A 55,738-nucleotide genomic window follows, 5' to 3' on the forward strand; every position below is an offset into this window, starting at 1 on the left:
GCGCCGCCCGCGGCCCCCGCCTCCGCCTCGTTGGCCAGGCGCGCCTTGGCCTGCCCTGCGGTCAGCCGCAGATCACGCTGCATCGCCTTCAGGACCTCGGGCGACGTCTGCGCCACGGCGGCGGCAGCCGCGGCGTCACGGGGAGTGGGGGAGGGGGACGGGGAGTCGGACTGCGCGACCGCCGAGCCGGGAAGACCGGCGAGCACGAGCGCACCGGCGGCGGCGAGCGCGGCACCCGCCGCCTGCGCGCGGCGGAGGACTTTACAACTGTCGTGAGTCGGGGAGGCATGTCTGAGCTGCATGGGGGTCTCTCCTCGGTGTGGACGGGGAGCGGCGGATCCCTGAAAGCGGGGAAGCGGGACCCGCGCGTTCTCCGGTCGACCACACCGTAGAAGGGTCAACAGGCGGTAAATAGATGCCAGTTGCCCCCCTCCGTCGACGTTATGGACGGGGGCAGGAGGAGCCCGTCCGGTGTTCGAGGGCGAGGGCGAGGGCGAGGCCGCAGGCCGATCGGCGGCGGCCCCGGGGCGCCCCGCGAGGGCTAACCCACGTCCGCCCCCGGCAGAGCCAGCCAAGCCGAATAGCTCTCACTGCGAGCCGCAGCCTGCGCATGCGCGGCCCGCGCGTGCGCGAGCACCTCCGCGGCCGTGTCATGCGCATACGTCTCCGGATGCCACCCCAGCAGATGCCGCCAGTACAGCGGCGCCCCCGCCAGCGGCCGCGTCACGATCCCCTCGGTCGGCGGAAACGTGGCCCGGCACAGCCCCACGGCCCGCCCCACCTGCACCAGATGCACGCACGACGCGGTATCGGTCTCGTACACCGAAGACGGCGCGAACCCGGCCCGCGCGCACGCGGCGGTGAAGCAGTCCCCGAAGCACCCGTCCCCGGGCACGTCCGTCCACGCCTCCCCCGCGAGCTCGCCCAGCTCGACCTCCGCGGCCCCCGCGAGCCGATGCCCCGTGGTCAGCATGACGAACACCGGATCGCGCGCCACCTCGCGCCACACGAGCCGCTCGTTCTCCGGCGGCATGCTCGCCCCGCACGTCCCGACGAGCGCGAAGTCGAGCCGCGCGTCCGCCACCTGGGCGGCGATCTCCCGCTCCGACCAGGAGGTGTACGTGGACACGGGCTGGTCGGGGTGCGCGGCGGCGAGCCGGTCCACGAGCCCTCCGAGCAGCGGCCCGTGCGTACCGCCGAGCCGGAACCCGCGCCGGTCCTGCCATCCGCGCGTGAACCGCTCGGCCTCCTCCTGGAGCCCGGTGACGGCGGGCAGCACGATCCGGGCCCGGGCGAGCACGAACTCGCCGAGCGCGGTGGCCCGCACCCCGGACCGCCCGCGCTCGAACAACTCCCCGCCCAGGGCCCGTTCGATCCGCTTCAGCTGGGTGCTGAGCGCGGGCTGCGCGAGGCCGAGGGCGGTGGCAGCCTTGGTGAGGCTGCCCGCGTCGGCGATCGCCCGGATCGTCTTCAGGTGCCGCAACTCCAGGTCCATGCGGTGAGCTTCGTCCGGGTCCGCGCCATGGGCAATACCTTGGTACGGACCTGAAAGTCCATCAAGTCCCGTGCGCGCCCCCTGCCCCAGCGCCCCCGGCCCCGGAACCCTCGGGTCCCCCGTCCCCCGGCACCGCCCGCAGCAGCAGCACCGACCGCGCGTCCACCCGCACCGCCGCCCCCGCCGCCAGCAGCGCCCCCGGCGCGTCCTCCTGCTCCTCCAGGGAGGTGTCGACGAGCACTTCGTAGGCGGCGGCCCACGGCGGCCCCGGCAGGACGAAGTCGACGGGACCCTCCGCCGTGTGCAGGACCGCGAGGAAGCTGTCGTCGACGACCGCCGCCCCGCGCGCGTCCCGCCCCGGTATGTCGCGCCCCGACAGATACATGCCGAGCGTCGCCGCGGGCGCGTACCAGTCGGCCTCCGTCATCTCCGTGCCGCGCGCCGTGAACCACGCCAGGTCCCGCAGTCCGTCCGCCGAGTGCGCCCGGCCGGAGAAGAACGCCCGCCGCCGCAGCACCGGATGCCGGTGCCGCAGCGCGATCAGCCGCGCGGTGAGCTCGAACAGCTCCCGCCACCCCGGCTCGTCCCGCAACTCCCAGTCCACCCAGCTCACTTCGTTGTCCTGGCAGTACGCGTTGTTGCTGCCGCCCTGGGTGCGCCCCATCTCGTCGCCCGCGACGAGCATCGGCACGCCCGTCGAGAGCAGCAGCGTGGTCATCAGGTTCCGCAGCTGGCGCCGCCGCAGCGCGGCCACGTCCGCGTCGTCCGTCTCGCCCTCGACCCCGCAGTTCCAGGACCGGTTGTCGTCCGCACCGTCCCTGTTGCCCTCGCCGTTGGCCTCGTTGTGCTTGCGCTCGTACGTCACCAGGTCGCGGAGCGTGAAGCCGTCGTGGGCCGTCACGAAGTTCACCGACGCGTACGGCCGCCGCCCGCCCCACGCGTACAGGTCGCTCGACCCCGAGAGCCGGTAGCCGAGGTCCCGCACATCCGGCAGCGCGCCCCGCCAGAAGTCCCGCACAGCCCCCCGGTACCGGTCGTTCCACTCCGTCCACAGCGGCGGGAACGCCCCCACCTGATAGCCGCCGGACCCGACGTCCCACGGCTCGGCGATCAGCTTCACGCGCCGCAGCACCGGATCCTGCGCGATGACCGCGAGGAACGGCGAGAGCATGTCGACGTCGTGGAAGGAGCGCGCGAGCGCCGCCGCGAGGTCGAAGCGGAAGCCGTCCACGCCCATCTCCGACACCCAGTACCGCAGCGAGTCGGTGATCAGGCGCAGCACGTGCGGCTGGACGACGTGCAGGGTGTTGCCGCAGCCGGTGTAGTCGGCGTACCGGCGCGCGTCGCCCTGGAGCCGGTAGTAGCCGCGGTTGTCGATGCCCTTCAGGGACAGCATCGGCCCCAGCTCGCCCGCCTCGGCCGTGTGGTTGTAGACGACGTCCAGGATCACCTCGATCCCGGCCTCGTGCAGCGCCCGCACCATCCGCCGGAACTCGCCGACCTGCTGGCCGCGGGTGCCGGACGCCGCGTACGCCGCGTGCGGCGCGAAGTAGCCGATCGAGTTGTAGCCCCAGTAGTTCCTCAGGCCCCGGCGCAGCAGATGGTCCTCGTGCGCGAACTGGTGCACGGGGAGCAGTTCGACGGCCGTCACCCCGAGGCGCAGGAGATGGTCGACGACGGCCGGGTGCGCGAGCCCCGCGTACGTACCGCGCAGCGGCTCCGGGACGCCGGGGTGCAGCCGGGTGAAGCCCCGGACGTGGAGTTCGTAGATGACCGAGTCCGCCCAGGGGGTCTTCGGGCGCCGGTCGTCGCACCACTCGTCGTCCGGCGCGTCGTCGTGCACCACGACGCCCTTGGGGACGTACGGCGCCGAGTCGCGGTCGTCGCGCACGGTGTCGGCGACGTGCTGCTGCGGCCAGTCCCGCACATGGCCGTACACCTCCGGCGGCAGCGCGCCGTAGTCGTTGCCCGCGCCCGCGTCGACCGCGCGGGCGTACGGGTCGAGCAGCAGCTTCGCCGCGTTGAACCGGGCGCCCGTCCACGGGTCCCAGCGGCCGTGCACCCGGAAGCCGTACCGCTGCCCCGGAAGGACACCCGGCAGGAAGCCGTGCCAGATCTCGTGCGTCAGCTCCGTGAGCGGGCAGCGCGTCTCGACGACTTGGCCGCCACGGCCGCCGCCCCCGCCGTCCTCGTCGAACAGGCACAGCTCGACGGCCTCCGCACCGCCCGCCCACAGGGCGAAGTTGGTGCCCGCGACCCCGTCGGGCCCCACCCGGAACCGGGCGCCGAGCGGCGTCGGCGCCCCCGGCCACACGGTCCGCGCGGGTGCCTGCCGCGCCCGCGCCCCGCGCCCGCCGTTGGGCCCGCCGTTGGACCCCGCGGCGGTGTCCGTGCCGTCGTCCGGCCGGCCGCGGACCCGGGCCCGTGCCCGCTGGACTGCCTCCTGCTCGGCTGCGCTCGACACCTGCTCGCCTCCCGCGGCTCCGGCCGGTCGACGCGCGCGCTCAGGGCGTGCGGCGTCCCGGCCGCGGCTGCCCGCACGACGTCCTTGCTGTCTGTTCTGCCCAGCCGGTGCGTCGCACTCACGTTTCCCCGGGCGGGCACGGTCGTTGGGACCCACGTGAGACAGGCAACGAGGCGCGCTCGGCGCGCAGGGGCCGCGCTGGCCGCAGCGGTGGCATGGGCAGGACTGGTACTGGGGGCCACGGGCTGCTCCGGCTCCGAGCTCGACGGGGCGCTCGGCAAGCCGCCGCGGCCCGCCGACGCGATCCGGGTCACGCCCGGCGACGGCGACAAGAACGTGCGCGCCGGGGAGCGCCTTGAGGTGCGGGTGCCGGACGGGCGCCTGGAGTCCGTGCGGGTGGTGCGGTCCCAGGACGCGCAGGAGGCCGAGGTGCGCGGGCGCATCGGCGCGGACCGCACGACCTGGCGCCCGGTGGACGAAGGGCCGCTCGCGCTCGCCGCCAAGTACACGGTGGACGCGGTCGCCCTCGACGGCCACGGGCGGCGCACGGCACGGCACACCACCTTCACCACGTTCGTCCCCGACGAGCGCTTCATCGGGTACGTCACGCCGGAGCACCGCGCCACGGTCGGCACCGGCATGATCGTCTCCCTGGAGTTCAACCGCGAGGTCGCCAACAGGACGGCCGTCCAGCGCGCCGTCCGCGTCACCGCGGAGCCGGACGTGGAGATCCGGCCGCACTGGTTCGGCACCACCCGCCTCGACTTCCGCCCCGAGAAGTACTGGAAGCCCGGCACCAAGGTCACCGTCGACCTGGACCTGCGCGATGTGAAGGCCGCACCCGGCGTCTACGGCCTGCAGGACAAGACGTTCTCCTTCACCGTCGGCCGCAGCCAGGTCAGCCTGGTCGACGCCGCCGCGCACACCATGGAGGTACGCCGCGACGGCAAGCTGCTCACCACGGTCCCGATCACCGCGGGCGCCCCGAAGACCACGACGTACAACGGCAAGATGGTCGTCACCGAGATGCTCGAGGTGACCCGCATGAACAGCCGCACCGTCGGCTTCGGCGGCGAGTACGACATCCCGGACGTGCCGCACGCGATGCGCCTGACCACCTCCGGCACCTTCCTGCACGGCAACTACTGGGCGCCGCACGCGCCCGGCAACACCAACGTCAGCCACGGCTGTGTGGGCCTGCGCGATGTGAAGGGCGGCAGCTCGCGGACGCCCGCGGGCTGGTTCTTCGACCGCAGCCTCATCGGCGACGTCGTCGAGGTCGTCAACAGCAACGACAAGAAGGTCGCTCCCGACAACGGACTCGGTGGCTGGAACATGGACTGGCAGGAATGGAAGACGGGAAAGAAAGCCACAGATGGGAAAAAGGGCGACAAGAAGCCGCGCCCCGGCCGCCCCTGACGGCCACAGGTCCGCACCGTGAACGCAGTTGGAACGGAACGGTGACATTGGCGGGGAGTCATCGCTTCGGGGCCTGTGGTTATCTAGCGCAGTGCGCGAGTCGGCTCATTCTCGACCACCGCGCGGGGCACTGGAGTGCGGGCCTGATCGGGCCGTGCGAGGGGAGAAAATCTTGAACGGGCGACCGATATCGGGGGCGTCGGCCCACGCGCGAAAGCGCGGGCGGCGGCGGGGCGCCAACACACTGTTCGCGGCGGCGTCCGGGGCGACGCTGCTGCTCGTCACCGCGTGCGGCGGCGGTTCCGACTCCGGCGACGGGGACGGCGGCAAGGGCAAGGGGGACGACAACAAGCCCTCGCAGGCCGTCGTCACCATCGCCCCCAAGGACGGCGCGGACGCCGTCGCCACCAGCGGGGCGCTGAGGATATCCGCGGCCAAGGGCAAGCTGTCCGAGGTGACGGTCAAGGACCCCAAGGGCAAGGCCGTCCCCGGAAAGATCGTCGCCGATGGCGCGAAGTGGACCCCCGACCGGCACCTCGCCGCCGGGACCAAGTACAAGGTGCACGCGATCGCCAAGGACTCCGAGGGCCGTACGTCCGCCAAGGACTCGGCGTTCACGACCCTGGTGCCGAAGAACACCTTCGTCGGCCAGTTCAACCCGGAGGACGGCACCAAGGTCGGCGTCGGAATGCCGTTCTCGGTGAACTTCTCGCGCGGCATCACGGCGCCGGGCGCGGTCGAGAAGGCCATCGAGATCAAGACCGAGCCCTCCGTGCCCGTCGAGGGCCACTGGTTCGGCAACGACCGCCTGGACTTCCGCCCGGAGAAGTACTGGAAGCCCGGCACCAAGGTCACCGTGAAGATGAACCTCGACGGCGTCGAGGGCCGCCCGGGGGTCTACGGCAAGCAGGCCAAGACGATCACCTTCGAGATCGGCCGCAGCCAGGTCTCCACGGTCGACGTGAAGACCAAGAAGATGACCGTCGTGCGCGACGGCAAGGTCCTCAAGAAGATCCCCGTCACCACCGGCAAGCCCGGCTACGAGACGTGGAACGGTCAGATGGTCATCAGCGAGCGCCTCAAGGTGACCCGCATGAACGGCGAGACCGTCGGCTACGGCGGCGAGTACGACATCAAGGACGTGCCGCACGCCCAGCGCCTGTCCACGTCCGGCACGTTCATCCACGGCAACTACTGGGGCGGCGGCGCGTTCGGCAACTACAACGCCTCGCACGGCTGCATCGGCCTGCGGGACGTGCGCGGCGGCTACGACAAGCAGGTGCCGTCCGCCTGGTTCTTCAACCACTCGATGGTCGGTGACGTCGTCGTGGTGAAGAACTCCAACGACAAGATCATCGCCCCGGACAACGGCTACAACGGCTGGAACATGTCCTGGGAGAAGTGGAAGGCCTAGGCCTTCCCGGAAGGGGGGGGCGGCGAGGGGAGCGCCCCGAAGGGGCGCGGGGAACTGCGCGACAAGCCACGACGAAGCCGCAGACGACCGACGCCACGGCGCGGCACAACCAGCGGAGCGCTAGCGTGCCCCGCATGACAACTGTGCATCTCGAAGTCGCCGAGGGCGTCGGCACGATCCGGCTCGACCGCCCCCCGATGAACGCCCTGGACATCGCGCTCCAGGACCGCCTGAAGGACCTCGCGGCGGAGGCGACCGCCCGCGACGACGTGCGGGCCGTCGTCCTCTACGGCGGCGAGAAGGTGTTCGCGGCGGGCGCGGACATCAAGGAGATGCAGGACATGGACCACGCGGCGATGATCGTGCGGTCCCGGGCCCTGCAGGACTCCTTCACCGCCATCGCCCGCATCCCCAAGCCCGTGGTGGCCGCCGTCACCGGCTATGCCCTCGGCGGCGGCTGCGAACTGGCGCTGTGCGCCGACTTCCGCATCGCCGCCGACGACGCCAAGCTGGGCCAGCCCGAGATCCTGCTCGGCCTGATCCCGGGCGCGGGCGGCACCCAGCGGCTGCCGCGGCTCGTCGGCCCGGCCAAGGCCAAGGACCTCATCTTCACCGGCCGCATGGTCAAGGCCGACGAGGCGCTGACCATCGGCCTGGTGGACCGGGTCGTGCCCGCCGCCGAGGTGTACGAGCAGGCGCACGCGTGGGCCGCGAAGCTCGCCCAGGGTCCGGCGTTCGCGCTGCGGGCCGCCAAGGAGAGCGTGGACGCGGGCCTCGAGGCGGACATCGACACCGGTCTCGCCATCGAACGCACGTGGTTCGCGGGCCTGTTCGCCACCGAGGACCGTGAGCGGGGCATGCGCAGCTTCGTGGAGGACGGCCCCGGCAAGGCGAAGTTCCGCTGAAGTCAGGCCAGTTGAAGGCTCGTCAGCCAAAGTGTCCCTCGAAGGGGCGGATTATGGCAGGCTTAAGACAACCTTAAGGCAGTGCCCTCGCGGGCGCTCCGTGATCACTTGTGAGCAAGAAGTCATCGCAGGTGGGGGCGGGTGCGGCAGAGGCTGAACTGCCGCAGGCATATGCCTGGACGGCCCCCCGGAATGGAAGCTTCCGGGGGGCTTATTCCGTCGGAACGGCCCCAATGCGGTCGTGGGGCGGCCATGATGGGGGCATGGCGGGGCAGGAGGGTTTCGAACAGCAGCGGCGGCGCACAGGTGCGACCGCGGCGCGCTGGTCTCCGGCAGTGGAGGACGAACACGCGCTGAAGGCGCTGGAGTTGTTCGGCAACCCGGCCGACGCCGAGGTCCCGCTGCCCTCGCGCCCGGAGTCCGCGGCCATCGCCCGCCGCCTCGCGCAGGTGGTCGTCCTGCGCCACTGGGGCCTGACGCCCAAGCTCACCGAGGACGTCGTGCTCCTGGTGTCCGAGCTCGTCGGCAACGCCGTGCGGCACACCGGTGCCCGCGTCTTCGGTCTGCGCACGCTGCGGCGGCGCGGCTGGATCCGGGTCGAGGTGCGCGACCCCTCGCGGGGGCTGCCGTGTCTGATGCCTGTCCATGAGCTCGACATCAGCGGCCGGGGCCTGTTCCTCGTCGACAAGCTCGCCGACCGCTGGGGCGTGGATCTGCTGCCGCGGGGCAAGACGACCTGGTTCGAGATGCGGGTCACCGAGCGCTAGCGCGTACGCGAAAGCCCCCGGGGCCGTGGGTGCGGCGCTGTCGGGGGCCTTCGAGCGGGACCGTGAACAAAAGGGGGTGCGTTCACGGCCGCGAAGACGACGTAGCTCGGGTCAAGGAGAGTCGCTCGTCCCCGACTATGGCAGACGGGCGCCACCGATCCAAAAGTCCCAACTCGGGCATATCTGGTCAGAACGTAACAGTTTAAAGGTGAATCCTTGGTGAGATAGAGCACTCACCTTGTAAACGATGGCTAAACGGCAGCTGTGTGAGGCGATGGGAAGGGCTTGAGAGGTCCTCCTGGTCCAGGCCAGCGACCCGCAAACGTCCTGAATCAGGTCAATCAGCAGCTTTCGTCATGGATCCCCATTAAATGGTCCCCGTGACTGAGCGTGCAGACGGGACCGACCGCCGCCGAGTACTGCGCACGTCGGTGGGCCTGGCCCTCGCGGGCGCCCTCGCCGCCGGCTGCTCCACGACCGAGCACCGGAGCAAGCCCCGGCCCACCGGATCCCCCCACCGCGACCCCGCCCCCGGCCCCCGCGGCTTCCCCGGCCTGCCCGTCCAGATCGCCCACAGCCCCCGCGGCCGCCCCGAGGTCGCCCTCACCTTCCACGGCCAGGGCGACCCCGGCACCGCCCGCGCCGTGCTCGCCGAGGCCGAGCGCGCGGGCGCCCGCGTCACCGTCCTCGCCGTCGGCAGCTGGCTCGACGCCCACCCCCGGATGGCCCGCCGCATCCTCGACGGCGGCCACGACCTCGGCAACCACACCCTGAACCACCGGGACATCAACGCGCTGCCCGAGCAGGCCGCGTACGCCGAGATCACCGGCTGCGCCGACCGGCTGCGGCGGCTCACCGGCGGCATCGGCAACTGGTTCCGGCCCTCGCGGGCCCAGCGGGCCAGCCCGCTCGTCGCCCGCCTCGCGCGCCGCGCGGGCTACCCGCACGTCCTGTCGTACGACGTCGACTCCCTGGACTTCACCTCGCCCGGCGCCGCGGCCGTCACCCGCACCGTCGCCGCCGAGGTCCGTGCGGGCTCCGTGGTGAGCCTGCACTTCGGGTACGCGGACACGGTCGCCGCGCTCCCCGCCGTCCTCGACGAACTCCACCGCCGCGGCCTGCGCGCGGTCACGACCACGGAGCTGCTGACCTGATGCGAAACCTGACCCTGGCCATGCGCGCCGCCGCCGTGCTCGCGAGCGCGGCCGTCCTCACCGCCCTCGCGGGCTGCGGCACCGAGCGCGGGGGCCGCGAGAACAAGGCCCTCGCGACCAAGGCCCCCGTCAGACCGGCCGAGCCGAAGAAGATCCACGGCCTGCCCGGCATGCCGCCCGTCCTCGACCCCAAGGACGTCTACGCCGCCGACCGCCCGAACAAGCTCTCCCCGGTGGTCAAGGACTTCCCGTCCCGCGTCTACGTCCCCAACACCAACTCCAACACGGTCTCGGTCATCGACCCGGCGACGTACAAGGTCATCGACACCATCCCCGTCGGCGTCCAGCCCCAGCACGTGGTCCCCTCCTGGGACATGAAGACCCTCTGGGTCAACAACAACCGTGGCCACACCCTCACGCCGATCGACCCCAAGTCCGGCAAGGCGGGCAAGCCGGTGGAGGTCCACGACCCCTACAACCTCTACTTCACGCCCAACGGCAAGTACGCCGTCGTCATGGCCTCGCTCGACCGGGAACTCGTCTTCCGCGACCCGCACACCATGAAGCGCGTCAAGACCGAACCGGTGAGCTGCTACGGCGTCAACCACGCCGACTTCTCCCTCGACGGCCGCTACTTCATCGTCTCCTGCGAGTTCAGCGGCGAGCTCCTGAAGGTCGACACGGAGAAGATGAAGGTCGTCGGTCAGCAGAAGCTCCCCTTCGACGGGGCCATGCCGCAGGACGTGAAGATGTCCCCCGACGGCAAGAAGTTCTACGTCGCCGACATGATGGCCGACGGCATGTGGGTCCTGGACGGCGACACCTTCGGCAAGCCGAAGCTCCTGCGGACCGGCAAGGGCTGCCACGGCCTGTACGTCAGCCGCGACTCCCGCGAGATGTACGTGTCGAACCGGGGCGAGGGCACGGTCTCCGTCTTCGACTTCACCCGGGACAAGCTCACGAAGAAGTGGCGCCTGCCGGACGGCGGGAGCCCCGACATGGGCGGGGTCTCGGCCGACGGCAACACGCTGTGGCTCTCCGGCCGGTACGACTCGGAGGTCTACGCGATCGACACCCGGACCGGCGTCCAGGTGGCCCGCGTCCCCGTCGGAGGCGGCCCGCACGGCCTGGCCGTGTATCCGCAGCCGGGCCGCTACTCACTGGGGCACACCGGCATCTTCCGCTGAGCGGCGTACGCGGTGAACAGCTGACGCCCCGGGAGCTGAGGAAGACGATCACGTTGGCGACCTCCTGCGGGGTTCCCAGCTCAAAGGCCGCGGTGCGGCGCGGCCGGAACAACGCGCGATATCGCAAGAATCCCGGCGCGGGAGTGAATGATCCAGCGCGTTGGCCCGCCTCGGGGCGGCGAGCGCGCCGGATCTCACCGAGGGCGGCGGCACCGAGGACACCGTCCGGCGCCACCGGTGCGCTGGCCAGGCCGTACTCCCTGCGAACCGCGCCCGGAGCGGCCGTTACCCTAGCCCCCGTCAGTAGGACACGAAGAAGGGGCGGACCCGGTGGCGGACATCGAAGAGGCACGCAAGCAGTTCGAGCGGTTCGACGCGGACGGCGACGGATTCATCACGGCCGCGGAGTACAAGCAGGCCATGGCGCAGATGGGGGACTGGAACGTCACCGAGTCGGTCGCCGAGGCCATCATCAAGTCCAAGGACGCGAACGGCGACAAGCTGCTGTCCTTCGACGAGTTCTGGGCGAGCCTGAACAAGTAGCGCGTGCGGCACGGCCGCCCCGCGCCCACGAAGGGGCCGCACCCGGTGTCCGGGGTGCGGCCCCTTCGCACGCCGGGCGGGGCGGGGCCGCGGGTATCGTTCACCTCAGCTCGTCGTGTTCGCAAAGTCTGACGGGGGATGGTCATGACGTCGCCGCGCTCGGCCCTGACGCGCCGCGGACTTCTCGGGGCGGCAGCGCTGGTCCCGCTGGCCGCCTGCGCCAAGGACGAGGACCCGGTCACGCATCCACGCGGCACCACCTCGGCCCCGGCCGACTCCCCGTCCGCGTCTGCCTCCGCCGCGCCGGACGCCCGCCACCGCCGCCGATTCGCCGACCTGGAGCGCGAGTTCGACGCCCGCCTCGGCGTCTACGCCCTCGACACCGGCACCGGCACCACCCTCGCCCACCGCGCGGACGAGCGCTTCGCGTTCTGCTCCGCGTTCAAGGCGCTCGCCGCGGCGGCCGTCCTCGACGGCAACCCGCTGTCCCACCTCGACAAGCGGGTCACGTACAGCAGAGCCGATCTCATGAAGCACGCGCCGATCACCGCGCGCCACGTCGACACCGGCATGACCATCCGGCAGCTGTGCGACGCCGCCATCCGCTACAGCGACGGCACCGCGGGGAACCTGCTGCTCCGCGACCTCGGCGGCCCCGACCGCCTCACCGCGTACGCCCGCGGCCTCGGCGACAAGGTCACGCGCATGGACCGCGTCGAACCCGCGATCACCCAGGCCACCCCCGGCGACCCCCGCGACACCAGCTCGCCCCGGGCCTTCGGCGGCACGTACCGGAAGATCGTCATCGGCGACGCGCTCGCGGGCCGCAAGCGCGCCTTCCTCCTCGACCTCCTGAAGCGCAACGCCACCGGCGCCGAGCGGATCAAGGCCGGACTGCCGCGCGGCTGGACCATCGCCGACAAGACCGGCACCGGCGACTACGGCACCCTCAACGACATCGCCGTCCTCTGGCCCCCGAAGTCCGCGCCGCCGCTGCTCCTCGCGATCATGACGAGCAAGGCCGCGAAGAACGCCTCGTACGACCAGGCGCTGCTCGCCGAGGCCGCCGCCTACGTGACGTCCGTGCTGCCCGGGAAAACCCCTCGGTAGGGTGGACGGCACATCGTGAACCGGAACAAGGAGCCAGACGTGAGCGAGTCGGCGGCCATCGCCCTGCAGCAGGAGATCGCCCGGGAACTCCAGGTGGCCGAGGTCTTCGAGGCCGAGCGCGAGATCGAGCGCCGGGTGGCGTTCCTCGCCGAGCGGCTGACCACGACCGGGCTGCGCTCCCTGGTGCTCGGCATCAGCGGCGGGGTCGACTCCACCACCACCGGGCGGCTCTGCCAGCTCGCCGTCGAGCGGGCCCGCGCCGCCGGGCACGAGGCCCGCTTCCACGCGATGCGGCTGCCGTACGGCGTCCAGGCCGACGAGCACGACGCGCAGCTCGCGCTCTCCTTCATCCAGGCCGACGACGTCCTCACCGTGGACATCAAGCCCGCGAGCGATGCCGCCCTCGACGCCTCGCTGGCCGCAGGGGTGCGCTTCCGCGACGCCCACCACCAGGACTTCGTGCACGGCAACATCAAGGCCCGGCAGCGCATGATCGCCCAGTACGCGGTCGCCGGGGCGCACGACGGCCTGGTCGTCGGCACCGACCACGCGGCCGAGGCGGTCTCCGGCTTCTTCACCAAGTTCGGCGACGGCGCCGCCGACCTGGTCCCGCTCACCGGCCTCACCAAGCGCCGGGTGCGCGCCGTCGCCGACGCCCTCGGCGCCCCCGCCGAGCTGGTGTGGAAGACCCCCACGGCCGACCTGGAGACCCTCGACCCGGGCAAGGCCGACGAGGACGCCCTCGGGGTCACCTACGACGACGTCGACGACTTCCTGGAGGGCAAGCCGGTGGACGCGCGCGCCTTCGACACGATCGTCCGCCGCTACCGCCTCACCGACCACAAGCGGCAGCTGCCCGTCGGGCCCTGAGACCACGGGCGCCGGTGCGGTCCCGCCGACAGCGAGATCGGCCGCGCCGCATCGGCCCCCTGGGCGGAACCTACGCGTCCCGCCCCCTGCGGTACCGCCCCGGCGCCACCCCGAACTGCCGCTTGAACGCCTTGGCGAACGCGAACTCCGAGGCGTAGCCGCAGCGTTCCGCGACCACGCGCAAGGGCGTGTCCTCCGCGCGCAGGACGCGGCCCGCCGTCGTCATCCGCCACCACGTCAGGTACGCGAGCGGGGGCGAGCCCACCGTCGCCGCGAACCGGCGGGCGAACGGGGCCCGGGAGAGCCCGCCGAGCGCGCCCAGCTCCGCCACCGTCCACGGGTGTCCGGGGTCGGCGTGCACGGCCTTCAGCGCCGCCGCCACCGCCGGGTCGGCGAGCGCCGCCGCCCAGCCCGTCGGATGCCCCGCGCCGTGCCGCTCGCCCAGCCACCAGGCCCGCAGGATGTACAGGAGCAGTGTGTCGAGCAGCGCCGACACGATGGTGTCCGAGCCCGGCTTCGGGTCGTCCAGCTCGGCGCCGAGCAGCTCCACGGCCGCGCGCAGCGAGCTGTGGGCGCCGACGCGGGCGGGCAGGTGGATCACCTCGGGCAGCTCGGACAGGAGCGGGTGGGCGCGGGCGCGGTCGAGGCGGTAGGCGCCGCAGAGGAGCACCGCGGCCGGCGGCTCGCCCGGCGCCGGGTCCGGCTGCCGCGCGGGCGGCCGCGGCCAGGACCCGTCCGGGTTCAGCTCGAACCGGTCGAGGGGCGCGCCGGGCTCGCTCATCAGGGCGTGCCCGCCGCCGTGCGCGACGAACGCGATGTCGCCCGGCGCGAGGGCGATCGGCTCGGCCCCCTCCCGCCCCGGCACCAGCCAGGCCGACCCCCGCAGCAGCACATGGAACCCGGCCCCGCCGGACGCCCCGAACCGCGCACCCCACGGCGCGTACTTGTCCCAGAGCGCGGAGTGCGGCCGCCCGAGCCGCATGGCGGCGATCGCGTCACTGAGTACGTCCATGTCCGAACGGTAGCGCGCACGCCGATCTGCGAGACGTACAGACAGAAAACCGAGATTGGAAGGCATGTCTCGTCTCGCGGGCGCTGCCTAGCGTGGACGCCATGACGACGACAGCGACAGCGGCAACAACCGCGACAGCGGCAACAACCGCGACAGCAGCAACAATCGCGACAGCGGCAACCACGACGGCATCAACCACCGCTCAGGCAGTGCTCTTTGACGAGATCGGCGGCCCCGAGGTCCTGAAGGTGCGCCAGGTGGAACTCCCCGCCCTGGGCCCGGACGACGTCCTGATCCGGGTCGAGGCACTCGGCCTCAACCGTGCCGAAGCCCTCCTGCGCTCCGGCACCTACTACCACCAGCCCACCCTGCCCGCCTCCCGCAACGGCTACGAGGCGGCCGGGGTGGTCGAGGCGGTCGGCGCGGGCGTCACGGGCCTCGCGCCCGGTGACACCGTGCTGACGACCGGAAACTTCGAGCTGAGCGCCCACGGCGTGTACGCGGACCGCGTCGTGCTGCCGCAGCACGCGGTCGCCCCGCGCCCCGCCGACGTCGACGCGGTCACGGCGGCCGCCGTCTGGCTCACGTACACCACCGCCTACGGCGCCCTGCACCTGCGCGCGGGGATGCGCCCCGGCGACCATGTCCTGATCACCGGCGCGTCCAGCGGGGTCGGCACGGCGGCTCTCCAGGTCGTACGCCGAGCAGGCGCGACCCCCATCGCCACCACCCGCACCGAGGGCAAGCGCCGCCAACTCCTCGCCTTGGGCGCCGAACACGTCATCGTCACCGACACGGAAGACGTGGTGAAGGAGACGAAGCGCCTCACCGAAGGCCGCGGCGCCGACATCGTCCTGGACGCGATCGGCGGCCCCGCCTTCCAGACCCTCGGCGAGGCCGCCACGGAAGACGCCGCATACGTCCTCTACGGCTGGCTCGACGGCCGCCCTGCCACCGTCCCGATGACCTGGCCCGCAACCGTCCACGGCTACAACAACGCCATCGTCACCGACACCGCGGACGGCCGCCGCCGCGCTGCCGCCTACCTCAACTCGGGCCTACGGGACGGCACCCTGCGCCCCGAGATCTCCAGGGTCTTCGACGGCCTCGACCGGATGCCGGACGCCCACCGCCTGATGGAGGCGAACACCCACACCGGCAAGATCGTGGTGCGGCCCTAGCGACCCTCGCGGCCCTGGCGCTCCTGGTGCCCTGGCCGTCCTGGCGGCGGGGCGGCGCCGGTCCCGGGCTACGGCGTGGCCCAGTCCCGCAGCGCGTCCTCGCTCTCGAAGTCCGCCACGTTCTTGTCCAGCGGCGTCGACGTGTACTGGTGGATGCGCCACTTCGCCTGGATGCGGGGCTTGCCCGCCGGCACGTAGTCGGCGATCCAGAGGCCGTCGCCCGCGTACGACGTCGTGTCCCTGTTGAGCCAGAAGTCGCGGTTGCAGTACAAGACGGTCCGATGGTTCGGGCGCAGCCGCTTCACCTCGCGGATGAAACGGTCCTTCTCCGCGTTCGTCGCGGCCGTGTGGTCGCCCGTCCACTCCCAGTCCACGGCCAGGATGTCCCCGGCCTTCTCCGGTGCCTTGCTCACGAAGTACTCGGCCTGGGCGGTGATGTTGCCCGGCCACAGGAAGTGGTAGAAGCCGACGACGCAGCCGCCGTCGCGGGCCAGTTTGGTCTGGGCGGTGAGGCGGGGGTTGATGTAGGAGCGGCCCTCCGTCGCCTTGATGATGACGAAGGACAGCCCGTCGGTGGAGAAGGACGACTGGTGGGAGCTGACGTCGATGCCGCGCAGCATGGGGCCTCCAGCGGGTGGGGGGAGTGGGTCCGGCGCCGGGGCCGTGGGGTGGCCGGGTCCGGCGCGTGCGGGGTGATCGGTTCGATCCTGATGGGTGAACGGTCAAAGGTTGACTGTTACTTGACCGTTCCCCGTGAGGGGTTGGTTCCACCCTCGTACTGGCGTTCCTTGCCTCCGCGCGTGTATGGAGTACGGGCACACGCGTCCGCCACCCCCCACTCACGGATACGGGATCCCACATGCCCCTGACCCGCCGCGCCTTCCTCACCGGCGCCACGGCCACCGCCGCCACCGCCCTGCTCACCGCCCCCGCGTCCGCCAGGAGCCGCACGCGCGCGCTCGGCGTACAGAACTGGATGGCGGGCATCGACGCCGCGACGCCCCTGCAGCGCCTGACGATCCCCGGGACGCACGACTCGGGCGCCCGCTTCGGCGGCTGGTGGGTGGAGTGCCAGAACACGACGCTGGGGCAGCAACTGGGCTCCGGCATACGCTTCCTGGACATCCGGTGCCGGGCCTTCGAGGGGTCCTTCACCATCCACCACGGCGCGTTCTACCAGAACCTGAACTTCGACGACGTGCTCGGCGCCTGCCGGGACTTCCTGCGCGGCCAGCCCACGGAGACCGTGCTGATGCGCGTCAAGCAGGAGTACTCGCAGGAGAGCGACGCCACGTTCCGGGCGCTCTTCGACGACTATCTGGACCGGCGCGGCTGGCGTTCCCTCTTCCACATCGGCAACGCCTGGCCGCGTCTCGGCGAGGTCCGCGGGAAGGTCGTCCTCATCGCCGACAACGGCGGTCTGCCCGGCGGCATCCGCTGGGGCGACGGGAACGTCTTCGACATCCAGGACGACTACAACGCCGCGCCCGCCGCCAAGTTCCCCAAGGTCGAGGCCCACTTCAGGAAGGCCGCGGCCCAGCCCGGCAAGCAGTACATCAACTTCGTCAGCACGGCCGCCGCGATCCCGCCGCGCTGGAACTCCGACGACCTCAACCCGCGGACGCACACCCTCCTGGAGAGCGCAGAGGGACGCGGCTGGCGCGGGCTCGGGATCGTCCCGATGGACTATCCCAACACCCGCGCCGGACTGGTGGAGTCACTGATCGCGCACAACTAGGCGCTGTCCACGGGGGCGGCGCGCGGTGGGGCTCAGCACTCGATGATGTTCACGGCGAGCCCGCCGCGCGCCGTCTCCTTGTACTTGACGCTCATGTCGGCGCCGGTCTCCTTCATGGTCTTGATGACCTTGTCGAGGGACACCTTGTGGCTGCCGTCGCCGCGCATCGCCATCTTCGCGGCGGTCACGGCCTTCACGGCCGCCATGCCGTTGCGCTCGATGCACGGGATCTGGACGAGCCCGCCGACCGGGTCGCAGGTCAGGCCGAGGTTGTGCTCCATGCCGATCTCGGCGGCGTTCTCGACCTGCTCCGGGGAGCCGCCGAGGACCTCGGCGAGGGCGCCCGCGGCCATGGAGCAGGCGGAGCCGACCTCGCCCTGGCAGCCGACCTCGGCGCCGGAGATGGAGGCGTTCTCCTTGAAGAGCATGCCGATGGCGCCCGCGGCGAGCAGGAAGCGGACGACGCCCTCGTCGTCGGCGCCGGGCACGAAGTTCATGTAGTAGTGCAGGACGGCGGGGATGATCCCGGCGGCGCCGTTCGTCGGGGCGGTGACCACACGGCCGCCGGCGGCGTTCTCCTCGTTCACCGCCATCGCGTACAGCGTGATCCACTCCATGGCGCGGGCGTGCGGGTCGCCCTCGGCGCGCAGCTGCCGGGCGGAGTTCGCGGCGCGGCGGCGGACCTTCAGGCCGCCGGGCAGGATGCCCTCGCGGGACATGCCCCGGGACACACAGGCCTGCATGACGCGCCAGATGTCGAGGAGGCCCTCGCGGATCTCGTCCTCGGTGCGCCAGGCCTTCTCGTTCTCCAGCATCAGGGCGGAGATGGACAGGCCGGTCTCGGAGGACAGGCGCAGCAGCTCGTCGCCGGTGCGGAAGGGGTACTTCAGGACGGTGTCGTCCGGGACGATCGGGTTCTCCCCGGCCGCCCCCTCTTGATTGAGCACGGTCTCGTCGACGACGAAGCCGCCGCCCACCGAGTAGTACGTCTTCTCCAGGACGAGGGCGCCGTCGGTGTCGTACGCGAAGATCGTCATGCCGTTGGCGTGGTACGGCAGGGCCTTGCGGCGGTGCAGGATCAGGTCGGCGTCGAAGTCGAAGGCGATGTCGTGCATGCCGAGGACGTTCAGGCGGCCCGTGGACTTGATCTCCTCGACGCGGTCGTCCGCCGACTCCACGTTCACCGTGCGCGGGGACTCGCCCTCCAGGCCGAGCAGGACGGCCTTGGGGGTGCCGTGGCCGTGGCCGGTGGCGCCGAGGGAGCCGTACAGCTCCGCGCGTATCGAGACGGTGTGGGCCAGCAGGCCCTCGTTCTTCAGGCGGCGGGCGAACATGCGCGCCGCGCGCATCGGGCCGACCGTGTGGGAGCTGGACGGGCCGATGCCGATCGAGAACAGGTCGAAGACCGAGATGGCCACGGGAGAACTCCAATGATGGGTGGTAGACGCCGTTGTCCGCCGGGTGGTGCGGGGGCAGCTTGCCGTGCTTGCGGGCACGTGGTGCGGGGCACCGCGCGCACTGTCCTCATGTCCAGTGTGCGCGGTGCCCCGGAAGTCCGTACCAACTAAAGCGTACGAAACTACTTCAGGCCGGGGTACAGCGGGTGCTTCGCGGCCAGAGCGGACACCCGGGCCTTGAGGGCCTCGGCGTCGAAGTCCGGCTTGAGGGTCTCGGCGATCACGTCCGCGACCTCGCGGAAGTCCTCGTCCTGGAAGCCACGGGTGGCCAGGGCCGGGGTGCCGATGCGCAGGCCGGAGGTGACCATCGGGGGCCGCGGGTCGTTCGGGATCGCGTTGCGGTTGACCGTGATGCCGACCTCGTGGAGGCGGTCCTCGGCCTGCTGACCGTCGAGCTGGCTGTCGCGCAGGTCGACCAGGACCAGGTGCACGTCCGTGCCGCCGGACAGGACGGAGACGCCGTGCTCCTTGACGTCGTCCCGCACCAGGCGCTCGGCCAGGATCCGGGCGCCGTCCAGGGTGCGCTGCTGGCGCTCCTTGAAGTCGTCCGAGGCCGCGACCTTGAAGGAGACGGCCTTGGCCGCGATCACGTGCTCCAGCGGGCCGCCCTGGAAGCCGGGGAAGACCGCGGAGTTCAGCTTCTTCGCGAAGTCCTTGTTGCGGGCCAGGATGATGCCGCCGCGCGGGCCGCCGAGCGTCTTGTGCGTGGTGGAGGTGACCACGTCCGCGAACGGCACCGGGTTCGGGTGCAGACCGGCGGCGACGAGCCCGGCGAAGTGCGCCATGTCGACCCACAGCTTCGCGCCGACCTCGTCGGCGATCCGGCGGAACTCGGCGAAGTCCAGCTGACGCGGGTAGGCGGACCAGCCCGCGATGATCACCTTCGGGCTGTTCTCCTTGGCCAGGCGCTCGACCTCGGCCATGTCGACCAGACCGGCGGCGTCCACGTGGTACGCGACCACGTTGAACTGCTTGCCGGAGAAGTTCAGGCGCATGCCGTGGGTGAGGTGCCCGCCGTGCGCCAGGTCAAGGCCGAGGATCGTGTCGCCGGGCTGGGCGATCGCGAAGAGGGCGGCCTGGTTGGCGGAGGCGCCGGAGTGCGGCTGGACGTTGGCGTACTCGGCGCCGAACAGGTCCTTGACCCGGTCGATGGCGATCTGCTCGGTGACGTCCACGTGCTCACAGCCGCCGTAGTAGCGGCGGCCGGGGTAGCCCTCGGCGTACTTGTTGGTGAGGACGGTGCCCTGGGCCTCCATGACGGCGACCGGAGCGAAGTTCTCCGAGGCGATCATTTCCAGGGTGGACTGCTGGCGGACGAGCTCGGCGTCGACGGCGGCGGCGACGTCCGGGTCGAGCTCGTGCAGAGGGGTGTTCATAAGCGACATCGGAAAATCAGTCCTTACGCCGTGGTCAGCTGCCTGCGAACGCGGTGTACTCGTCGGCGGAGAGCAGGTCGCCCGGCTCCTCGGCGACGCGCACCTTGAACAGCCAGCCGCCCTCGAAGGGGGCAGAGTTCACCAGGGACGGGTCGTCCACGACGTCCTGGTTGGCCTCGACGACCTCACCGGAGACCGGCGAGTAGAGGTCGCTGACCGACTTCGTCGACTCCAGCTCACCGCAGGTCTCACCCGCGGCGACCGTGTCGCCGACCGCCGGGAGCTGGGCGAAGACGACGTCGCCGAGCGCGTTGGCCGCGAACTCGGTGATGCCGACCGTCGCCACACCGTCCTCGGTGGCCGACAGCCACTCGTGCTCCTTGCTGTAACGCAGCTGCTGGGGATTGCTCATGGCCTGAATTCTCCTGTACGCGGGCGAGTGCTGATGAACGTGGGTCTTACGGACTGAGACGGGCGCGTGCCGCCACGGCTCCCGACGGGACGCGGAGGCGTCCGCAGAGCGAGTGGGGCGCGGGCGGAGGCCGGACTGGACCGGCGCCGCCGGGCTACTTCTGACGCTTGTAGAACGGCAGCGCGACGACTTCGTACGGCTCATGCGTACCGCGGATGTCCACACCCACGCCCGCCGTGCCGGGGGCGGCGTGCGCCGCGTCGACGTACGCCATCGCGATCGGCTTGCCGAGGGTCGGGGACGGCGCGCCGGAGGTGACCTCGCCGACGACCTCGCCGCCGACGACCACGGACATGCCCGCGCGCGGGACCCGGCGGCCCTCGGCGATCAGGCCCACCAGCTTGCGCGGGGGAGCGGCCTCGGCGCGCTCGGCGGCCGCGCGCAGCGCCTCGACGCCCACGAAGTCGTCCGCGTGGGACGTCTTGTCAAACTTGACGACTCGTCCCAGACCGGCGTCGAACGGCGTCAGGGCCGTCGTCAGCTCGTGCCCGTACAGCGGCATGCCCGCCTCCAGGCGCAGCGTGTCGCGGCAGGACAGGCCGCAGGGGACCAGGCCCACCGGGGCACCGGCCTCGGTCAGCGCACGCCACAGCTGCTCGGCGTGCTCGGGGGCCACGAACAGCTCGAAGCCGTCCTCGCCGGTGTAGCCCGTGCGGGCGATCAGGGCGGGGACGCCCGCGACGGTGCCGGGCAGGCCCGCGTAGTACTTCAGGCCGTCGAGGTCGGCGTCCGTGACCGCCTTCAGGATGCCGGGGGACTCCGGGCCCTGGACGGCGATGAGGGCGTAGGCGTCGCGGTCGTCGCGGACCACGGCGTCGAAGCCTTCGGCGCGCTCGGTCAGTGCGTCGAGCACGACCTGGGCGTTGCCGGCGTTGGCGACGACCATGTACTCCTGGTCCTGGAGCCGGTAGACGATCAGGTCGTCCAGGATGCCGCCGTCGGCCTGACAGATCATGGTGTAGCGGGCGCGGCCGACGCCGACGGAGCCGATGTTGCCGACCAGGGCGTGGTTGAGCAGGTCCACCGCCGCGGGGCCGGTGACCGTGATCTCGCCCATGTGGGAGAGGTCGAAGAGGCCGGCGCGGGTGCGGACCGCGTTGTGCTCGTCGCGCTCGCTGGCGTAGCGCAGCGGCATGTCCCAGCCCGCGAAGTCGGTCATGGTCGCACCGAGGTCGCGATGCAGGGCGTCCAGGGCGGTGTGGCGTGGGGTGTTGCTCATCAGTACTGGCTCCCGGGGCATGACGGGCGAGGTCGATCCTCCCCATCTGTCATCGAACCTGAGAGGTTCACCACGTCCCGTGCGTATGACGGGTCATGACTTGCACCTTGGGTGGAGCCGCCCCTGCGACCGGTGTGGCCGGGTGTGACCGGGGATCGACCCGCTTTTCAGATGTGCCTCGCCCGCGCGGTACGGGGCCTGAGAGATTCAAGGGAGGAACTTGCTCCTTCGGCGCCCCGGGACGACGTCCGCGTCAGAGTGCGGTCACGTCTCCGGGAACTCTCCCGCGCGGATTCAAGCGGCCGGTATGGAGTTGGCGCGCACATCATTGCACGCGCCCCCGCTTCACGACAGCAGCAACTTCTTCACGACGGCGGCTACGGCGGAATGCCCTTGTGTGGCATTACCGTCTCTTTACACTCAACGGAGAAGTACTGGGGATGAGTGACGTGACCAGCATGGGGAGGCCGATCACGGTGCACAGGAGCGGTGCTTATGCGACCACCACGGGTGTGGCGCTGCCCGGCGGCGACGTGGTGCCGCCGCAGCCCGGCGCCCCCGTGCGCGAGTGCCTCGGGTACTTCCCGCGGCCCGTCGTGCGCGACCTCAGGGACCGGGCCCGGCGCGGCCCGCGCCGCCTGGTGTTCGGCGCGAGCGACGTCGTGGTCGTGTCCGGGCTGCCCGGCAGCGGCAAGTCCACGCTGATGCGGCGCGCGGTGGCGGGGCCGCGCGTGGACTCCCAGGACACCCGGGACCGCTGGGCGGCCCGCATGCCCCGGCTGCTGCCGTACGCGCTCTACCGCCCCCTGGTCCGCCTCGCGCACTACGCGGGCCTGCACCGGGCGCTGCGCTCCGGCGCGGGCGTCGTCGTGCACGACTGCGGTACGCAGCCGTGGGTGCGCCGCTGGCTGGGCCGCGCGGCCGCCCGGCGCGGGGCCACGCTGCACCTCCTGCTGCTCGACGTGCCCGTCGAGGTCGCCCTCGACGGGCAGCGCGAGCGCGGCCGCGGGGTCTCCCGGTACGCCTTCGCGCGGCACCGCAGGACGGTCGGCCGCCTCGTCCGCGCCGCCGAGCGGGGTGAGCTGCCGCGGGGCTGCGGCTCGGCGGTGCTTCTGGACCGGGAGGCGGCGGGGGCGCTGCGGGAGATCGGGTTCGGGGGCTGAGGGGGCTGAGGGGGCGGTGCGGCGGGGGTCCCGGTTAGGGTCGGGCCCGCAGCACAGGAGCAGGGCAGAGCGCAGAGCAGAGGTCGAGGACAGATGAACTATCCGGGGGACTGCCCGGGAGGCGTTCCGGCACAGGGACCGGGCCCGGACCAGGGACATCCGCATGGGCATCCGCACGAGGGATGGCCGGCCAACGAGCTGGAGGAGGTCCTGGCCGCGTCGCTCGGCGCCCCGCCGTCGGACGCGGTGGGCGCCCGCATCGTCGAGACGCTGGGCCGCGGCCGCGTCTGGATCCCGCTCCCGTCCGGCGGCGGCCCCGACCAGGGCACGCTCGACCTGCCCACGCTGGAGATCGACGGTCAGGCGTACGTCCCCGTCTTCACGTCGGAGCAGCAGTTCCAGCAGGTGACGGGGGGCCGGATGAGCTGGACGGTGGCGCCCGCGGTGGAGTTCGCGCGCGGGCTTCAGCCGCAGCTCGGCATCGTCCTGAACCCCGAGGGCACGGTCGCCGTGCCGCTGCCGCCGCCTGCCGTGGCCGCGCTGTGCCAGGTGGGGCGCACCGAGCTGGACGGCCCCACGACCGGCGGCCGGGTCCGCCTCTTCGAGCCGGACTGGAAGGAGGACCCGGTCGACTTCCTGAGCGCCGCGTCCCGCGAGTTCCAGGCGACCGGGGTGGTCCTGACGGCCCGCCGCTGCCTGGCCAGCGTCGAGGCCGAGGACCCGTCCCTCTTCGTGGGCGTCGAACTCTCCTCCCTGGAGGGCGACGCCCGCGACGCCCCCATGCAGGCCCTGACCCGGGCTCTCACGGCCTTCCCCCCACCCTGGCCGGTCAACCTGGTCCTCCTGGACGCAGCCCAAGACCCAGTCTCCACCTGGCTACGCACCCACATCCGCCCCTTCTACACAACCCACTAGCCACCACCGCAGGCTCCCACCCACCCACCCGCCCTTGGTGAGGACGGACGGCAGGGAGCCGAGGCCTGTCCCGGGTGAGCCAGCCAGCAGGCTCGCCGGGGTCCACCCGGGCCGGATGGCAAAGCCGCCTGGGCCTCGGGGAGGCGGGCGGCGGGACTGCTGGGGCGCCGTGACCGGCGCTCGCCCCGGGTCCCGCAGCACCGCCCACCCTCGCCCCGGGTCCCGCAGCACCGCCCACCCTCGCCCCGGGGCGCACAGCACCGCCCCACCCTCGCCCGGGTCCCACAGCACCGCCCCACCCTCGCCCGGGTCCCACAGCACCGCCCCACCCCCCGCCCCGGGCCCCACAGCAACGGGTGGGCGGGTGGGGAAGCCGCCGCGCAGCGGCGGTGGAGCTTCCGCGGTGCGGGCGGCGCGGGCGGCCGATGGCCCCCGCAGGGGAGGGCGGCCAGCCCGTGGCGGGAAACGGGGGGAGTGGGCGGCCCGAGGCCCGATCAAGGCGCCCACGCCAGAAGTAAGCTGGTTCCATTGACTCGGCCGGACCCCGGCCGTGCGGACAGGTCGAGTGCGTCGGGCAAGCGTGAAGGGGCGGTTACGGGTGAGTGCGTCGGGCACGGCCGCGGGCGACGGGGCCTCCCCTGTTCGAGCGCGCCCGCGAGCTTGGGGAAACGTCGAGCACATGCTGCGCCAGGTGGCGCCGGGACGCTACGACGCGTACGAGGCGCTGCTCGGAGCCCTCGCCGACGACCAGGTGTGGATGCTGCTGTGGCACGGCCAGTCGGGTTCCCCCGACGCGCAGTACGGCAACATGGAGGTCGACGGCCTCGGCTACGCCCCCTGCGTGACCTCCGCCCAGGAACTCTCAGCCAGCGGCTGGAACCGCGGCTACGAGGTGCTCGGCGGCCTCGACGCGGCCCGCGCCCTGTACCCCGACCACTACGGCCTGTGGCTGAATCCGCACGCCCCGGGCGGCGGCGTCGGCATCCCCTGGCTCGACCTGCGCCGCATCGCCGGCGGCCTGGACCTCCAGCCCGCGGGGCCCCTGCGCCTGACCGAACCGGCCATCGAACTCCCGCAGTTCTACGCCCTGCTGAGCCAGAACGCCCACCGCACCCCGACGGTCCGCTCGCTGCGCCGCGCCTGGGTGCAGCCCGCGCTCGGCGCCCCGTACCTGGCCATCGGCCTCGATGTGTACGACACCTCGCCGGGCGCGGTGGACTCGGTCCGCGCGATGATGCAGCAGTCCATCGGCGCCGTCCCCGAGGGCCTGCCGGTCTCCACGGTGGCGATGGCCGACCCGCACGACCCGGTGGCGATGTGGCTGCGCGCCAACGCCCGCCCGTTCTACGACCGCGATGCGCAGGCGGCCCCGGCCCCCGCCGCGGGCGGATACGGCTATCCCGCCCCGTACTGAACAAAAGGGCACAAACCCCTCCGCAGTGATCAGGACAGCGTCCGGTTTTCGCTGTCCCGGAGCCTGCTGATCAGCACCGTCGTGCGCGATGTCCCCCAATGGTGCCCGAGTGGCGGTATGGACTCCCGTGGCGCCTTGGCCCCGAAGTGCCCCGCGTTCGCCCGGCGTTCAGCCTCGTCCGGATAACGGAACACCTCGATCAGCATCACGGTTGCGCATCCATTCCCCGACAAGTCTGGTAACAGATCACGACCCCGTTGAAGACTCCCGCTCCAAGGGGCCTTCGCCCCTGTGTACGACGGACGATCACGTCGCTACAGCGGCAAGTGCGGGCCGGTCACCGCCGGTTGAGAGGGGTCCCTGCCACGATGACGGCGCCATTGCATGACACACCTGCGGACGCGAAACCCACCGAGGACGTCGCTCCCGCAGCTGGTGCGGGGGTGAAGAAGGTCGAGGGACGGTCGCTCAAGCAGATCGCCTGGAACCGACTCAAGCGGGACAAGGTCGCCCTGGCCGGCGGAATCACCGTGCTTGTGCTGGTCCTGGTCGCGGTCTTCGCGCCCCTGATCGTCAGCCTGCTCGGCCACCCGCCGAACGACTTCCACCAGGACAAGCTGGATCCGCTGACCAACCTGCCCACGGGCTCGCTCGGCGGTGTGAGCAGCGACTTCCTGTTCGGCGTCGAGCCCAACAAGGGCCGCGACGTGTTCAGCCGGATCGTCTACGGCGCGCGGATCTCGCTGCTGGTGGCCTTCCTGGCCGCCGTGGTCGCGGTGGTGCTCGGCACGCTCTTCGGCATCATCGCCGGCTACTTCGGCGGCTGGGTCGACGCGCTGATCAGCCGGGTGATGGACGTGCTGCTGTCCTTCCCGCAGCTGCTCTTCATCATCTCCCTGGTCTCCGTGCTCCCGGACGATCTGCTCGGCCTGCAGGGCACGAGCGTGCGCGTGGCGATCCTGATCCTGGTGATCGGCTTCTTCGGCTGGCCGTACGTCGGCCGCATCGTCCGCGGCCAGACGCTCTCGCTGCGCGAACGCGAGTACGTCGAGGCGGCCCGCAGCCTCGGCGGCGGCCGCCGCCACATCCTGTTCAAGGAGCTGCTGCCCAACCTGGTCGCCCCCATCACCGTCTACGCGACGCTGATGATCCCGACCAACATCCTGACCGAGGCCGCCCTCAGCTTCCTCGGCGCCGGCGTCAAGCCGCCGACAGCCTCCTGGGGCGGAATGCTCCGCGATGCCCTGGAGACGTACGAGCACGATCCGATGTTCATGGTCTTCCCCGGCGTGACGATCTTCATCACGGTGCTCGCCTTCAACCTCTTCGGGGACGGTCTGCGCGATGCGCTCGACCCCAAGGGAACCCGCTAGCAGTCCCCAACTGACTTGCCCCTGCCGCAGTCAGGTGGCTCTTTCCATGGTTCTCAGGCAGCTCATGGCCAGGGACCGCGAATCTCGGAGGTTTGCGACAAAATGCCAACAGTTTCCTCGAAGCGACGGCTCACCGCTGGTGCGGCCCTCGTCGTCGCGGCGCTGGTGACCACCACCGCGTGCGGTGGCGGCGACGGCGACGGCGAAGGCAAAGGCAAGGGCGCCGGGTACAACGCCGCCCTGAACAAGGTCGCCAACCCGTCGAAGAAGGCCGGCGGCACCCTGCGCATGGTCGGCAAGCAGGACCTGGACTCGGCCGACCCGCAGCGCGCCTACTACGGCATGTCCTGGGACTTCATGCGCTTCTACACCCGGCAGCTGGTGTCGTACGACACCAAGCCGGGCAAGGCGGGCACCAAGCTGGTCCCGGACCTCGCCGAGGCCAACGGCAAGATCTCGGACGGCGGCAAGACCTACACGTACAAGCTGCGTGACGGTGTCACCTGGGAGGACGGCTCGCCGCTGACCTCCAAGGACGTCAAGTACGGCATCGAGCGCATCTGGGCGACGGACACCATCACCGGTGGCCCGCAGTACCTGATGAAGGCGCTCGACCCCAAGGGCGAGTACAAGGGCCCCTACAAGGACTCGTCCAAGGACAAGCTCGGTCTGAAGGCGATCGAGACGCCCGACGACAAGACCATCATCTTCAAGCTGCCGAAGCCCAACGGTGACTTCGAGCAGTTCCTGGCCATGCCGTCCGGCTCGCCGGTGAAGGCGGCCAAGGACACCAAGGCCAAGTACACCCAGCGGCCGTTCTCCGCGGGCCCGTACAAGTTCTCGCAGTACAAGCCGGGCAAGAAGATCGTCCTGGTGCGCAACGACAAGTGGAAGAAGGCCTCGGACCCGATCCGTGCCGCGCTTCCCGACAAGGTCGACGTGACGATCTCCGCCAACCTGGAGGAGAACGACAAGCGCCTGATGGCCGGCGACTACGACGTCGACCTCAACGGCACCGGCATGACCCAGTCCGGCCGCGTCACCGCGATCCAGGACCACCGCAGCAGCATCGACAACATGCACACGTCCTTCGTGCGCTACGTCGCGCTGATCCACACCGCGAAGCCGTTCGACAACGTGCACTGCCGCAAGGCCGTCTTCTACGGCACGGACTTCGCGGCCCTGCAGCAGACCCGCGGCGGCAAGCTCGCGGCCGGTGACATCGCCAACAGCACCTTCCCGAAGGCGATCCCGGGCTACAGCGACTACGACCCGTACGGCGTCCTGGAGCGCAAGGGCAAGCCGGACCCGGCCAAGGCCAAGGACGAGCTGAAGCAGTGCGGCAAGCCGGACGGATTCAGCGCCAAGATCACCGCCCGTAACAACAACCCGGGCGAGGAGGACACGGCCGAGGCGCTGCAGGCGCAGCTCAAGAAGGTCAACATCAACCTCTCCGTCGAGACCCTCGACGGTGCGGACTCCTCCAGCATCACCGGTTCGCCGTCCGTGGTGAAGAAGCGCGGCTACAGCATGCAGATGAGCGGCTGGGGCCCGGACTTCCCCTCCGGCCAGGGCTACGCGCAGCCGCTGTTCGACAGCCGCTTCCTCGCCCAGACCGGTAACTACAACGAGTCCCAGATCAAGGACAAGAAGATCGACGGGCTCTTCGACAAGGCGATCGCCGAGACCGACCCGGTCAAGGCCGGCGAGACCTACAAGGAGCTCGACAAGCGGATCCTCGACCAGGCCGACTGGATGCCCTTCCTGTACGAGAAGAACATCACCTGGCGCGGTCCGCGGCTGACGAACGCGTACATGTCCGACGCGTTCAACGGCCGGTACGACTACGTCTCGCTCGGCGTCAACGAGAAGAAGTAACACCGCCAGTGTGCCGCCGCGGCGGGATCAAGTCCCGCCGCGGCGACCGCTCTTGACCGACCGTCACGCCACCGCCGCATCCCGCCAGTCCGAAGGGCAGGTGATGGCCCCGGGCGGCGACCGGAGCCCCTCACGAGGGGGCCCCGGGCCACCGCCGGGCCGCGCACAGTGCTTGCTTATCTCATCCGGCGCCTGATCGCCGTAATCATCATGGTGCTGGTCGTACTGCTCGCGACCTTCACCGTCTTCTTCATGCTGCCCAAGTGGGCGGGACAGGACATCGCCGTCCTCTTCGCCGGCAAGGCGTCCGGAGCCGAGCAGCTCGAAGGCATCCGGACCAAACTGGGCCTCGACGACCCGCTGCTCGTGCAGTTCTGGGAATTCGTCAAGGGCATCCCGATGGGCCGCGACTACGCCAACGGCAGTGATGTCACCCACTGCCCGGCGCCCTGCTTCGGCTACTCCTTCCGTACCGAGGCCCCCGTCTGGGAGACCCTCAAGGACGCCCTGCCCGTCACCGCTGCGCTCGCCGCCGGTGCCTGTGTGCTGTGGCTCGGCGCCGGTGTCCTCACCGGTGTGGTCTCCGCGCTCAAGCGGGGCACCATCTGGGACCGCGCCGCGATGACCACCGCCCTCGGTGGCGTCTCGCTCCCCGTCTTCTTCACCGGCATGATCGCGATGGGCGTCTTCGTCCACAACCTCGGCTGGGTGAAGATCGCCGACAGCCTCAGTACGGACGACTCCATCGACGTCTGGTTCCAGACGCTGATCCTGCCGTGGGTCGTGCTCGCCTTCCTGAACGCCGCGATGTACGCCCGCCTCACCCGCGCCACCATGCTGGAAGTGCTGGGCGAGGACTACATCCGCACCGCGCGCGCCAAGGGCCTCGGTGAAGCCGTCGTGATCCGCAGACACGCGCTGCGCTCCGCGATGACACCGATCCTCACCGTCTTCGGACTCGACCTCGGCGTGCTCATGGGCGGCGCCGTGCTCACCGAGTCCACCTTCAACCTTCCGGGCCTCGGCCTGGAAGCGGTCAGGGCCATCAGCAGCAAGGACCTGCCCGTGATTCTCGGCGTCACCCTGTGTGCGGCCCTCGCGATCGCCGTGGCCAACCTCGTCGTCGACCTTCTGTACGCCGTCATCGACCCGCGAGTGAGGCTGGGATGACCGAACTGTCCAAGAGCGGAGCGGCGCCCGAGGGCGGCGCGGAAGCCACCGTGTCGAAGACCGGCACGGCCGTCGGCGAAGTCGTCGCCGGCTCGCCCGCTCCCTCCGCCTTCCTCGAGGTGCGCGACCTCAAGGTGCACTTCCCGACCGACGACGGCCTGGTCAAGTCCGTCGACGGGCTCAGCTTCAGCCTGGAGAAGGGCCGCACCCTCGGCATCGTCGGCGAGTCCGGGTCCGGCAAGTCCGTCACCTCGCTCGGCATCCTCGGCCTGCACACCGCCGGGCAGTACGGCCGCCGCAAGGCGCAGCTGTCCGGCGAGATCTGGCTGAACGGCACCGAGCTGCTCAGCTCCCCGGCGGACGAGGTGCGCAAGCTCCGCGGCCGCGAGATGGCGATGATCTTCCAGGACCCGCTGTCGGCGCTGCACCCGTACTACTCGATCGGCAAGCAGATCATCGAGGCGTACCGGGTCCACAACAACGTCGACAAGAAGGCCGCGCGCAAGCACGCCATCGACATGCTCGACCGGGTCGGCATCCCGCAGCCCGACAAGCGCGTCGACTCCTACCCGCACGAGTTCTCCGGCGGTATGCGCCAGCGCGCGATGATCGCCATGGCGCTCGTCAACAACCCCGAACTGCTGATCGCCGACGAGCCGACGACGGCCCTCGACGTGACGGTGCAGGCGCAGATCCTGGACCTGATCCGGGATCTGCAGAAGGAGTTCGGCTCCGCGGTCATCATGATCACCCACGACCTCGGCGTGGTGGCGGAGATGGCCGACGAGCTGCTCGTGATGTACGGCGGCCGCTGCGTCGAGCGCGGCTCCGCGCAGCAGGTCTTCTACGAGCCCCAGCACCCCTACACCTGGGGCCTGCTCGGCTCGATGCCGCGCATCGACCGCGAGGAGACCGAGCGCCTCGTCCCGGTCAAGGGCTCCCCGCCCAGCCTCATCAACCTGCCGAGCGGCTGCGCCTTCAACCCGCGCTGCCCGTACGCGGACGTGCCCAAGGACCAGATCACGCGCAGCGAGCGCCCCGAGCTGAGCTTGGTCGGCTCCGGGCACTACTCGGCCTGCCACATGTCGCGCGAGGAGCGCACCAAGATCTGGACCGAAGAGATTGCGCCGAAGCTGTGAAGGACCAGGACATGACCATCCCCGCGCAGGCGAAACCCGCCCCGGACTCCGAGCGGGACGTGCTCCTCAAGGTCGATGGCCTGGTGAAGCACTTCCCCATCAAGAAGGGGCTCATGCAGCGCCAGGTCGCGGCCGTCCAGGCCGTCGACGGGATCAGCTTCGACGTGCGCTCCGGTGAGACCCTCGGCGTCGTCGGCGAGTCCGGCTGCGGCAAGTCGACCATGGGCCGGCTCATCACCCGGCTGCTCGAGCCGACCGGCGGGCGGGTGGAGTTCGAGGGCGTGGACATCACGCACCTGGGCACGGCGAAGATGCGGCCGCTGCGCCGCGACGTCCAGATGATCTTCCAGGACCCGTACTCGTCGCTGAACCCCCGGCACACCATCGGCACGATCGTCGGCGCGCCCTTCAAGCTCCAGGGCGTGAACCCCGAGGGCGGCATCAAGAAGACCGTCCAGGGGATGCTGGAGCGGGTCGGCCTCAGCCCCGAGCACTACAACCGCTACCCGCACGAGTTCTCCGGCGGTCAGCGGCAGCGCATCGGCATCGCGCGGGCGCTCGCCCTGCAGCCGAAGCTGGTCGTGGCGGACGAGCCGGTGTCGGCCCTGGACGTGTCCATCCAGGCCCAGGTCGTCAACCTCCTGGACGACCTCCAGGACGAGCTCGGCCTCACCTACGTGATCATCGCGCACGACCTGTCGGTCATCCGGCACGTGTCCGACCGCATCGCCGTCATGTACCTCGGCAAGATCGTCGAACTCGCGGACCGCAAGGACTTGTACACCAAGCCCATGCACCCGTACACGAAGGCGCTCCTGTCCGCGGTGCCGGTGCCCGACCCCAAGCGGCGCGGCGTCAAGAGCGAGCGGATCCTGCTGCGCGGCGACGTGCCCTCGCCGATCGACCCGCCGAAGGGGTGCCGCTTCCACACGCGGTGCTGGAAGGCGACGGAGATCTGCGCGGTCAAGGAGCCGCCGTTCGTCGCCCTGGAGACGGCGCACCAGGTGGCGTGCCACCACCCGGAGAACGCGCCCGACCAGGCGCCGGAGGACACGAAGCTGCTCTCCGTGGCCCGAGAGGCCATTGATGTGGTGTCGGTCACCACGGCGGCGGATGTCGCTGGCGCTGAGGCTGAGGCTGAGGACGAGGGTGCCTCTGCTGAGGCGGGGGCGACCGACGTGACGAAGGACTGAGCGCGGGCCGATCGGCGCTTCGCGCCTCGTCCTCAAACGCCGGAGGGGCTGGAAAAGATCCAGCCCCTCCGGCGTTTGAGGAGCGGGGTCCGGGGCGGAGCCCCAGGAGGGCGGGCGGATGGGGAGGAGCCCCTCCGGCGATTGAGGACGAGCTCGGCGGAGCCGGCGATTCGGGGGTGACCCCGGGCCGGGGGACAATGCGGCGTGCTTCAGGAATTGTTCAGCCCGGGGGTCCAGCACGCACTGGACATCGTCGGCATCTTCGTCTTCGCGATCTCCGGCGCCCTCCTCGCCGTCCGCAAGAACTTCGACGTCTTCGGCATCGCCGTACTCGCCGAGGTCACGGCCCTGGGCGGCGGCCTCTTCCGCGATCTGGTGATCGGCGCGGTGCCCCCGGCCGCGTTCACGGATCTCGGCTACTTCCTCACCCCGCTGCTCGCCGCGCTCCTCGTGTTCTTCCTGCACCCGCAGGTCGAGCGCACCCAGTTCGCGGTGAACGTCTTCGACGCGGCGGGCCTCGGCCTGTTCTGCGTCACGGGCACCACGAAGGCGTACGACTACGGGCTCGGCCTGACCGCGTCCGCGACCCTGGGCCTGGCCACGGCGGTGGGCGGCGGTGTGCTGCGCGACATCATCGCCAACGAGGTCCCGTCCCTGGTGCGCTGGGACCGCGACCTGTACGCGGTCCCCGCCATCGTGGGGGCCACCATCGTCGCCCTGTCCATCCGCTTCGAGATGCTGAACGGTTTCACGACGGCACTGGCCATCGTCACGGCGTTCGCCCTGCGGCTGCTCGCGATGCATTACCACTGGCGGGCGCCGCGCGCGTGGAACCGCCGCTCCTCGGCGTCCGAGGAGCCGGAGCATAAAGCTACCGCTTAGTAGTTTTCTGTTGTACGTTGCCGGTATGGCTGACACAGCAGCGGCGCCCACGGCGCGCGCCACGGTCGGGGACAGCGAGTTCGACCGCGACACCGCGGTCACCCAGCGGGAGCCCGGCGTCTACGACATCGACCTCTCCGCGGGCTGGACCATCGTGAGCGCCGTCAACGGCGGCTATCTCCTCGCCGCCGTCGGCCGCGCCCTCGCGCACGCGCTGCCGCACTCCGACCCGTTCACGATCTCCGCGCACTATCTGACGGCGTCCGACCCGGGCCCCGCCGTGATCCGCACCGAGACCGTGCGTACAGGGCGCGGCCTGTCCACCGGGCAGGCCTCGCTGGTGCAGTTCGAGGCGGACGGCACCGAGGTCGAGCGGCTGCGGGTGCTCGCCTCGTACGGGGACCTGGACGCCCTGCCCGACGACGTGCGCACGACGGCCAAGCCGCCGCAGCTGCCCCCGGTCGACCAGTGCTTCGGCGCCGACGACGCCCCGGCCGAGCAGCGGGCGGTCCCCGGTTCGTCCGCGATCGCCGATCGGCTGTGGCTGAAGCTGGACCCGTCCACCCTCGGGTGGGCGCTCGGCCAGCCGTCCGGCAAGGGCGAGATGCGGGCGTGGTTCGGGCTCGCCGACGGGCGCGACGCGGATCCGCTGTCGCTGCTGCTCGCCGTGGACGCGCTGCCGCCGACGGCGTTCGAGATGGGCCTCTCCGGCTGGGTGCCCACCATCGAACTCACCGTCCATGTGCGGGCCAGGCCCGCGCCCGGACCGCTGCGCGTCGCCATCACCACGCGCAACCTCGCCGGCGGCTTCCTGGAGGAGGACGCCGAGGTCTGGGACTCCACGGACCGCCTGGTGGCCCAGTCCCGCCAGCTGGCCAGGGCCCGCCTGCGCTGACCGGACCGCGTAGCCCGCCCGGGCCGACTCCCGCGGCCCGGGCACACCTCACCCGGTCAGGCACACCCCCGCGTACGACACCCCGCCGACCACCACCCACGCGCACAGCCCCACGAGCCCCACGCGGCCCCCGGTGCGCAGCAGCGTCCGCAGGTCCACCGCGCTGCCGAGGCCGAACAGGGCGGCGGCGAGGAGCAGTTCCTGGGCGATCCCGGCCGTGTCGAGGGCCGCTTCCGGGAGCCACCCGGTGCTGCGTACGCCGACCATCGCCACGAACCCCGCGACGAACAGCGGCACCAGCGGCGGCCGCCGCTCACCGGCGCCCGGGGTGCCGTCCGCGGTGGCCGCGCGCCGGGCCCGTACCGCGATCGCCACGCCCGCGACCAGCGGCGCGAGCAGCGCCACCCGCATCAGCTTGACCAGCACGCCCTCGCCGAGGGCGGTGCCACCGGCGGTCTGCGCGGTGGCGACGACCTGCCCCACGTCGTGCACGCTCGCCCCGACCCAGCGGCCGAACTCCGCGTCCGTGAGGCCCAACGGCCCCTGGAGCAGGGGGAGCACGGCGATGGCGAGCGTGCCGCAGAGCGTGACCACCGCCACCGAGGCGGCCGTGTCGCGCTCCTCGCTGCGGGAGACGTCGCTCACCGCGCCGATCGCCGACGCCCCGCAGATCGAGTACCCGGTGGCGATGAGCAGCGGCTGGTCGCCGGGCAGGCCCAGCTTCCGGCCGAGCCACCAGGTGCCGAAGAACGTCGCGGCGACCACCACGAGCACCATCGCGACGGTCGGCCAGCCCACCCCGAGCACATCGCGCAGGCTGAGCTTCAGGCCGAGCAGCACCACGCCGACCCGCATCAGACGCTTCGCGGCGAAGGTGAGGCCGGGCCTGGCCCAGCCGCGTACCCACACCCGGGACCCCGGCACCTGCGCGGCGGCGAGGCCGAGGACGATGGCGACCGTCAGCATCGGCACGTCCGGCACGAGCCGGTGCGTCAGCCAGGCGACGGCGACACCCGCCGCGGCGAGCGCGAGGCCCGGCCAGGGGCCGGTGGCGCGCGCAGCCGGACGCGGCGCCGACGCCGTCCGCGGCGGGCGCTGTCCGAGCAGGGCCATCAGCGGTCGGCCGGAAGGTCGTACACCCGTCGCACGCTGCTGCCGAGCCGCCCGATGTCCGCGCCGTAGACGTGCAGGGACAGCGCGCGTCCGGCGCCCGCGTTCCACACCCGGTGGATGTCCCCGGGCGGCGCGAAACCGCACACCGCGCCCTGCGGGTTCACCACGTCCTCGGTGGCGACGAGGTGCGCGGGGGCGTCGTCCTCGGCGGGCACGAGCCGGTAGCGCCGCTCGTGCTCCTCGCCCTCGTGCACGCCGGTCACGCACCACGACACGTGGTCGTGCACGGACGTGCGCTGGCCGGGCAGCCACACCAGGCCGACGAGGGAGAAGCTGCCGTCGCTCTCGGCGTGCAGCAGGTGTTGGCGGTAGCGGTCCGGGTCGCCCTCGCACTGCTCGGGGGTGAGCAGGTCGGCGGCGCCCAGGTGCGGCGCGAGGCGCTCGCCGACCAGGTACGCGGTCAGGTCCGGGGGCAGGCCGCGGCCGACGGCCTCGCGTATCTCGGCGACGAGGGCGTCGAGGCGCGATGTCGTACGGGGGCGGGCGGGCGCGGTGCGGGTGTGCGCGGTGGGGGTGGTCATACCGGCAGGGTCGGCCCGCCGCATCCATCACGTCCAACGACAGTTTTTTGGCGTTGCCTCAAAAATTGCTTATGTGTTGGCCGTTCAACGGTCGGCCGCGGTCCCCGGCGGGGCAGCGGTCAGCAGCCGACGCGGTTCGCCGCGACCGCCTTCAGCTCGTCGAGCACCAGGGCCGTGGCCGGAATGCGCAGGTGCTCCCGCAGGACGTACGCCGACACCTGCCGCCGGGACGCCGGGTCGAGCGGGCGGCCGGTGACCGAGCGGTGGCACAGGAAGTTCAGGACGAGGCCCGGCATCATCGCGATGCCGAGGCCCTCGGAGACGAGGCTCTGGATGACGAGGTTGTCGTCGGTGGTGAAGGCGATGTCCGGGGCGAAGCCCTGCTCGGCGCACTCGTGCAGGAAGTTGGCCCGGCAGCGCAGGCACCCGGCGATCCAGCGCTCCTCGGACAGATCGGCGAGCCGCACCGAGCGGCGCCGCGCCATCGGGTGCCTGGTGGGCATCAGGACCGTCAACTGGTCTTCCATCAACGGTACTTCGACGACCTCGTCCGGCACCTCTTCGAGCAGGCCGGGATAGGTGAAGGCGAGGGTGACGTCGGCGTCGCCGTGCACCAGGCGCTGCAGGGACTCCGGCGGTTCGTACTCCTGGAGTTCGACGCGGATGCCGCGGTGGTGGCGGGCCAGACCGGCCAGCGCCTCCGGTATCAGCGTGGCGGTAGCGCTCGGGAACGCGCACAGTCTGACCCGGCCGGTGCGCAGCCGCGTGATCGCGTTCATCTGCTGCTGGGCCGCGTCGATGTTGCCGAGGATCACCCCGGCGTGCCGGGACAGCGCCTCGCCCGCCTCCGTCAGCCGCATCCGGCGCCCCACGCGGGTGAACAGGACCGTGCCCACGGACCGTTCGAGCGCCTTCATCTGCTGGGTGATCGCCGGTTGCGTATAGCCGAGCGAGCGGGCCGCGGCGGAGTACGAACCGGTGCGGACCACTTCGTGGAAGGACCTGATGTGCCGGGAGTCGAACACAGTCGAATCATAAGCAAAATTTGGGAACAGCTGACGGGCCTTTTCCGTCGCTTCTGGATGCGGGACGCCGAGCCGTCCCGGATCGTGGACGTGCGCGATCCTTGACCGCGTGAAGTCCGACCGGCTGCTCTCGATCCTGCTGCTGCTCCAGACCCGCGGCACCGTCCCCGCGCCCGAACTCGCCGAGCGCCTGGAGGTGTCCGTCCGCACCATCTACCGCGACGTCGACGCGCTGTCCGCGTCGGGTGTCCCGGTCTACGCCGAGCGCGGGCGGCACGGCGGCATCACGCTGCTGCCCGGCTACCGCACCGACGTCACGGGCCTGACCGCCGACGAGTCGCGCGCCCTGTTCGTCCTCGCCGCGCAGGGCGCGCACGCCGCGCTCGGCCTGGACGCGGCCATCGGCTCGGCGCTGCGCAAGGTGATGGCGGCGCTGCCCGCGCCGCACCGGCCCGCCGCCGAGCTCACCAGCCGCCGGATCCTCGTCGACGCCTCGCGCTGGACACGCGGTCCCGGCGCCGGTCTGCCCCTGGACCATCTGGGCACGCTCCAGGACGCGGTCTTCGCCGACCGGCGGGTGCGCGTGAGCTATGTGCACAGCGGGTCCGAGGGGGTGCGGGACTACACCCTCGACCCCTACGGGCTCGTGTCCAAGGCGGGCGTCTGGTACCTCGTGGCCGACCGGGACGGCGAGCCGAGGCTCTTCCGGGCCGACCGGGTGCGCTCGGCGAGCCTGACGGACGAGGCGGTGCGGCGCCGCCCCGGCGTCGAACTCGCGGACGTGTGGGAGGGGTTGAAGCAGTGGGTGGAGCGGCGCACCGGCGGCATCGACGTCACCGCGCGGGTGCGCCGCGACCGCTATGGGCGCTTTCTGCGGCTGCACGGGGGTGCGGTGACGGAGGTCGTGGAGGAGGTGGAGGAGATGGAGGGGGTGGAAGGTGTGGAAGGGGTAGAGGGGGACGGGGACGCTGAGGGTGCCGGGCGCGGGCGCGGGGGCGGCGCCGGGGGCGACGAGGGCACGGGGGAGTGGGTGACCGTGCGCCTCGTCGTCGAGGAGGAGCGCGCGGCGCGCGTCCTGCTCGCCTTCTCCGACGCCGTCGAGGTCCTGTCGCCGCCGGAGATCCGGGAAGAGCTGGCGCGGGCCGCCGCGGCTGTCAGCGCACTGTACGAGGGCCCGCATTGAGGAAACGCGCGAGGGCCCCCGTGAGTTCCGCGGGAGCGTCCTCCTGTACGAGATGTCCCGCACCCTCGATCAGCCGCAGCTCGGCGCCGGGGATCAGCCCGGCGAGCTCGTGGCCGCGCGCCACCGGGATCCAGGTGTCCTCGGTGCCCCAGCAGACCAGGACGGGCAGCGCCAACTCGCCGTACCTGCCCTGGATCTCGTCCGTGAAGCGCTGGTCGTTCTGCTCGATCTGGCGGTAGAACGCGGGCCTGCCCGCCTCCGTGCACCAGGGCGCCACGAGCCGGTCGAGCACGGCCGGGTGCAGCCCGCGGTGGCTCGCCGAGCCGACGTACTCCCGCACCAGCGCCTCGTGCAGCGCGGGCGGCAGCTGGGAGAACACGTCCGCGTGCGCGCCGAGCAGCTGGTACGTGGGCGAGCCCCACGGCGCGAGGGCCACCGGGTCGACCACGGCGAGCCGGGCGTAGCGCGCGCCGTGCAGCAGATGCGCCCGCAGGGCCACGCAGCCGCCGAAGTCATGGGCGACGACGGCCAGGGGCTCCTGCCCGTCCAGGCCCCAGTGCGCGAGCAGTTCGGTGAACACGCGGGCCTGCGCGGCGAGCGAGACGTCCTGCCCGGCCCGCATCTCGGACGCGCCGTAGCCGGGCAGGTCCCATACGTACACCCGGCGTTCGCGTGCGAGCGCCTTGGCGACGCCCCGCCAGACGTACGACGAGAACGGGGTGCCGTGGACCAGGACGACGGGGGGCGCGTCGGCCGGACCCAGGGCGGCCCAGCGGACGGCGCCCGACGAGGAGGCGAAGGTCTGGTCGAGGGGCCAGTCGGGATGCGTGGTCGTCATGGCCGACAAGGCTAGTTGCCCCTTACGTCTCCGTCGAGTACCGGCCAGACTTGTCCGCCGCCTCGTCCAGCCAGTGCCGCCGCCCGAGGGTTAGCAGACGCAGTTGTCTGCGGGCCCGGTCGGCCACGGGTTCCTCGTCGTCGGTCCCCAGGAGCGCGGACGCGGTCATCACCATGTGGTCCACGTACATCCGGGCGAGCATCAGCAGGTCCGCATCGCTCCAGCCCGCCGCCTCCGGCTCCTTGGCGAACTGCGCCGCCACCTCCTGGGCGAACAGCGCGAGTTGGCCGCCTATGGCCTCGCGCACCGCCTTCACGCCGCCGTGCTGCTCGCGCGCGATGAAGCGGGCGTGCGCGGGGTACGTCCGGACGTACGCGACGATCAGGTCCACGGCGGCCGTGATGCGCTCCTCGCCGTCACCGGTCGCCGCGAGCGTGGCGACGAGCGTGGTGTGCAGGCTGCCCAGGGCCTCCTCGACCAGGGCCACGCCCAGGTCGGCCGTGTCGCGGAAGTGCCGGTAGAAGGCGGTGGGGGCCACACCGACGGCGCGGGTCACCTCGCGCAGGCCGAGGCTGGACAGGCTCTGCTCCGCCAGCAGGTGCAGCGCCGCGTCGAGCAGGGCCTGCCGGGTCTTCTGCTTCTGCGCCTGCCGGGCGCCCGGGGCCGGGCCGTCGAGGGTGTGACTCATGCCATGCAGTTAACAACTGTTCTCCGAGATTTGAAAGCCGCAGGGGGAGTAGACTCTCCAGTCAGTGAACAGTTGTAACCACAAATGTTCACCGAAGGGTCGACCGCTGGCCATCGGGTCAGCCCGGCCATCGGCTGTCCGGCTGTCCGGCCAGCCGCGCACCTGTCCGGCCGTCCGTACGGGAGGGGTTCTCCTCATGCTGTTCCTCGTCGCCGCACTCCTGCTCCTCGGCGTCGCCATGGGCACCGTGGCGCACGCCCCGCTGTCCGTCTCACTCGTCCTGGCCGCCGTCATCGGCGTGTGGCTGCTGGTGTTCGCGCTGCGCGAGCGGCACGCGCGCCACCGCTGACCGGCGTACGGCCGCCCGACTCCGTACGACCTCTGACTCCGTACGACCCCCGACCACGACTTGAGGAGTCGCACCATGGAACTCACCGCCCAGGCGTCCACCGACCGCGCTCCGCGGTCGACCGAAAGCGGACCGCGGAACCGTCCCGTCGGCCGCCGCGACACCGACGGCATGGCCGTGGCCTCCTTCGTCCTCGGCCTGCTCGGGCTGCTCGTCCTGAACATCGTGCTCGGCCCCGTCGCCATCGTCCTCGCGTCCCTCGCGCTGTGGCGCGGCACCGCACGACGCGGCCGCGCGCTGCTCGGACTCGGGCTCGGCGTGGCCGACCTCGTGGTCCTCGGCACCCTGATGTCCCTGAACAACTCGGTGTCCTGGAGCTTCGCGGGCTGACCGGCGCAGACGCGCCACCGCGGGGTCGGGCCCGTCGGCCACGGCTCGTAGAATCGTGCCCACCATGGCCTACCTCGACCACGCCGCGACCACCCCGATGCTCCCGGAAGCGATCTCGGCGATGACCGCCCAGCTCGCCGTCACCGGCAACGCCTCCTCGCTGCACGCGGCGGGCCGCCGGGCCCGTCGTACCGTCGAGGAGGCCCGCGAGACGCTGGCCGAGTCGCTCGGCGCGCGCCCCAGCGAGGTCGTCCTCACCTCGGGCGGCACCGAGGCGGACAACCTCGCAGTGAAGGGCCTGTACTGGGCGCGGCGCTCCGGCGCGGACGGCGGCCCGGCCCGCACCCGGGTCCTCGCCAGCCCCGTCGAGCACCACGCCGTCCTCGACGCCGTCGACTGGCTCGGCGAGCACGAGGGCGCCACCGTCGAGTACCTCCCCGTCGACACGCACGGCCGCGTGCACCCCGACGCGCTGCGCGAGGCCATCGCCCGCAACCCCGACGACGTCGCCCTCGCCACCGTCATGTGGGCCAACAACGAGATCGGCACCCTCCAGCCGGTGCGGGAACTGGCCGACGTCTGCGCCGAGTTCGACGTGCCGCTGCACGCCGACGCCGTCCAGGCCTTCGGGCAGGTGCCCGTCGACTTCGGCGCCTCCGGGCTCGCCGCGATGACCGTCTCCGGGCACAAGGTCGGCGGCCCCTACGGCATCGGCGCGCTGCTGCTCGGCCGGGCCTACAGCCCCGTGCCCGTGCTGCACGGCGGGGGCCAGGAGCGGCATGTGCGCTCCGGCACCCTGGACGTGCCCGCCGTCGCCGCGTTCGCCGTGGCCGGGCGGCTCGCCGCCGAGCGTCGCGAGTGGTTCGCCCGGGAGATCGGCGCGCTGCGCGAGGAACTGGTCGCGGCCGTCCGCGCCGCCGTCCCCGACGCCATCCTCGGCGGCGACCCGGACCCCGGCGGGCGGCTCCCGGCCAACGCCCACTTCACCTTCCCCGGCTGCGAGGGCGACTCGCTCCTGCTGCTCCTGGACGCGCAGGGCATCGAGTGCTCCACCGGCTCGGCGTGCACCGCGGGCGTGGCCCAGCCCAGCCACGTCCTCCTCGCCACCGGCACCGACCCGGACCTGGCCCGCGGCACCCTCCGCTTCTCCCTCGGCCACACGTCGACGAAGGCGGACGTGGAGGCGGTGGCGGCGGCGATCGGCCCGGCGGTGGAGCGGGCGCGGACGGCGGGCCTGAGCTGAGTCCCAGCCCCCGTGCGGCGGGAACCCGCTAGGCCGGAGCCTTGGTGCGGGCGGGCCGATCCCGCTCCCGCCGCACCAGCCGCAGATAGCGGTCCCAGTCCCAGTGCGGCCCCGGATCCGTGTGATCCGTCCCCTCCACCTCCACGTGCCCGATGATGTGCTCCCGGTCCACCGGAATGTCGTACCGCCCGCAGATCCCCGCCGTGAGCCGCGCCGACGCCTCGTACATCGCGTCCGTGAACGACTCCTTCTTGTCCACGAAACCCTCGTGCTCGATCCCCACGCTGCGCTCGTTCATGCTCCTGCTGCCCGCGTGGAACGCCACGTCGAGCTCGCGGATCATCTGGGCGATGTGGCCGTCCTTGCGGACCACGTAGTGCGCGGCGGCGCCGTGGCCGGGGTCCTTGAAGACCTTCAGGGCGGTGCGATAGGCGCCCTGCACGACGTGGATGACGACGCGGTCGATCTCGTAGTCGTCGGGGCGGTCGGCACGCCGCCAGTTCGCGGAGGACGCCGCTATCCACTGCGCGCCCCGGGCGTCGACCACGCCCTCCTTCCGCTTCTTCACCACTCCGGGGAACCGCCACCACAGCCGCCCCAGCTCGTCGTGGGCGAGTGCGTACACCCCCACGCCCACGGCGGCGGTGGCGCCGAGCAGGAGCGCGCGCCGGCTGACCGCACCACCCGGCGGTGGCTCGGCGTTCCCGCCGTCCTCGGTGCTCTCCGTCTTCTCAGCCCCCATGTGATCCCCAACGCATACTCAGGGGCGCCGGGTTCCCGCGGACCCGTACCCTGTTAGGGCTATGACTTCGCAGATCCCGTCGGCACCGCCGCGCACCAGCCGCCCGCTCCGTGTCCTCGCCGCCATGTCCGGCGGGGTGGACTCCGCCGTCGCCGCCGCCCGTGCCGCCGAAGCCGGGCACGACGTGACCGGTGTGCACCTGGCGCTGTCGGCGAACCCGCAGTCGTTCCGCACGGGCGCGCGCGGCTGCTGCACCATCGAGGACTCGCGCGACGCCCGCCGCGCGGCGGACGTCATCGGCATCCCGTTCTACGTGTGGGACCTCGCCGAGCGCTTCCGCGAGGACGTGGTCGAGGACTTCATCGCCGAGTACGAGGCGGGGCGCACCCCGAACCCGTGCCTGCGCTGCAACGAGAAGATCAAGTTCGCGGCGCTCCTGGACAAGGCCCTGGCCCTCGGCTTCGACGCGGTCTGCACCGGTCACTACGCCCAGGTGATCACGGGCGCGGACGGGGTGCGCGAGCTGCACCGCGCCTCGGACATGGCCAAGGACCAGAGCTACGTCCTCGGGGTGCTCGACGACCGTCAGCTCGCGCACGCGATGTTCCCGCTCGGCGACACGGTCACCACGAAGGACGAGATCCGCGCGGAGGCCGAGCGCCGGGGCCTGGCCGTCGCCAAGAAGCCCGACAGCCACGACATCTGCTTCATCGCGGACGGCGACACCCAGGGCTTCCTGGCCTCGCGCCTCGGCAAGGCGGAGGGCGACATCGTCGACGAGTCCGGCGCGGTCGTCGGCAGCCACGAGGGCGCGTTCGGCTTCACGATCGGCCAGCGCAAGGGGCTCAGGATCGGCACCCCCGCCCCCGACGGCAAGCCCCGCTACGTCCTCGACATCTCCCCGGTCGACAACCGCGTCACGGTCGGCCCCGCCGCCGCCCTGGACGTGACGGCCCTGACGGCCGTCAAGCCCCGCTGGTGCGGCGCGGCCCCCTCCGGGCCGGGCACGTACACCGCCCAGCTCCGTGCCCACGGCGGCGAGACCGAGGTCACCGCCGAGCTGATCGGCGACCGCCTGCACGTCAGCTTCACGGAGCCGGTGCGCGGTGTCGCCCCCGGCCAGGCGATCGTCCTCTACGACGGCTCGCGGGTGGTGGGCTCGGCGACGATCGCCGCGACGGCTCGCGCGGGGGCGTTGGCCTGAGGTCTGTGACCGTCGGCCGAGCAGGGGGCTGCGCCCCTCTCCCCCGGTCGGCGCTTCGCGCCTCGTCCTCAAGCGCCGGACGGGCTTTCAGCCCCCTGTGCGTCACCGCACCGTGAGGACCAGCTTGCCCTGGGTGCGGCCCAGCTCGCCCAGGGCGTGTGCCTCGGCCGCCCGCGCCAGCGGGAACGTCTCGGCGACCTGGGCGCGCAGGCGCCCCTCCGTGACCAGGCGGGCGATCTCCAGCATGCCGTGCCGGTCCGGCTCCACGATGGTCCAGCCCGCGTGGATGCCCAGCTCCCGCGCCCGCTCGGCGTCCGGCAGGCCGCCCGGGTCGGGCAGCGTCACCAGGTGGCCGCCGCGCCGCAGCACGGGCAGGGAGCGGTCCCCGTACGCCCCGCCGACGCCGTCGAGGACCACGTCCACGTCCCGCACGGCCTCCGCGAAGTCCGTCGTCGTGTAGTCGATCAGCTCGTCCGCACCGATCGAGCGCAGGAAGTCGTGCTTGTCGGCGCGCGCCGTCCCGATGACGTACGCGCCCTGCGCCTTGGCGATCTGTACGGCGAGGTGGCCGACGCCCCCGGCCGCCGCGTGGATCAGGACGCGCTGGCCCGCGCGCAGCTCCGCCGTCTCGATCAGGCCCTGCCAGGCGGTGAGCGCCGCCAGGGGCAGCGCCGCCGCCTCCACGTGGTCGATGTTCGCGGGCTTGCGCGCGAAGCGCCGGGCCGGGGCGACGACGTACTCGGCGTAGCCGCCCGCCTGCTCCGGGAAGCGCGGCATGCCGAACACCTCGTCACCGGGCGCGAACAGCGTCACCCCGGGGCCCACGGCCTCGACCGTGCCGGACACGTCGTAGCCGAGGATCGGGGTGTCGCCCCATGCCCCGAACTCGCCCGCGGCCCGCGTCTTCCAGTCGACCGGATTGACCCCGGCCGCGTGCACCCTGACCAGGATCTCGGTGATCCCGGGCTCGGGCCGGTCCACCTCCACGGGGACCAGGACGTCGGGGGCACCCCACGCGCGCGGGCTGACGGCACGCATCGTGGCGGGCGTGGACGGGGCGGCGGGGGCGGTCGTACGGGAGCTCATTGATCTTGTCCTCTCTGGTGAGCGATCACCAGAGTGCGCCCCGGAGCCCGACGACAGTGCTGGCAGTTTGGCCATCATGTGACAGAATCTGGCCATGGCCTCCCGCAGTCCGCACCGCCCCCACCGGGTCGTCGTCCTCGCTCTGGACGGCGTGTACCCCTTCGAGCTGGGCATCCCTTCGCGCGTGTTCGGCAACGCCGAGGACGCGGACGGCAGGGCGCTGTACGACGTGGTGGTGTGCACGGCGGACGGCCGTCCCGTACGGACCGAGGCGGGCTTCTCCGCCGCCGTCGAGCACGGCCCGGAGGCCCTGGAGACGGCGGAGACGGTGGTGATCCCGCCCGCGGGCCCTTGCAACGCCGCGAGGGCCGCCGACGGGCTGCCGGGGCCGCTGGCCGCCGCCCTCGCCCGGGTGCGCCCGGGCACGCGCCTGGTGTCGTTCTGCAGCGCCTCGTTCGTCCTCGCGGCGGCCGGACTCCTCGACGGCCGGCCCGCGACCACGCACTGGCAGGTCGCCGAGCAGTTCCGGCGCGAGTTCCCGAGGGTGCTGCTCGACGAGGACGTCCTCTTCGTGGACGACGGCGACATCCTCACGTCGGCGGGCGTCGCCGCGGGCGTCGACCTGTGCCTGCACCTCGTCCGCCGTGACCACGGGAGCGCCGTCGCCAACCACGTGGCGCGCCGCTGCGTCGTACCGCCCTGGCGCGACGGCGGCCAGGCACAGTACATCGAACGGCCCGTCCCGGAGCCGACGGTCGCCACGACGGCGCCCACGCGCGCGTGGGCGCTGCAGCGCCTCCAGGAGCCGCTGACGCTCGGCGAGTTGGCGGACCACGCCCGCATGAGCCTGCGCACGTTCACGCGCCGCTTCCGCGACGAGGTCGGCACCACACCGGGCCGCTGGCTCACCGCCCAGCGCATCGAACTGGCCCGCAACCTCCTGGAGACCAGCGACCTGCCCATCGACCTGGTGGCCCACCGCGCGGGCTTCGGCACCGCCAACTCGCTGCGCCAGCACATGCGGTCCGTACTCGGCGTCTCTCCGGCCGCCTACCGCAGGACGTTCACGGCGACCGCCGCGTAGCGCCCCGCGGGAACGGCGGCTCCTCACCTGCGGGCGCGTCGTGGCTGGTCGCGCAGTTCCCCGCGCCCCTATCGGGGCACGTACCCAGCACGCCCTGCCATCGCGGCTCAGGCGGCCGCCACCTCCTCCACCTCGTAGAAGCAGAAGTGGTCCTTGATCCGGGCCACTTCCGGCTTCGGCTCGGGGTACGCCCACACGGTGTCCGCTGCGTCCGGCAGCGACCAGTAGGAGGCCGTGCCCTTGAAGGGGCAGTACGTGTGCGTCTCCGACGGCGTCAGCAGGTCGGTGCGGACGTCCTCCGGGGGCAGGTAGTAGCGCGCGGGGTAGCCGGTCTCGCGCAGCACCAGCGGGCGCCTGCTCTCCGCCACCACCCGGCCGCCTTGCGTCACGCGCACGTGCTGGGTGCCCTGCTCGACAGTGATGCGGTGCCCTTCGGCCATGGCGTTGCCTTCCGTAGGTGGCCCTTTGCCGGTACAGCGCGCGCTCCGGGACGATTCTTCCCGGTACGCCCGTGCCGCCGGAGGCTGTCGGAGTGTCAGAGGCGGAACGTACGGTGGGAGTCATGAACATCTGTGTCTTCCTCTCCGCCGCCGATCTGCCCGAGACCTACACCCGTCCCGCCCGCGAGTTCGCCGAGCTGCTCGGCAAGGGCGGGCACACGCTGGTGTGGGGCGGATCGGATGTGGGCCTGATGAAGGTCGTGGCGGACGGCGTGCAGGAGGCCGGGGGCCGCCTCATGGGCGTCTCGGTCGACTTCCTCGCCGCCAAGGCCCGGCCCGGCGTCGACGACATGGTGATCGCCAAGGACCTCGCCGAGCGCAAGGCGCTGCTCCTGGAGAAGGCCGACGCCGTCGTGATCATGGTCGGCGGCACCGGCACCCTCGACGAGGCCACCGAGATCCTGGAGCTGAAGAAGCACGGCAGGACCACCAAGCCGGTGGTGCTGCTCAACTCGGCCGGGTTCTACGACGGGTTGAAGGAGCAGTTCCGCCGCATGGAGGACGAGGGCTTCCTGCCGGTGCCGCTGACCGACCTGGTCTTCTTCGCGGAGGAGCCGGTGGGCGCCCTCGCGTACCTGGAGGAGGCCATGGGCACGCGCTGACCGGCCGCAATGCGACCATGGGCACATGGCAACTCATGTGATCACCGGGGCGGGCTCCGGCATCGGCGCGGCCGTCGCCCGCCGCCTCCACGCGCGCGGGGACAGCCTCGTGCTGCACGCGCGCGACGCGGGCCGCGCCAAGGAGCTCGCCGCCGAGTTCCCGGGCGCGAGCACCCTCGTCGGCGACCTCGCCGACCCCGACAAGCTCTCCTGGGCCTTCTCGCACCAGAGCCTCCCGGACCGCGTGGACTCGCTGCTGCACATCGCGGGCGTCGTCGACCTCGGCCCCGTCGGCGACCTCACCCCCAAGGCCTGGCGCCACCAGCTGAACGTCAACCTGATCGCGCCCGCCGAGCTGACCCGGCACTTCCTGCCGCAACTGCGCGTCACCCAGGGCCATGTGATCTTCGTGAACTCCGGCGCGGGCCTGCGCGCGAGCGCCGAGTGGTCGGCGTACGCGGCGTCCAAGCACGGCCTGAAGGCCCTCGCCGACTCCCTGCGAAACGAGGAGCACGGCAACGGTGTGCGCGTCACCTCCGTGTACCCGGGGCGCACGGCGAGCCCCATGCAGGCCAAGGTGCACCAGCAGGAGGGCAAGGAGTACGACGCCGCGCGGTGGATCGACCCCGAGTCGGTCGCCACGACGATCGTGATGGCCCTCGACCTGCCGCGCGACGCCGAGGTCAACGACCTGACGGTGCGGCCGGGACGGTGAGCGAGGCGGTGAGCACGGCAGCGAGCACGATGCGCTGGGGCGGCGCCACCGGCGTCGGATCGATGCCCGGAGGCGACGCGCGCGAGACCGCGAAGACCGTCACCGGCACCTTCGACGGAGCCGAGCACGGCATGCCGTACCTGGCCGAGCTGCCCGCGCGCGGCCCCGGCGCCGACATGATCGGCCGCACGGCCGGGATGCTCGTCGAGCTGTACGCGCGCGTGGAGCCCAGCGGCTGGCGCCTCGGCGACCGGCCGGGGCGCGACACGCGCCGCGCGGCGTCCTGGCTCGGCGAGGACCTGGACGCCCTGGAGGAGTTCACGCAGGGCTACACGGGCCCGCTGAAGGTCCAGGCCGTCGGCCCCTGGACGCTCGCGGCCGCCCTGGAGCTGCGCAACGGCGAGGCCGCGCTCTCCGACCCCGGCGCCTGCCGGGACCTGGCCGGATCCCTCGCCGAGGGGCTGCGCGGCCACCTCGCGGAGGTCCAGCGGCGGGTGCCGGGCGCGGACCTCGTCCTCCAGCTCGACGAGCCCTCGCTCACCGCCGTGCTGCGCGGACAGATCAGGACCGCGAGCCAGTACCGCACGCACCGCGCCGTGGACCGCCAGCTCGTCGAGAGCGCGCTGCGCGACGTCCTCGCCGTCCACGACGGCCCCGCGCTGGTCCACTCCTGCGCGCCCGACGTACCGTTCGCGCTGCTGCGCAGGGCGGGCGCGGACGCCGTGTCGTTCGACTTCTCGCTGCTCACCGAGCGTGATGACGAGGTGCTCGGCGAAGCCGTCGAGGCAGGCACGAAGCTGTTCGCCGGTGTCGTACCGGGCACGGACGGCCCATTGTCAGACCCTGCCGGTAGCGTCATGGGTGTCAGGACGCTGTGGCGCAGGCTGGGGCTGAATCCGGGGTCACTCGCGGAGTCGGTCACGGTCACGCCGTCGTGCGGTCTCGCGGGTGCTTCGCCCGCATATGCCCGTGCGGTGCTCGCGCACTGCGCCCGGGCGGCGAGATCACTCGCGGACTCTCCTGAGTAACGCTGAGCAACTGGGTCTGAAGGTAACGGGAGGACGAGACGGTGGCTGTCGAACAGGAAGGCACGGTGCCGGCCGAGGCACGCGACGAGCATGCCCAGCTCGCCGAACAGATCGAGGAGCACCGCTTCCGGTACTACGTGAAGGACCAGCCCGTCGTCAGCGACGCCGAGTTCGACAAGCTGCTGCGCTCGCTGGAGGCCCTGGAGGAGCGGTATTCGGAGCTGCGCACACCGGACTCGCCGACCCAGAAGGTCGCCGGTTCCTACGAGACCGACTTCGCCTCCGTCGAGCACCGCGAGCGGATGCTGTCCCTCGACAACGCCTTCGACGACGAGGAGCTGGCCGCCTGGGCCGACCGCGTCGCCAAGGAGGTCGGCACCGGCGACCACCACTTCCTGTGCGAGCTGAAGATCGACGGCCTCGCGGTCAACCTGACGTACGAGAACGGCCGCCTGACCCGCGCCGCCACCCGCGGCGACGGCCGCACCGGCGAGGACATCACGCCCAACGTCCGCACCATCGCGGACATCCCCGAGCGCCTCAAGGGCGACCGCGTCCCGGCCCTCGTCGAGATCCGCGGCGAGGTCTTCTTCCCCATGGAGAAGTTCGAGGAGCTGAACGCCCGCCTGGTGGAGGCCGGCGACAAGCCCTTCGCCAACCCGCGCAACGCGGCGGCGGGTTCGCTGCGCCAGAAGGACCCCCGGGTCACGGCGACCCGCCCGCTGCACATGGTGGTGCACGGCATCGGTGCCCGCGAGGGCTTCGACATCGACTGCCTGTCGCACGCGTACGGCCTGCTGCGCGAGTGGGGCCTGCCCACCGCCAAGCACAACAAGGTGGTCGACGGACTCGACGGCGTCCGCGAGTTCATCACGTACTTCGGCGAGAACCGCCACTCCGTGGAGCACGAGATCGACGGCGTCGTCGTCAAGCTCGACGAGATCCCGCTCCAGGGCCGCCTCGGCTCCACCTCCCGCGCCCCGCGCTGGGCCATCGCGTGGAAGTACGCGCCCGAGGAGGTCAACACCAAGCTCGTCGACATCAGAGTCGGCGTCGGCCGCACCGGCCGCGTCACGCCGTACGCCGTGGTGGAGCCCGTCACCGTCGCGGGCTCCGAGGTCGAGTTCGCCACCCTGCACAACCAGGAGGTGGTGAAGGCCAAGGGCGTCTTCATCGGCGACACGGTGGTCCTCCGTAAGGCGGGCGACGTCATCCCGGAGATCCTCGGCCCGGTCGTCGACCTGCGCGACGGCAGCGAGCGGGAGTTCGTGATGCCCGCCGAGTGCCCCGAGTGCGGCACGGCGCTGCGGCCCATGAAGGAGGGCGACATCGACCTCCGCTGCCCGAACGGACAGACGTGCCCCGCCCAGTTGCGCGAGCGCCTGTTCTATCTCGCGGGCCGCAAATGCCTCGACATCGAGAACTTCGGGTACGTCGCCGCGGCCGCGCTGACAAAGCCCCTTGAGCCCGCCGAGCCCCCGATCCTCGACGAGGGCGACATCTTCGACCTGAAGGTCGAGGAACTGCTTCCCATCAAGTCCTACGTCCTCGACCAGGACACCGGCCTGCCCAAGCGCGACCCGAAGACCGGCGAGGAAAAGGTCGTGACCTTCTTCGCCAACCAGGAGGGCGAGCCGAAGAAGAACACGCTCGCCATGCTGGAGAACATCGCGGCGGCCAAGGAGCGCCCGCTCGCCCGCGTCCTCACCGGCCTGTCCATCCGCCATGTGGGCCCGGTCGCCGCCGAGGCGCTGGCCCGCGAGTTCCGCTCCATCGACCGCATCGAGCAGGCCTCGGTGGAGGAGCTGGAGGCCGTCGAGGGCGTCGGCAAGACCATCGCGGAGTCCCTCAAGCAGTGGTTCGCCGAGGACTGGCACCGGGAGATCCTGCGCAAGTGGCGCGCCGCCGGGGTCCGGATGGAGGAAGAGGGCGGGGGAGAGGACGAAGGGCCGCGTCCCCTGGAAGGACTCACCGTCGTCGTCACGGGCACCCTGGTGAACCACACCCGGGATGGCGCGAAAGAGGCGCTGCAGAGCCGCGGAGCGAAAGTCACCGGTTCCGTTTCAAAGAAGACGGGATTCGTCGTAGTGGGGGACAACCCCGGTTCGAAGTACGACAAGGCCATGCAACTGAAGGTTCCGGTTCTGAATGAGGACGGCTTCGCCGTCCTGCTCGAACTAGGGGCGGACGCCGCCCGGGAAGCCGCACTTCCGGCCGAAGAATAGCGGTTGAAGGCCACCCGTTCAGCGCATATCAGATGCATACGGGTGGCCGGGTCGCATTCGGGCAACCGTAGACGACCGCTGCCCGTGGAAGCCTTCTGCGGCCTACTGTTGAGGTGTGCGCCTGCCGTGCCCCGCTGCGGATGGGGTCTCCCCTGCTCGCCGAGAGCCGGGGCAGGGTTTTCGGACGCGGCTGTCCAGGGATCTTCAAGTCCGCGTGGCTCCGCGTGGCGTGGGCACCGCCGGCTGTGAGAGGGACGGGAATGGAACCGACCGAGAGCGTCGCCCCGGACTCATGGCTGCGGTCACGCCTGCGGCGCGTGCTCGGCGCCCGGCGCGGGCGTGCGCGCGACACGGTGCGCGACCCGAATGACGCCTCGGCCGCGCGGGTCGACGGGACGCCCGGCTTCCGTCCCCGCGAGCGCGCCTGGACCTCGGGCGGCGCGGACGCGGACGCGATCCTCGGCCGGGCGGCCGTTTCCGGCCCCGATGCGGCCCCGCAGGAGGAAGTAACGGGCATACGGGGTAAGCCAGTTGGTGAGGGACCGGAGCCGGGCGGACGACGGGCGCCTGTGCGGGGAACCGGCGGTCACGGAACTGCGGTCCCGGCGGAGGCTGGTGTGACGGCGAGTGCCGAAGGTGAACGGCGGGGTGCGGGTGGCCACGGTGCGCCCTGGCCCGACAGGGACGAGACGGACACCGCGGCGGGCGGCACGCCGTCCGCCGCGTCACCGGCCGTGCGGGCGGCGGAAGTTGACGGCCCGTCGGGTGCCGGATATGCCGAGAGCGCCACGGTGGGCGCGGCGGCCGCGCGCGGTACGGCGAGCGCTTCGGGAGCGGTCGTGGCTTCGGGTGCCGTGGTGGCTTCCGGCGCGGTGACGACTTCGGGGGCCGTGGTGACCTCGGATCCCGTGACAGCCTCCGGCACGGTGACGGCTTCCGGCGGTGCCGCGGGAGGCATGGGCGGCGACGCGGGCGGTGACGCCGGGAGCGTCCGGGGTGCGGTGGCCGGGGTCGACGGCGGCGGTGACGGGGGTATGGGTACGGGCGGTGTCGGTGCTGGTGGCGCCGGGACCGGCGGGGTCGGGATCGGTGCTGTGGAGACCGGCGGGGTCGGGATCGGCAGGATCGGAGGTGGTGCCGTCGGCGGGGATGCCTCGACCGCTCGGGGAGCCCTGCGCGGCGGCGGGGCGGACTCCTCGGGCGGCGGTGCGCGGCGCGGGCTGTGGCGCGGCGGGCGCGGGACGGACGCGCGGGGCCAGGGCGCCCTCGACGGGTCCGGGGTGGACGGGGTCGACAGGGGCGAGGAGGCCGAGGGGCGCGGGAGCTGGCAGCTGCTGCCCGCGGCCGTCGTCGCGGCGGCCGCCGTCGTCCTCGGCACGGGCTTCTTCCACGCGTTCACCGGCGGCCACCCGCTCTTCCCCTCCGGCACGGTCGGCTGGTCCCTCGCCGTCCTGACCGGCCTCATCGTCGGCCACCTCGTCGCGCTCGGCCGCGACCGCTGGTGGGGCGGCACGGGCTCCGGCGGCGCGCTGACCGTCGCCGTACTGCTGCTGTACGGCTGGATGCCCGCGGGCATGGTCAGCCTCACCGTCGTCGTCCTCGTCGGCGTCGCCCGCCGCCACCGCTGGCGACAGGGCGTGCTGCACGGCGCCGTCGACATCCTCGGCATCGGCGCGGGCGCCCTCACCCTCGCCGCGTTCGGCACCGCGCCGGCGGCCGACGACCCCTGGAACCCGGAGAGTTGGGACCTCTACACGGCACCCGAGGTCGCCCTCGTCGCCGTCGCGTATCTCGCCGTCACCCGCGTCCTGCTCTGGTACGTGCACGCCCCGCGCACCGGCGCGCTGCCCACGGTCACCCGCACCGCGCTGGTCAGACAGGGGCTGCTCGGCGTGGCCCTGCTCGGCATCGCGCCGCTGATCTGCGTCGTCGCGATGTCCCTGCCGCTGCTCCTGCCCCTGTTCACCATCCCCCTCGTGGCCCTGGACTCGACGCTGTGGATCGCGCGCGCCAGAGCCGAGGAGCAGCTGCGGGACCCGCTGACCGGACTGCCCAACCGGCAGTGGCTCCTGGAGCGGACCTGGACGGCCCTCGACGACGCGGAGCGCATCGGTGCGCGCTCCGCCCTGATGCTGATCGACATGGACCGCTTCCGCTCGGTCAACGACACCCTCGGCCACCTCGCCGGTGACCGGCTGCTGCTGCAGATCGCCGACCGGCTGCGGCTCGCGCTGCCGCGCGGCGCGGAGGCGGCCCGGCTCGGCGGCGACGAGTTCGCGGTGCTGCTCCCGGTCGCCGACTCCACCACGTCGGCCACGCGCGTCGCCCGCTCCCTGGTCGCCGCCCTCGGCTCCCCCCTGGACCTGGACGGCCTCACCCTCGTCCTTGAGGCAAGCGCCGGGCTCGCCGTCTTCCCCGACCACGCGCTCGACGCCGAAGGGCTGCTCCGGCGCGCGGACGTGGCGATGTACCAGGCCAAGCGGGACCGCACGGGCGTGGAGGTGTACGAGTCCAAGCGCGACTCCAACACCCCCGACCGGCTCGGCCTCCTCGGCGATCTGCGCCGCGCCCTGGACGCGGGCGACGTGGAGCTGCACTACCAGCCGAAGGTGCGCTTCGACGGGCAGGTCGCCGGCCTCGAGGCGCTGGTGCGCTGGGTGCACCCGGAGCGGGGCAAGGTGCCGCCGGACGAGTTCATCGCCATCGCCGAGTCGTCCGGGCTCATGCCGCACCTCACGGAGTACGTCCTGGAGTCCGCCCTCGCCCAGGTCGCCAGGTGGCGGGCGCAGGGCCTGAAGGTCCCGGTCGCGGTGAACGTGTCGCCGCGCGACGTGCACACCCCCGGCTTCGCGGGCGCCGTCGCCGCACGCCTTGCCCGCCACGGAGTGCCCGCGGGAGCGCTCCAGCTGGAGATAACGGAGCACGTCCTCCTGGAGGACCCGCAGCGCGCCGCCGACACCCTCGCCGGGCTCACCGGCCACGGCGTGAAGATGTCCCTCGACGACTTCGGCACCGGCTACTCCTCGCTGGTGCACCTGCGCCGTCTGCCCGTCAGCGAGCTGAAGATCGACCGGTCGTTCGTGGCCCGGCTCGCCGTCGACAACGAGGACGCCGAGATCGTGCGCTGCACGGTCGACCTCGCGCACTCCCTCGGCCTGCTCGTCGTCGCCGAGGGCGTCGAGGACGACGAGACCTGGGAGCGCCTGCGCGACCTGGGCTGCGACGCCGTCCAGGGCTGGCTCGTCGCCGCCGCGATGCCGCCGAACGAGACGACGGCGTGGCTGCGCACCCGCGGCGAACGCGGCTGGCACCGCGCCGTCGACCCGCCCCCGCCCGCCACCACCCCCGACACCCCGGACCCGGCCCCACCGTCCCCCACCCGCGCGGCCAAGTGACGTGACAGCCACCACGCCGCCCCCGGGGCACACCCGCCCTCAACGCCCCAGGCCCCGCCCGCTCCTCAGCGCCCCGGCCCCGCCCCCACCGCACTACCCCGGACGCCGCCCAATCCCCGCGGCCCCCTGCTCCGCCCCCACCCTTGAAGAGCCCCCCGGCGCCCCCACTTCCGCCCCGGGCCCCGGCACCTCGGCCCCCGCGCCCAGCGACTCCCCGACGTCCCGCGCACCGCGCACACCACGCACCCGCCCCGAAGCTCCCCACCCCCCGAACACCCAGACCGCCCACACCACGAACCCCAGCCCCACCCACACATAGAAGTTCCCCGAGACGAAGTGGAACGGGTCCCAGTCCTGTTCGCGGTGCCAGTGGGGGGTGTACCAGAGGAGGCCGTAGGGGAGGAGCGGCCGGGTCGGGTCCCAGGTGCCGAAGCCGTCGATGCGGATCGGCCACGCCGCGAACAGCGTGAACAGGCCAGCCACCCACAGCCAGGCGCGGGCCGTGGCCCGCCGGGCCGCCGCGTCGGCCGCGAGGACGAAGGCCGGGACGATCCACACCCAGTGATGGGTCCACGACAGCGGCGAGCACAACAAGGTGAGCGCTCCGACGACGCAGATCGCCACCAGTTCACGGCCCCGCCGCGAAGCCACCGCCGCCGCGGCGAGCCCGGCCACCACGAGCAGCCCGCACACCGCGCCCCACACCGGCCCGCCGACCCCGTCGCCGCCGAAGCCGAGGCGGACGAAGACGCCGTTCAGGGACTGGTTCGCCAGATACTCCCTGCCGCCCGGGCTGCCCGCGAGCGCCCCGCCCCAGAAGTCCGCCGACGCCTCCGGCAGCGCGATCCAGCCGCTGAGCGCGGTGCCCGCGAACGCCGCCGTCGCCAGCCCGGCCGCCCGGAACCGGCGGGTGAGGAGCAGGTACACGATGAACAGGCCGGGCGTCAGCTTCAGGCCCGCCGCGATGCCGACGCCGAGCCCCTTCCACGGCCGCCGGTCGGCCGTCGCGAGGTCCGTGACGACCAGCGCCATGAGGACGAGATTCACCTGCCCGAAGTCCAGGTTCTGCAGCACCGGCTCGGTCCACAGCGCCGCCCCGGCGACGGCGCACGCCAACCCGGCGGTGACCGCCCCCGACCGCCGCCCGGCCACGGCCCGCGCCGCCGCCCACGCGACCAGCACCATCGCGAGGATCGACACCCCCGCCATTACCCGCACCGCGACCATGAGGTCCGCCCCCGCGAAGGCACGGAACGGCAGCAGGGCGAACGGCGGATACAGGTACGGCAGCCCGTGGATGCCGTACTTGCCCTCGTACAGGCCCTCGTCCGGCGCGTCCGCCGCGTCCAGGTACACGCTCAGGTCGGCCGGGCTGCGCGCCCCGGCGTACACCGGGTCCGTCACGACGTACCACCAGGCGATGAGCGAAGCGGTGAACAGGAGCGCGCCGACGAGGGGCGCCCCCAGGGTCGGGGCCCGACGGCCCTCGGCGGTACGGAGCCCGGTGCGGGCGCGACGCAGTCCCATGCCCGCATGGTCGGCCCCGCCCCGCCCCTCGTCCGGGCAGCTCACCGGCGGCTCACCGGGGGAGCGGGGGAACAGTGCGCCGGGTGGCGCAACGACGGCGGTGCGGCACCCCACCGGCCATCCCCCGGCACCTCACCGGGACCCCCGCCAGCACCCCGCCAGCACCCCGCAGGGCCCCCTCGCGCGGCGCCGGAGGGAACTCGGGCGCGGGCAGCGCGGCCAGCCCCATAGGATTGGGGGCGAAACCATCACACTCACCCCTGAGGATCGCTGCATGCCTGGCATCACGCGCGAGGAGGTCGCCCACCTCGCCCGCCTTGCACGTCTGGAGCTGAAGGCCGAGGAGCTCGACCACTTCGCCGGACAGCTCGACGACATCATCGGCGCGGTCGCACGCGTCTCGGAGGTCGCCGAC

The 55,738-nt window shown here is 72.1% G+C and carries 52 protein-coding genes and 2 riboswitches (2 of these 54 running past the window's edge); of the genes, 33 read left to right on the forward strand and 19 right to left on the reverse strand.

The genetic code is table 11. From position 1 onward, the window contains the following. The 3 genes from ACZ6AA_RS05475 to glgX form a co-directional block, all read right to left on the reverse strand. A protein-coding gene (locus tag ACZ6AA_RS05475; RefSeq protein ID WP_468452223.1) for a carbohydrate-binding protein crosses the window boundary here: on the reverse strand, positions 1 to 302 show its 5' end (the start). The gene continues 1,108 nt to the left of window position 1, outside the view; the window shows 302 of its 1,410 coding nt (coding positions 1-302); it begins with the start codon at positions 300 to 302; its stop codon lies off the left edge, out of view. A gap of 239 nt (positions 303 to 541) precedes the next feature. Beyond that, positions 542 to 1,495: a LysR family transcriptional regulator gene (locus ACZ6AA_RS05480; RefSeq protein ID WP_468452221.1), complete on the reverse strand. Its 954-nt coding sequence runs from the start codon at positions 1,493 to 1,495 to the stop codon at positions 542 to 544. Positions 1,496 to 1,556: 61 nt separating this feature from the next. Next, entirely contained in the window at positions 1,557 to 3,959 is a 2,403-nt protein-coding gene (glgX, locus tag ACZ6AA_RS05485; RefSeq protein ID WP_468452219.1) for a glycogen debranching protein GlgX, read from the reverse strand. A 210-nt stretch (positions 3,960 to 4,169) separates the two neighbouring features. Here glgX and ACZ6AA_RS05490 point away from each other — a divergent pair, with 210 nt between their 5' ends. The 9 genes from ACZ6AA_RS05490 to nadE all read left to right on the forward strand — a co-directional run bounded on the left by ACZ6AA_RS05490 (position 4,170) and on the right by nadE (position 13,328). Beyond that, positions 4,170 to 5,378: a L,D-transpeptidase gene (locus ACZ6AA_RS05490; protein WP_471456394.1), complete on the forward strand. Its 1,209-nt coding sequence runs from the start codon at positions 4,170 to 4,172 to the stop codon at positions 5,376 to 5,378. 172 nt (positions 5,379 to 5,550) lie between these two features. Next, positions 5,551 to 6,792, forward strand: coding sequence for a L,D-transpeptidase (locus tag ACZ6AA_RS05495; protein WP_468452215.1), 1,242 nt, complete (start codon positions 5,551 to 5,553; stop codon positions 6,790 to 6,792). A gap of 134 nt (positions 6,793 to 6,926) precedes the next feature. Beyond that, positions 6,927 to 7,697 carry an enoyl-CoA hydratase/isomerase family protein gene (locus ACZ6AA_RS05500; RefSeq protein ID WP_405661391.1) on the forward strand — a complete coding sequence of 257 codons (771 nt, stop codon included), beginning with the start codon at positions 6,927 to 6,929 and terminating at the stop codon, positions 7,695 to 7,697. A gap of 158 nt (positions 7,698 to 7,855) precedes the next feature. Further along, entirely contained in the window at positions 7,856 to 8,464 is a 609-nt protein-coding gene (locus tag ACZ6AA_RS05505; RefSeq protein WP_468452623.1) for an ATP-binding protein, read from the forward strand. A gap of 380 nt (positions 8,465 to 8,844) precedes the next feature. Then, positions 8,845 to 9,618, forward strand: coding sequence for a polysaccharide deacetylase family protein (locus ACZ6AA_RS05510; RefSeq protein ID WP_468481929.1), 774 nt, complete (start codon positions 8,845 to 8,847; stop codon positions 9,616 to 9,618). Next, the gene (locus tag ACZ6AA_RS05515; RefSeq protein WP_468452211.1) at positions 9,618 to 10,805 is read left to right on the forward strand and encodes a YVTN family beta-propeller repeat protein; all 1,188 of its coding nucleotides are present in this window, start codon (positions 9,618 to 9,620) and stop codon (positions 10,803 to 10,805) included. The genes ACZ6AA_RS05510 and ACZ6AA_RS05515 overlap by 1 nt, the downstream gene beginning before the upstream one ends. A 330-nt stretch (positions 10,806 to 11,135) precedes the next feature. Beyond that, positions 11,136 to 11,348, forward strand: a complete 213-nt coding sequence (locus ACZ6AA_RS05520) for an EF-hand domain-containing protein (RefSeq protein ID WP_030358919.1) — start codon at positions 11,136 to 11,138, stop codon at positions 11,346 to 11,348. A 144-nt stretch (positions 11,349 to 11,492) separates the two neighbouring features. Further along, positions 11,493 to 12,458, forward strand: coding sequence for a class A beta-lactamase (gene bla, locus ACZ6AA_RS05525; protein ID WP_471456396.1), 966 nt, complete (start codon positions 11,493 to 11,495; stop codon positions 12,456 to 12,458). A gap of 39 nt (positions 12,459 to 12,497) precedes the next feature. Then, positions 12,498 to 13,328, forward strand: coding sequence for an ammonia-dependent NAD(+) synthetase (gene nadE, locus ACZ6AA_RS05530; RefSeq protein WP_468452207.1), 831 nt, complete (start codon positions 12,498 to 12,500; stop codon positions 13,326 to 13,328). Positions 13,329 to 13,398: 70 nt separating this feature from the next. Here the strand turns inward: nadE and ACZ6AA_RS05535 are convergent, their stop codons facing one another. Then, positions 13,399 to 14,340: an AraC family transcriptional regulator gene (locus tag ACZ6AA_RS05535; RefSeq protein WP_471456398.1), complete on the reverse strand. Its 942-nt coding sequence runs from the start codon at positions 14,338 to 14,340 to the stop codon at positions 13,399 to 13,401. A 209-nt stretch (positions 14,341 to 14,549) separates the two neighbouring features. On the opposite strand from ACZ6AA_RS05535, the gene ACZ6AA_RS05540 reads away from it, so the two are divergent. Next, positions 14,550 to 15,521: a zinc-dependent alcohol dehydrogenase family protein gene (locus ACZ6AA_RS05540; RefSeq protein ID WP_471456400.1), complete on the forward strand. Its 972-nt coding sequence runs from the start codon at positions 14,550 to 14,552 to the stop codon at positions 15,519 to 15,521. Between the two features lie 68 nt (positions 15,522 to 15,589). Here the strand turns inward: ACZ6AA_RS05540 and ACZ6AA_RS05545 are convergent, their stop codons facing one another. Beyond that, positions 15,590 to 16,141, reverse strand: a complete 552-nt coding sequence (locus tag ACZ6AA_RS05545) for a glycoside hydrolase family 25 protein (protein WP_468452201.1) — start codon at positions 16,139 to 16,141, stop codon at positions 15,590 to 15,592. A 239-nt stretch (positions 16,142 to 16,380) separates the two neighbouring features. On the opposite strand from ACZ6AA_RS05545, the gene ACZ6AA_RS05550 reads away from it, so the two are divergent. Beyond that, positions 16,381 to 17,259 carry a phosphatidylinositol-specific phospholipase C gene (locus ACZ6AA_RS05550; RefSeq protein ID WP_468481933.1) on the forward strand — a complete coding sequence of 293 codons (879 nt, stop codon included), beginning with the start codon at positions 16,381 to 16,383 and terminating at the stop codon, positions 17,257 to 17,259. Positions 17,260 to 17,291: 32 nt separating this feature from the next. Here the strand turns inward: ACZ6AA_RS05550 and ACZ6AA_RS05555 are convergent, their stop codons facing one another. The 4 genes from ACZ6AA_RS05555 to gcvT all read right to left on the reverse strand — a co-directional run bounded on the left by ACZ6AA_RS05555 (position 17,292) and on the right by gcvT (position 21,783). Beyond that, positions 17,292 to 18,677, reverse strand: a complete 1,386-nt coding sequence (locus tag ACZ6AA_RS05555) for an L-serine ammonia-lyase (protein ID WP_468452197.1) — start codon at positions 18,675 to 18,677, stop codon at positions 17,292 to 17,294. A gap of 161 nt (positions 18,678 to 18,838) precedes the next feature. Beyond that, positions 18,839 to 20,101, reverse strand: a complete 1,263-nt coding sequence (gene glyA, locus ACZ6AA_RS05560; RefSeq protein WP_468452195.1) for a serine hydroxymethyltransferase — start codon at positions 20,099 to 20,101, stop codon at positions 18,839 to 18,841. Positions 20,102 to 20,126: 25 nt separating this feature from the next. Continuing rightward, on the reverse strand, positions 20,127 to 20,504 hold the full coding sequence (gene gcvH, locus ACZ6AA_RS05565; protein ID WP_150513190.1) for a glycine cleavage system protein GcvH: 378 nt from the start codon (positions 20,502 to 20,504) through the stop codon (positions 20,127 to 20,129). Positions 20,505 to 20,658: 154 nt separating this feature from the next. After that, positions 20,659 to 21,783, reverse strand: coding sequence for a glycine cleavage system aminomethyltransferase GcvT (gene gcvT, locus ACZ6AA_RS05570; protein WP_468452193.1), 1,125 nt, complete (start codon positions 21,781 to 21,783; stop codon positions 20,659 to 20,661). Positions 21,784 to 21,819: 36 nt separating this feature from the next. Continuing rightward, positions 21,820 to 21,960: riboswitch (glycine riboswitch) on the reverse strand. Then, positions 21,961 to 22,080: riboswitch (glycine riboswitch) on the reverse strand. Between the two features lie 143 nt (positions 22,081 to 22,223). Here gcvT and ACZ6AA_RS05575 point away from each other — a divergent pair. The 3 genes from ACZ6AA_RS05575 to ACZ6AA_RS05585 all read left to right on the forward strand — a co-directional run bounded on the left by ACZ6AA_RS05575 (position 22,224) and on the right by ACZ6AA_RS05585 (position 25,275). After that, positions 22,224 to 22,946 (forward strand): AAA family ATPase, encoded by a 723-nt coding sequence (locus ACZ6AA_RS05575; protein ID WP_468452191.1) that lies wholly within the window; start codon positions 22,224 to 22,226, stop codon positions 22,944 to 22,946. A gap of 93 nt (positions 22,947 to 23,039) precedes the next feature. After that, complete coding sequence (locus tag ACZ6AA_RS05580) at positions 23,040 to 23,861, forward strand: enhanced serine sensitivity protein SseB (protein ID WP_468452189.1); 822 nt, start codon at positions 23,040 to 23,042, stop codon at positions 23,859 to 23,861. A gap of 598 nt (positions 23,862 to 24,459) precedes the next feature. Then, positions 24,460 to 25,275 (forward strand): enhanced serine sensitivity protein SseB C-terminal domain-containing protein, encoded by an 816-nt coding sequence (locus tag ACZ6AA_RS05585; RefSeq protein WP_468452187.1) that lies wholly within the window; start codon positions 24,460 to 24,462, stop codon positions 25,273 to 25,275. Positions 25,276 to 25,304: 29 nt separating this feature from the next. On the opposite strand, the gene ACZ6AA_RS05590 is transcribed toward ACZ6AA_RS05585, so the two are convergent. Then, on the reverse strand, positions 25,305 to 25,484 hold the full coding sequence (locus ACZ6AA_RS05590; protein ID WP_468452185.1) for a hypothetical protein: 180 nt from the start codon (positions 25,482 to 25,484) through the stop codon (positions 25,305 to 25,307). A gap of 159 nt (positions 25,485 to 25,643) precedes the next feature. Between ACZ6AA_RS05590 and ACZ6AA_RS05595 the strand changes: the two genes are divergently transcribed. The 7 genes from ACZ6AA_RS05595 to ACZ6AA_RS05625 all read left to right on the forward strand — a co-directional run bounded on the left by ACZ6AA_RS05595 (position 25,644) and on the right by ACZ6AA_RS05625 (position 33,805). Further along, positions 25,644 to 26,648: an ABC transporter permease gene (locus tag ACZ6AA_RS05595; RefSeq protein WP_380847438.1), complete on the forward strand. Its 1,005-nt coding sequence runs from the start codon at positions 25,644 to 25,646 to the stop codon at positions 26,646 to 26,648. 102 nt (positions 26,649 to 26,750) lie between these two features. Next, complete coding sequence (locus tag ACZ6AA_RS05600) at positions 26,751 to 28,526, forward strand: ABC transporter substrate-binding protein (RefSeq protein WP_468452183.1); 1,776 nt, start codon at positions 26,751 to 26,753, stop codon at positions 28,524 to 28,526. Between the two features lie 168 nt (positions 28,527 to 28,694). Continuing rightward, complete coding sequence (locus ACZ6AA_RS05605) at positions 28,695 to 29,696, forward strand: ABC transporter permease (RefSeq protein ID WP_468452181.1); 1,002 nt, start codon at positions 28,695 to 28,697, stop codon at positions 29,694 to 29,696. Continuing rightward, entirely contained in the window at positions 29,693 to 30,835 is a 1,143-nt protein-coding gene (locus ACZ6AA_RS05610) for an ABC transporter ATP-binding protein (RefSeq protein WP_468452179.1), read from the forward strand. Before ACZ6AA_RS05605 ends, ACZ6AA_RS05610 begins: the two co-directional genes overlap by 4 nt. Before the next feature lie 11 nt (positions 30,836 to 30,846). After that, positions 30,847 to 32,028, forward strand: a complete 1,182-nt coding sequence (locus tag ACZ6AA_RS05615; protein WP_471456405.1) for an ABC transporter ATP-binding protein — start codon at positions 30,847 to 30,849, stop codon at positions 32,026 to 32,028. A 204-nt stretch (positions 32,029 to 32,232) separates the two neighbouring features. Then, positions 32,233 to 32,910 carry a trimeric intracellular cation channel family protein gene (locus tag ACZ6AA_RS05620; protein WP_471456407.1) on the forward strand — a complete coding sequence of 226 codons (678 nt, stop codon included), beginning with the start codon at positions 32,233 to 32,235 and terminating at the stop codon, positions 32,908 to 32,910. A 25-nt stretch (positions 32,911 to 32,935) separates the two neighbouring features. Beyond that, positions 32,936 to 33,805, forward strand: coding sequence for a thioesterase family protein (locus ACZ6AA_RS05625; RefSeq protein ID WP_471456409.1), 870 nt, complete (start codon positions 32,936 to 32,938; stop codon positions 33,803 to 33,805). A gap of 48 nt (positions 33,806 to 33,853) precedes the next feature. Here ACZ6AA_RS05625 and ACZ6AA_RS05630 read toward each other — a convergent pair whose 3' ends face one another. The 3 genes from ACZ6AA_RS05630 to ACZ6AA_RS05640 form a co-directional block, all read right to left on the reverse strand. After that, the gene (locus ACZ6AA_RS05630) at positions 33,854 to 34,918 is read right to left on the reverse strand and encodes a YeiH family protein (RefSeq protein WP_471456411.1); all 1,065 of its coding nucleotides are present in this window, start codon (positions 34,916 to 34,918) and stop codon (positions 33,854 to 33,856) included. Further along, the gene (locus ACZ6AA_RS05635; RefSeq protein ID WP_468452170.1) at positions 34,918 to 35,499 is read right to left on the reverse strand and encodes a cysteine dioxygenase family protein; all 582 of its coding nucleotides are present in this window, start codon (positions 35,497 to 35,499) and stop codon (positions 34,918 to 34,920) included. Before ACZ6AA_RS05635 ends, ACZ6AA_RS05630 begins: the two co-directional genes overlap by 1 nt. 119 nt (positions 35,500 to 35,618) lie before the next feature. Next, on the reverse strand, positions 35,619 to 36,524 hold the full coding sequence (locus tag ACZ6AA_RS05640) for a LysR family transcriptional regulator (protein WP_468452169.1): 906 nt from the start codon (positions 36,522 to 36,524) through the stop codon (positions 35,619 to 35,621). A gap of 109 nt (positions 36,525 to 36,633) precedes the next feature. On the opposite strand from ACZ6AA_RS05640, the gene ACZ6AA_RS05645 reads away from it, so the two are divergent. Then, positions 36,634 to 37,707: a helix-turn-helix transcriptional regulator gene (locus ACZ6AA_RS05645; RefSeq protein WP_468452167.1), complete on the forward strand. Its 1,074-nt coding sequence runs from the start codon at positions 36,634 to 36,636 to the stop codon at positions 37,705 to 37,707. Here ACZ6AA_RS05645 and ACZ6AA_RS05650 read toward each other — a convergent pair. Together ACZ6AA_RS05650 and ACZ6AA_RS05655 are read right to left on the reverse strand one after the other, a co-directional pair. Further along, positions 37,679 to 38,545, reverse strand: a complete 867-nt coding sequence (locus tag ACZ6AA_RS05650) for an alpha/beta fold hydrolase (RefSeq protein ID WP_471456413.1) — start codon at positions 38,543 to 38,545, stop codon at positions 37,679 to 37,681. The genes ACZ6AA_RS05645 and ACZ6AA_RS05650 overlap by 29 nt on opposite strands. Positions 38,546 to 38,567: 22 nt before the next feature. Next, positions 38,568 to 39,233, reverse strand: a complete 666-nt coding sequence (locus tag ACZ6AA_RS05655; RefSeq protein WP_468481938.1) for a TetR family transcriptional regulator — start codon at positions 39,231 to 39,233, stop codon at positions 38,568 to 38,570. A gap of 196 nt (positions 39,234 to 39,429) precedes the next feature. On the opposite strand from ACZ6AA_RS05655, the gene ACZ6AA_RS05660 reads away from it, so the two are divergent. The 3 genes from ACZ6AA_RS05660 (at position 39,430) to ACZ6AA_RS05670 (ending at position 41,215) form a co-directional block, all read left to right on the forward strand. Continuing rightward, positions 39,430 to 39,582 carry a hypothetical protein gene (locus ACZ6AA_RS05660; RefSeq protein WP_468452161.1) on the forward strand — a complete coding sequence of 51 codons (153 nt, stop codon included), beginning with the start codon at positions 39,430 to 39,432 and terminating at the stop codon, positions 39,580 to 39,582. A 75-nt stretch (positions 39,583 to 39,657) separates the two neighbouring features. Beyond that, on the forward strand, positions 39,658 to 39,972 hold the full coding sequence (locus tag ACZ6AA_RS05665) for a DUF4190 domain-containing protein (RefSeq protein ID WP_468452159.1): 315 nt from the start codon (positions 39,658 to 39,660) through the stop codon (positions 39,970 to 39,972). A 64-nt stretch (positions 39,973 to 40,036) separates the two neighbouring features. After that, on the forward strand, positions 40,037 to 41,215 hold the full coding sequence (locus ACZ6AA_RS05670; protein ID WP_468452157.1) for a cysteine desulfurase family protein: 1,179 nt from the start codon (positions 40,037 to 40,039) through the stop codon (positions 41,213 to 41,215). Between the two features lie 28 nt (positions 41,216 to 41,243). Here the strand turns inward: ACZ6AA_RS05670 and ACZ6AA_RS05675 are convergent, their stop codons facing one another. Then, on the reverse strand, positions 41,244 to 41,957 hold the full coding sequence (locus tag ACZ6AA_RS05675) for an N-acetylmuramoyl-L-alanine amidase (RefSeq protein ID WP_468452155.1): 714 nt from the start codon (positions 41,955 to 41,957) through the stop codon (positions 41,244 to 41,246). Positions 41,958 to 42,018: 61 nt separating this feature from the next. On the opposite strand from ACZ6AA_RS05675, the gene mnmA reads away from it, so the two are divergent. Next, the gene (gene mnmA, locus ACZ6AA_RS05680; protein WP_468481939.1) at positions 42,019 to 43,161 is read left to right on the forward strand and encodes a tRNA 2-thiouridine(34) synthase MnmA; all 1,143 of its coding nucleotides are present in this window, start codon (positions 42,019 to 42,021) and stop codon (positions 43,159 to 43,161) included. 102 nt (positions 43,162 to 43,263) lie between these two features. On the opposite strand, the gene ACZ6AA_RS05685 is transcribed toward mnmA, so the two are convergent. Beyond that, positions 43,264 to 44,247 (reverse strand): NADP-dependent oxidoreductase, encoded by a 984-nt coding sequence (locus ACZ6AA_RS05685; protein ID WP_468452151.1) that lies wholly within the window; start codon positions 44,245 to 44,247, stop codon positions 43,264 to 43,266. Positions 44,248 to 44,341: 94 nt separating this feature from the next. On the opposite strand from ACZ6AA_RS05685, the gene ACZ6AA_RS05690 reads away from it, so the two are divergent. Next, positions 44,342 to 45,331, forward strand: coding sequence for a GlxA family transcriptional regulator (locus ACZ6AA_RS05690; protein ID WP_468452149.1), 990 nt, complete (start codon positions 44,342 to 44,344; stop codon positions 45,329 to 45,331). Positions 45,332 to 45,438: 107 nt separating this feature from the next. On the opposite strand, the gene ACZ6AA_RS05695 is transcribed toward ACZ6AA_RS05690, so the two are convergent. Further along, a complete protein-coding gene (locus ACZ6AA_RS05695; RefSeq protein WP_468481940.1) occupies positions 45,439 to 45,771 on the reverse strand; it encodes a DUF427 domain-containing protein in 333 nt (110 codons plus the stop codon). Between the two features lie 122 nt (positions 45,772 to 45,893). Between ACZ6AA_RS05695 and ACZ6AA_RS05700 the strand changes: the two genes are divergently transcribed. The 5 genes from ACZ6AA_RS05700 (at position 45,894) to ACZ6AA_RS05720 (ending at position 53,796) form a co-directional block, all read left to right on the forward strand. Continuing rightward, the gene (locus ACZ6AA_RS05700; protein WP_468452145.1) at positions 45,894 to 46,433 is read left to right on the forward strand and encodes an LOG family protein; all 540 of its coding nucleotides are present in this window, start codon (positions 45,894 to 45,896) and stop codon (positions 46,431 to 46,433) included. 25 nt (positions 46,434 to 46,458) lie between these two features. Further along, positions 46,459 to 47,148: an SDR family oxidoreductase gene (locus tag ACZ6AA_RS05705; protein WP_468452144.1), complete on the forward strand. Its 690-nt coding sequence runs from the start codon at positions 46,459 to 46,461 to the stop codon at positions 47,146 to 47,148. A gap of 29 nt (positions 47,149 to 47,177) precedes the next feature. Continuing rightward, positions 47,178 to 48,176, forward strand: a complete 999-nt coding sequence (locus ACZ6AA_RS05710) for a methionine synthase (protein WP_471456632.1) — start codon at positions 47,178 to 47,180, stop codon at positions 48,174 to 48,176. A 41-nt stretch (positions 48,177 to 48,217) separates the two neighbouring features. Then, positions 48,218 to 50,401, forward strand: a complete 2,184-nt coding sequence (gene ligA, locus ACZ6AA_RS05715) for an NAD-dependent DNA ligase LigA (RefSeq protein ID WP_471456416.1) — start codon at positions 48,218 to 48,220, stop codon at positions 50,399 to 50,401. A gap of 956 nt (positions 50,402 to 51,357) precedes the next feature. Beyond that, on the forward strand, positions 51,358 to 53,796 hold the full coding sequence (locus tag ACZ6AA_RS05720) for a putative bifunctional diguanylate cyclase/phosphodiesterase (RefSeq protein WP_471456634.1): 2,439 nt from the start codon (positions 51,358 to 51,360) through the stop codon (positions 53,794 to 53,796). A gap of 93 nt (positions 53,797 to 53,889) precedes the next feature. On the opposite strand, the gene ACZ6AA_RS05725 is transcribed toward ACZ6AA_RS05720, so the two are convergent. After that, positions 53,890 to 55,323 carry a glycosyltransferase 87 family protein gene (locus tag ACZ6AA_RS05725; RefSeq protein WP_471456418.1) on the reverse strand — a complete coding sequence of 478 codons (1,434 nt, stop codon included), beginning with the start codon at positions 55,321 to 55,323 and terminating at the stop codon, positions 53,890 to 53,892. Positions 55,324 to 55,597: 274 nt separating this feature from the next. Here ACZ6AA_RS05725 and gatC point away from each other — a divergent pair, with 274 nt between their 5' ends. Continuing rightward, a protein-coding gene (gene gatC, locus ACZ6AA_RS05730; RefSeq protein ID WP_010984178.1) for an Asp-tRNA(Asn)/Glu-tRNA(Gln) amidotransferase subunit GatC crosses the window boundary here: on the forward strand, positions 55,598 to 55,738 show its 5' portion. 156 nt of this gene lie beyond the right edge of the window; 141 of the gene's 297 nt are visible here — the first part of the coding sequence; its start codon is at positions 55,598 to 55,600; its stop codon lies off the right edge, out of view.

It is taken from the genome of Streptomyces sp. NPDC040610 (assembly GCF_055594065.1).

What these genes read in the sequence shown, in the direction of transcription:
- ACZ6AA_RS05480 (WP_468452221.1), bottom strand. Translation starts at nt 1,495, where the DNA reads ATGGACCTGGAGTTGCGGCACCTGAAGACGATCCGGGCGATCGCCGAC.
- ACZ6AA_RS05500 (WP_405661391.1), top strand. Translation starts at nt 6,927, where the DNA reads ATGACAACTGTGCATCTCGAAGTCGCCGAGGGCGTCGGCACGATCCGG.
- ACZ6AA_RS05515 (WP_468452211.1), top strand. Translation starts at nt 9,618, where the DNA reads ATGCGAAACCTGACCCTGGCCATGCGCGCCGCCGCCGTGCTCGCGAGC.
- bla (WP_471456396.1), top strand. Translation starts at nt 11,493, where the DNA reads ATGACGTCGCCGCGCTCGGCCCTGACGCGCCGCGGACTTCTCGGGGCG.
- ACZ6AA_RS05535 (WP_471456398.1), bottom strand. Translation starts at nt 14,340, where the DNA reads ATGGACGTACTCAGTGACGCGATCGCCGCCATGCGGCTCGGGCGGCCG.
- ACZ6AA_RS05545 (WP_468452201.1), bottom strand. Translation starts at nt 16,141, where the DNA reads ATGCTGCGCGGCATCGACGTCAGCTCCCACCAGTCGTCCTTCTCCACC.
- ACZ6AA_RS05550 (WP_468481933.1), top strand. Translation starts at nt 16,381, where the DNA reads ATGCCCCTGACCCGCCGCGCCTTCCTCACCGGCGCCACGGCCACCGCC.
- glyA (WP_468452195.1), bottom strand. Translation starts at nt 20,101, where the DNA reads ATGTCGCTTATGAACACCCCTCTGCACGAGCTCGACCCGGACGTCGCC.
- gcvH (WP_150513190.1), bottom strand. Translation starts at nt 20,504, where the DNA reads ATGAGCAATCCCCAGCAGCTGCGTTACAGCAAGGAGCACGAGTGGCTG.
- gcvT (WP_468452193.1), bottom strand. Translation starts at nt 21,783, where the DNA reads ATGAGCAACACCCCACGCCACACCGCCCTGGACGCCCTGCATCGCGAC.
- ACZ6AA_RS05575 (WP_468452191.1), top strand. Translation starts at nt 22,224, where the DNA reads ATGAGTGACGTGACCAGCATGGGGAGGCCGATCACGGTGCACAGGAGC.
- ACZ6AA_RS05580 (WP_468452189.1), top strand. Translation starts at nt 23,040, where the DNA reads ATGAACTATCCGGGGGACTGCCCGGGAGGCGTTCCGGCACAGGGACCG.
- ACZ6AA_RS05595 (WP_380847438.1), top strand. Translation starts at nt 25,644, where the DNA reads ATGACGGCGCCATTGCATGACACACCTGCGGACGCGAAACCCACCGAG.
- ACZ6AA_RS05600 (WP_468452183.1), top strand. Translation starts at nt 26,751, where the DNA reads ATGCCAACAGTTTCCTCGAAGCGACGGCTCACCGCTGGTGCGGCCCTC.
- ACZ6AA_RS05610 (WP_468452179.1), top strand. Translation starts at nt 29,693, where the DNA reads ATGACCGAACTGTCCAAGAGCGGAGCGGCGCCCGAGGGCGGCGCGGAA.
- ACZ6AA_RS05615 (WP_471456405.1), top strand. Translation starts at nt 30,847, where the DNA reads ATGACCATCCCCGCGCAGGCGAAACCCGCCCCGGACTCCGAGCGGGAC.
- ACZ6AA_RS05625 (WP_471456409.1), top strand. Translation starts at nt 32,936, where the DNA reads ATGGCTGACACAGCAGCGGCGCCCACGGCGCGCGCCACGGTCGGGGAC.
- ACZ6AA_RS05630 (WP_471456411.1), bottom strand. Translation starts at nt 34,918, where the DNA reads ATGGCCCTGCTCGGACAGCGCCCGCCGCGGACGGCGTCGGCGCCGCGT.
- ACZ6AA_RS05635 (WP_468452170.1), bottom strand. Translation starts at nt 35,499, where the DNA reads ATGACCACCCCCACCGCGCACACCCGCACCGCGCCCGCCCGCCCCCGT.
- ACZ6AA_RS05650 (WP_471456413.1), bottom strand. Translation starts at nt 38,545, where the DNA reads ATGACGACCACGCATCCCGACTGGCCCCTCGACCAGACCTTCGCCTCC.
- ACZ6AA_RS05655 (WP_468481938.1), bottom strand. Translation starts at nt 39,233, where the DNA reads ATGAGTCACACCCTCGACGGCCCGGCCCCGGGCGCCCGGCAGGCGCAG.
- ACZ6AA_RS05660 (WP_468452161.1), top strand. Translation starts at nt 39,430, where the DNA reads ATGCTGTTCCTCGTCGCCGCACTCCTGCTCCTCGGCGTCGCCATGGGC.
- ACZ6AA_RS05665 (WP_468452159.1), top strand. Translation starts at nt 39,658, where the DNA reads ATGGAACTCACCGCCCAGGCGTCCACCGACCGCGCTCCGCGGTCGACC.
- ACZ6AA_RS05670 (WP_468452157.1), top strand. Translation starts at nt 40,037, where the DNA reads ATGGCCTACCTCGACCACGCCGCGACCACCCCGATGCTCCCGGAAGCG.
- ACZ6AA_RS05675 (WP_468452155.1), bottom strand. Translation starts at nt 41,957, where the DNA reads ATGGGGGCTGAGAAGACGGAGAGCACCGAGGACGGCGGGAACGCCGAG.
- mnmA (WP_468481939.1), top strand. Translation starts at nt 42,019, where the DNA reads ATGACTTCGCAGATCCCGTCGGCACCGCCGCGCACCAGCCGCCCGCTC.
- ACZ6AA_RS05685 (WP_468452151.1), bottom strand. Translation starts at nt 44,247, where the DNA reads ATGAGCTCCCGTACGACCGCCCCCGCCGCCCCGTCCACGCCCGCCACG.
- ACZ6AA_RS05690 (WP_468452149.1), top strand. Translation starts at nt 44,342, where the DNA reads ATGGCCTCCCGCAGTCCGCACCGCCCCCACCGGGTCGTCGTCCTCGCT.
- ACZ6AA_RS05695 (WP_468481940.1), bottom strand. Translation starts at nt 45,771, where the DNA reads ATGGCCGAAGGGCACCGCATCACTGTCGAGCAGGGCACCCAGCACGTG.
- ACZ6AA_RS05700 (WP_468452145.1), top strand. Translation starts at nt 45,894, where the DNA reads ATGAACATCTGTGTCTTCCTCTCCGCCGCCGATCTGCCCGAGACCTAC.
- ACZ6AA_RS05705 (WP_468452144.1), top strand. Translation starts at nt 46,459, where the DNA reads ATGGCAACTCATGTGATCACCGGGGCGGGCTCCGGCATCGGCGCGGCC.
- ACZ6AA_RS05710 (WP_471456632.1), top strand. Translation starts at nt 47,178, where the DNA reads ATGCGCTGGGGCGGCGCCACCGGCGTCGGATCGATGCCCGGAGGCGAC.
- ACZ6AA_RS05720 (WP_471456634.1), top strand. Translation starts at nt 51,358, where the DNA reads ATGGGCGGCGACGCGGGCGGTGACGCCGGGAGCGTCCGGGGTGCGGTG.
- ACZ6AA_RS05725 (WP_471456418.1), bottom strand. Translation starts at nt 55,323, where the DNA reads ATGGGACTGCGTCGCGCCCGCACCGGGCTCCGTACCGCCGAGGGCCGT.